Origin of the sequence: Nostoc sp. (assembly GCF_036919575.1) — a bacterium.
Lineage (GTDB): Bacteria > Cyanobacteriota > Cyanobacteriia > Cyanobacteriales > Nostocaceae > Nostoc.
On sequence record NZ_JBALBY010000026.1, the window covers coordinates 115,344 to 159,737 of the forward strand.

48 protein-coding genes and 2 pseudogenes are annotated in these 44,394 nt (G+C 42.4%); 30 read left to right on the forward strand and 20 right to left on the reverse strand.

From position 1 onward, the window contains the following. The first annotated feature begins 395 nt into the window (after nucleotides 1-395). From V7K27_RS08600 to minE, 8 genes are all read left to right on the forward strand, one after another. Nucleotides 396-662 (forward strand): ribbon-helix-helix domain-containing protein, encoded by a 267-nt coding sequence (locus V7K27_RS08600; protein ID WP_334946190.1) that lies wholly within the window; start codon nucleotides 396-398, stop codon nucleotides 660-662. Further along, on the forward strand, nucleotides 659-961 hold the full coding sequence (locus V7K27_RS08605) for a type II toxin-antitoxin system RelE/ParE family toxin (protein WP_334946192.1): 303 nt from the start codon (nucleotides 659-661) through the stop codon (nucleotides 959-961). Before V7K27_RS08600 ends, V7K27_RS08605 begins: the two co-directional genes overlap by 4 nt. Before the next feature lie 235 nt (nucleotides 962-1,196). After that, nucleotides 1,197-1,691, forward strand: a complete 495-nt coding sequence (locus tag V7K27_RS08610) for a DUF29 domain-containing protein (RefSeq protein ID WP_334946193.1) — start codon at nucleotides 1,197-1,199, stop codon at nucleotides 1,689-1,691. Nucleotides 1,692-1,732: 41 nt separating this feature from the next. Beyond that, nucleotides 1,733-2,395 (forward strand): hypothetical protein, encoded by a 663-nt coding sequence (locus V7K27_RS08615; protein WP_334946196.1) that lies wholly within the window; start codon nucleotides 1,733-1,735, stop codon nucleotides 2,393-2,395. A 316-nt stretch (nucleotides 2,396-2,711) separates the two neighbouring features. Next, nucleotides 2,712-4,055 (forward strand): four-carbon acid sugar kinase family protein, encoded by a 1,344-nt coding sequence (locus tag V7K27_RS08620; protein ID WP_334946197.1) that lies wholly within the window; start codon nucleotides 2,712-2,714, stop codon nucleotides 4,053-4,055. 152 nt (nucleotides 4,056-4,207) lie between these two features. Next, nucleotides 4,208-5,239: a septum site-determining protein MinC gene (gene minC / locus V7K27_RS08625; RefSeq protein ID WP_334946199.1), complete on the forward strand. Its 1,032-nt coding sequence runs from the start codon at nucleotides 4,208-4,210 to the stop codon at nucleotides 5,237-5,239. Between the two features lie 394 nt (nucleotides 5,240-5,633). Beyond that, nucleotides 5,634-6,440: a septum site-determining protein MinD gene (minD, locus tag V7K27_RS08630; protein WP_334946201.1), complete on the forward strand. Its 807-nt coding sequence runs from the start codon at nucleotides 5,634-5,636 to the stop codon at nucleotides 6,438-6,440. A gap of 36 nt (nucleotides 6,441-6,476) precedes the next feature. After that, entirely contained in the window at nucleotides 6,477-6,767 is a 291-nt protein-coding gene (gene minE, locus V7K27_RS08635) for a cell division topological specificity factor MinE (protein ID WP_334946203.1), read from the forward strand. 96 nt (nucleotides 6,768-6,863) lie between these two features. On the opposite strand, the gene V7K27_RS08640 is transcribed toward minE, so the two are convergent. From V7K27_RS08640 to V7K27_RS08650, 3 genes are all read right to left on the reverse strand, one after another. After that, the gene (locus tag V7K27_RS08640) at nucleotides 6,864-7,070 is read right to left on the reverse strand and encodes a Txe/YoeB family addiction module toxin (RefSeq protein ID WP_334946205.1); all 207 of its coding nucleotides are present in this window, start codon (nucleotides 7,068-7,070) and stop codon (nucleotides 6,864-6,866) included. A 25-nt stretch (nucleotides 7,071-7,095) separates the two neighbouring features. Beyond that, complete coding sequence (locus V7K27_RS08645) at nucleotides 7,096-7,455, reverse strand: type II toxin-antitoxin system Phd/YefM family antitoxin (protein ID WP_334946207.1); 360 nt, start codon at nucleotides 7,453-7,455, stop codon at nucleotides 7,096-7,098. A 384-nt stretch (nucleotides 7,456-7,839) separates the two neighbouring features. Continuing rightward, nucleotides 7,840-9,159 (reverse strand): hypothetical protein, encoded by a 1,320-nt coding sequence (locus tag V7K27_RS08650; protein WP_334946209.1) that lies wholly within the window; start codon nucleotides 9,157-9,159, stop codon nucleotides 7,840-7,842. 981 nt (nucleotides 9,160-10,140) lie between these two features. Here V7K27_RS08650 and fmt point away from each other — a divergent pair. Further along, nucleotides 10,141-11,145 carry a methionyl-tRNA formyltransferase gene (gene fmt, locus V7K27_RS08655; RefSeq protein WP_334946211.1) on the forward strand — a complete coding sequence of 335 codons (1,005 nt, stop codon included), beginning with the start codon at nucleotides 10,141-10,143 and terminating at the stop codon, nucleotides 11,143-11,145. Nucleotides 11,146-11,246: 101 nt separating this feature from the next. Here the strand turns inward: fmt and V7K27_RS08660 are convergent, their stop codons facing one another. Both V7K27_RS08660 and V7K27_RS08665 read right to left on the reverse strand, forming a co-directional pair. Continuing rightward, a complete protein-coding gene (locus V7K27_RS08660) occupies nucleotides 11,247-11,600 on the reverse strand; it encodes a DUF6464 family protein (protein WP_334946213.1) in 354 nt (117 codons plus the stop codon). A gap of 106 nt (nucleotides 11,601-11,706) precedes the next feature. Continuing rightward, entirely contained in the window at nucleotides 11,707-13,218 is a 1,512-nt protein-coding gene (locus tag V7K27_RS08665) for a hydroxysqualene dehydroxylase (RefSeq protein ID WP_334946215.1), read from the reverse strand. Nucleotides 13,219-13,554: 336 nt separating this feature from the next. Between V7K27_RS08665 and V7K27_RS08670 the strand changes: the two genes are divergently transcribed. The 3 genes from V7K27_RS08670 (at nucleotide 13,555) to V7K27_RS08680 (ending at nucleotide 17,036) form a co-directional block, all read left to right on the forward strand. Then, entirely contained in the window at nucleotides 13,555-14,457 is a 903-nt protein-coding gene (locus V7K27_RS08670) for a class I SAM-dependent methyltransferase (RefSeq protein ID WP_334946217.1), read from the forward strand. Nucleotides 14,458-14,646: 189 nt separating this feature from the next. Further along, nucleotides 14,647-16,455, forward strand: a complete 1,809-nt coding sequence (modB, locus tag V7K27_RS08675; RefSeq protein ID WP_334946219.1) for a molybdate ABC transporter permease subunit — start codon at nucleotides 14,647-14,649, stop codon at nucleotides 16,453-16,455. 392 nt (nucleotides 16,456-16,847) lie between these two features. After that, a complete protein-coding gene (locus V7K27_RS08680; RefSeq protein ID WP_334946221.1) occupies nucleotides 16,848-17,036 on the forward strand; it encodes a hypothetical protein in 189 nt (62 codons plus the stop codon). Nucleotides 17,037-17,297: 261 nt separating this feature from the next. On the opposite strand, the gene V7K27_RS08685 is transcribed toward V7K27_RS08680, so the two are convergent. From V7K27_RS08685 to V7K27_RS08695, 3 genes are all read right to left on the reverse strand, one after another. After that, nucleotides 17,298-19,403 carry an acylase gene (locus tag V7K27_RS08685; protein WP_334946223.1) on the reverse strand — a complete coding sequence of 702 codons (2,106 nt, stop codon included), beginning with the start codon at nucleotides 19,401-19,403 and terminating at the stop codon, nucleotides 17,298-17,300. Between the two features lie 122 nt (nucleotides 19,404-19,525). Then, nucleotides 19,526-19,699 (reverse strand): hypothetical protein, encoded by a 174-nt coding sequence (locus V7K27_RS08690; protein WP_334946225.1) that lies wholly within the window; start codon nucleotides 19,697-19,699, stop codon nucleotides 19,526-19,528. A 197-nt stretch (nucleotides 19,700-19,896) separates the two neighbouring features. Next, nucleotides 19,897-20,031, reverse strand: a complete 135-nt coding sequence (locus V7K27_RS08695; protein WP_334946227.1) for a hypothetical protein — start codon at nucleotides 20,029-20,031, stop codon at nucleotides 19,897-19,899. A gap of 81 nt (nucleotides 20,032-20,112) precedes the next feature. Here V7K27_RS08695 and V7K27_RS08700 point away from each other — a divergent pair, with 81 nt between their 5' ends. The 5 genes from V7K27_RS08700 to V7K27_RS08720 all read left to right on the forward strand — a co-directional run bounded on the left by V7K27_RS08700 (nucleotide 20,113) and on the right by V7K27_RS08720 (nucleotide 25,596). Next, nucleotides 20,113-20,340: an MbtH family protein gene (locus V7K27_RS08700; RefSeq protein ID WP_334946229.1), complete on the forward strand. Its 228-nt coding sequence runs from the start codon at nucleotides 20,113-20,115 to the stop codon at nucleotides 20,338-20,340. Between the two features lie 485 nt (nucleotides 20,341-20,825). Continuing rightward, a complete protein-coding gene (locus V7K27_RS08705; protein WP_334946231.1) occupies nucleotides 20,826-22,316 on the forward strand; it encodes a glutamine synthetase family protein in 1,491 nt (496 codons plus the stop codon). A 395-nt stretch (nucleotides 22,317-22,711) separates the two neighbouring features. Further along, nucleotides 22,712-23,119: an AMP-binding protein gene (locus V7K27_RS08710; protein ID WP_334946233.1), complete on the forward strand. Its 408-nt coding sequence runs from the start codon at nucleotides 22,712-22,714 to the stop codon at nucleotides 23,117-23,119. Nucleotides 23,120-23,625: 506 nt separating this feature from the next. Then, nucleotides 23,626-24,918, forward strand: coding sequence for an FAD-dependent oxidoreductase (locus tag V7K27_RS08715; protein WP_334946235.1), 1,293 nt, complete (start codon nucleotides 23,626-23,628; stop codon nucleotides 24,916-24,918). Between the two features lie 102 nt (nucleotides 24,919-25,020). After that, a complete protein-coding gene (locus V7K27_RS08720; RefSeq protein ID WP_334946237.1) occupies nucleotides 25,021-25,596 on the forward strand; it encodes a TMEM175 family protein in 576 nt (191 codons plus the stop codon). A gap of 36 nt (nucleotides 25,597-25,632) precedes the next feature. Here V7K27_RS08720 and V7K27_RS08725 read toward each other — a convergent pair whose 3' ends face one another. Then, on the reverse strand, nucleotides 25,633-25,788 hold the full coding sequence (locus V7K27_RS08725) for a hypothetical protein (RefSeq protein ID WP_334946239.1): 156 nt from the start codon (nucleotides 25,786-25,788) through the stop codon (nucleotides 25,633-25,635). A gap of 175 nt (nucleotides 25,789-25,963) precedes the next feature. Here V7K27_RS08725 and V7K27_RS08730 point away from each other — a divergent pair, with 175 nt between their 5' ends. Next, nucleotides 25,964-26,101 (forward strand): hypothetical protein, encoded by a 138-nt coding sequence (locus V7K27_RS08730; RefSeq protein ID WP_334946241.1) that lies wholly within the window; start codon nucleotides 25,964-25,966, stop codon nucleotides 26,099-26,101. Nucleotides 26,102-26,229: 128 nt separating this feature from the next. Continuing rightward, entirely contained in the window at nucleotides 26,230-27,594 is a 1,365-nt protein-coding gene (locus tag V7K27_RS08735) for a cytochrome P450 (RefSeq protein WP_334946243.1), read from the forward strand. 314 nt (nucleotides 27,595-27,908) lie between these two features. Here the strand turns inward: V7K27_RS08735 and V7K27_RS08740 are convergent, their stop codons facing one another. The 4 genes from V7K27_RS08740 to V7K27_RS08755 form a co-directional block, all read right to left on the reverse strand. Beyond that, entirely contained in the window at nucleotides 27,909-28,820 is a 912-nt protein-coding gene (locus tag V7K27_RS08740; protein ID WP_334946245.1) for a metallophosphoesterase family protein, read from the reverse strand. A gap of 72 nt (nucleotides 28,821-28,892) precedes the next feature. Then, nucleotides 28,893-29,288 (reverse strand): cupredoxin domain-containing protein, encoded by a 396-nt coding sequence (locus V7K27_RS08745; RefSeq protein ID WP_334787710.1) that lies wholly within the window; start codon nucleotides 29,286-29,288, stop codon nucleotides 28,893-28,895. A 198-nt stretch (nucleotides 29,289-29,486) separates the two neighbouring features. After that, nucleotides 29,487-29,756, reverse strand: coding sequence for a peptidase (locus V7K27_RS08750; protein ID WP_334946247.1), 270 nt, complete (start codon nucleotides 29,754-29,756; stop codon nucleotides 29,487-29,489). 10 nt (nucleotides 29,757-29,766) lie between these two features. Further along, the gene (locus V7K27_RS08755) at nucleotides 29,767-30,195 is read right to left on the reverse strand and encodes a hypothetical protein (RefSeq protein WP_334946249.1); all 429 of its coding nucleotides are present in this window, start codon (nucleotides 30,193-30,195) and stop codon (nucleotides 29,767-29,769) included. A gap of 334 nt (nucleotides 30,196-30,529) precedes the next feature. Between V7K27_RS08755 and V7K27_RS08760 the strand changes: the two genes are divergently transcribed. Both V7K27_RS08760 and V7K27_RS08765 read left to right on the forward strand, forming a co-directional pair. Then, complete coding sequence (locus tag V7K27_RS08760; protein WP_334946251.1) at nucleotides 30,530-31,099, forward strand: sigma-70 family RNA polymerase sigma factor; 570 nt, start codon at nucleotides 30,530-30,532, stop codon at nucleotides 31,097-31,099. 6 nt (nucleotides 31,100-31,105) lie between these two features. Further along, nucleotides 31,106-31,879: an anti-sigma factor domain-containing protein gene (locus V7K27_RS08765; protein WP_334946253.1), complete on the forward strand. Its 774-nt coding sequence runs from the start codon at nucleotides 31,106-31,108 to the stop codon at nucleotides 31,877-31,879. 132 nt (nucleotides 31,880-32,011) lie between these two features. Here V7K27_RS08765 and V7K27_RS08770 read toward each other — a convergent pair whose 3' ends face one another. Next, complete coding sequence (locus V7K27_RS08770) at nucleotides 32,012-33,112, reverse strand: glycosyltransferase family 1 protein (protein WP_334946255.1); 1,101 nt, start codon at nucleotides 33,110-33,112, stop codon at nucleotides 32,012-32,014. Between the two features lie 80 nt (nucleotides 33,113-33,192). On the opposite strand from V7K27_RS08770, the gene V7K27_RS08775 reads away from it, so the two are divergent. From V7K27_RS08775 to V7K27_RS08795, 5 genes and pseudogenes are all read left to right on the forward strand, one after another. Next, nucleotides 33,193-34,224 (forward strand): lipopolysaccharide biosynthesis protein, encoded by a 1,032-nt coding sequence (locus V7K27_RS08775; protein WP_334946257.1) that lies wholly within the window; start codon nucleotides 33,193-33,195, stop codon nucleotides 34,222-34,224. 160 nt (nucleotides 34,225-34,384) lie between these two features. Beyond that, complete coding sequence (locus tag V7K27_RS08780) at nucleotides 34,385-34,582, forward strand: hypothetical protein (RefSeq protein WP_442947600.1); 198 nt, start codon at nucleotides 34,385-34,387, stop codon at nucleotides 34,580-34,582. Between the two features lie 76 nt (nucleotides 34,583-34,658). Further along, a pseudogene (locus V7K27_RS08785) lies at nucleotides 34,659-34,811 on the forward strand (transposase); the annotation flags it as partial. A 216-nt stretch (nucleotides 34,812-35,027) separates the two neighbouring features. Continuing rightward, a complete protein-coding gene (locus tag V7K27_RS08790; protein ID WP_334946259.1) occupies nucleotides 35,028-36,077 on the forward strand; it encodes a BMP family protein in 1,050 nt (349 codons plus the stop codon). Nucleotides 36,078-36,083: 6 nt separating this feature from the next. Beyond that, nucleotides 36,084-37,580, forward strand: a complete 1,497-nt coding sequence (locus V7K27_RS08795; RefSeq protein ID WP_334946261.1) for an ABC transporter ATP-binding protein — start codon at nucleotides 36,084-36,086, stop codon at nucleotides 37,578-37,580. A 33-nt stretch (nucleotides 37,581-37,613) separates the two neighbouring features. Here V7K27_RS08795 and V7K27_RS08800 read toward each other — a convergent pair whose 3' ends face one another. Next, nucleotides 37,614-38,288, reverse strand: a complete 675-nt coding sequence (locus tag V7K27_RS08800; RefSeq protein ID WP_334946263.1) for a hypothetical protein — start codon at nucleotides 38,286-38,288, stop codon at nucleotides 37,614-37,616. After that, complete coding sequence (locus V7K27_RS08805) at nucleotides 38,266-39,558, reverse strand: AAA family ATPase (protein WP_334946265.1); 1,293 nt, start codon at nucleotides 39,556-39,558, stop codon at nucleotides 38,266-38,268. The genes V7K27_RS08800 and V7K27_RS08805 overlap by 23 nt, the downstream gene beginning before the upstream one ends. A 162-nt stretch (nucleotides 39,559-39,720) precedes the next feature. Between V7K27_RS08805 and V7K27_RS08810 the strand changes: the two genes are divergently transcribed. Together V7K27_RS08810 and V7K27_RS08815 are read left to right on the forward strand one after the other, a co-directional pair. Next, nucleotides 39,721-40,773, forward strand: a complete 1,053-nt coding sequence (locus V7K27_RS08810; RefSeq protein ID WP_334946267.1) for an ABC transporter permease — start codon at nucleotides 39,721-39,723, stop codon at nucleotides 40,771-40,773. Nucleotides 40,774-40,837: 64 nt separating this feature from the next. Further along, the gene (locus V7K27_RS08815) at nucleotides 40,838-41,776 is read left to right on the forward strand and encodes an ABC transporter permease (RefSeq protein ID WP_334946268.1); all 939 of its coding nucleotides are present in this window, start codon (nucleotides 40,838-40,840) and stop codon (nucleotides 41,774-41,776) included. A 336-nt stretch (nucleotides 41,777-42,112) separates the two neighbouring features. Here V7K27_RS08815 and V7K27_RS08820 read toward each other — a convergent pair whose 3' ends face one another. After that, a complete protein-coding gene (locus tag V7K27_RS08820) occupies nucleotides 42,113-42,385 on the reverse strand; it encodes a hypothetical protein (protein ID WP_334946270.1) in 273 nt (90 codons plus the stop codon). Beyond that, the gene (locus V7K27_RS08825; RefSeq protein WP_334946272.1) at nucleotides 42,382-42,507 is read right to left on the reverse strand and encodes a hypothetical protein; all 126 of its coding nucleotides are present in this window, start codon (nucleotides 42,505-42,507) and stop codon (nucleotides 42,382-42,384) included. Before V7K27_RS08825 ends, V7K27_RS08820 begins: the two co-directional genes overlap by 4 nt. A 234-nt stretch (nucleotides 42,508-42,741) precedes the next feature. Between V7K27_RS08825 and V7K27_RS08830 the strand changes: the two genes are divergently transcribed. Next, nucleotides 42,742-43,002 carry a hypothetical protein gene (locus tag V7K27_RS08830; protein ID WP_334946274.1) on the forward strand — a complete coding sequence of 87 codons (261 nt, stop codon included), beginning with the start codon at nucleotides 42,742-42,744 and terminating at the stop codon, nucleotides 43,000-43,002. Here V7K27_RS08830 and V7K27_RS08835 read toward each other — a convergent pair. Beyond that, nucleotides 42,959-43,597, reverse strand: a complete 639-nt coding sequence (locus V7K27_RS08835; RefSeq protein ID WP_334946276.1) for a glutathione S-transferase family protein — start codon at nucleotides 43,595-43,597, stop codon at nucleotides 42,959-42,961. The genes V7K27_RS08830 and V7K27_RS08835 overlap by 44 nt on opposite strands. A 185-nt stretch (nucleotides 43,598-43,782) precedes the next feature. On the opposite strand from V7K27_RS08835, the gene V7K27_RS08840 reads away from it, so the two are divergent. Beyond that, nucleotides 43,783-43,989, forward strand: coding sequence for a hypothetical protein (locus tag V7K27_RS08840; RefSeq protein WP_334946278.1), 207 nt, complete (start codon nucleotides 43,783-43,785; stop codon nucleotides 43,987-43,989). 62 nt (nucleotides 43,990-44,051) lie between these two features. On the opposite strand, the pseudogene V7K27_RS08845 reads toward V7K27_RS08840, so the two are convergent. Then, a pseudogene (locus tag V7K27_RS08845) lies at nucleotides 44,052-44,394 on the reverse strand (glutathione S-transferase); the annotation flags it as partial.

Genomic DNA, 44,394 nt, shown 5'->3' on the forward strand with positions numbered 1-44,394 from the left:
AATTCAGAATGAATTCTGAACGAAAAAGCGGACTTCGGCGTGAGCGCTCAGTCGAACGCTGAATAATCGGCGTTTTTGCACCCCCACCAAATTTTTAATTTGGTGGTCAACAAGAAAGTCGCGGGTCGGAATCCCCGACTGATGGTTACGTAGCTCTGCCGAAGTATTGATTCTGAATTCTGGATTCTGGATTCTTCTTCAATGTGAAGCATTCTAGATAGAAGATATATCTTCAGTCTAGGATGCTTCACTATATAATTCGTAATTACCAAAGAAGAATTTAGAATTCAGGAGCCAGAATCCAGAATATAATTCTGAATTATGCATTCTTCTTCAATTGACTTTAAATGTTGTTAGAATCAGGTTAAAACTGTCAATAAACTGGAATATAAATCATGAATATCCAAATTAAACCTGAACTAGAGCAAATTATCCAAGCGCAAATTGCTACAGGTAGATATGCGAATCCCGAAGAAGTGATTAGTAAAGCATTAAAGTTGCTATTAGAGTGGGAAAATGGTTATCAGCAGTGGGTTGAAGAAACACGTGAAAAAGTTGAGGTTGCTATCGAGCAACTGAATAGAGGGGAAGGTATTGATGGAGAAATTGTAGTTGAACAATTGCGAGAAAAACTGCGTCAAGCAAGAGAATTACAAGGATGAAGCAACATATTATCTCTCCAAAAGCCAGTCAGGATTTATCAGAAATTATTGATTACTTTGTCAGGATAAATATTGATGCTGGGGAGTATTTTGTTGAAAAGTTTGATCAAAAGTGTAAATATTTAGCTAATTTCCCCAATATGGGACGCAGCTACGGAAATATTAAACCTGATTTGCGTGGTGTTCCTTTGGATAATTACATTATTCTTTATCGAGTTATAAATAGTGGAATTGAAATTGTCCGTGTAGTTAGTGGTTATCAAAACTTGGAATCTTTATTTGCAGAATCAGATGAGTAAGTTGGTGTCTTATCATTGATGTATAAAACACACACTGTCTAAGAGGATGTTTGAAAAGTCCTCATCTTGGTAGCAAATACTTTGAGATCCCCCTAAATCCCCCTTAAAAAGGGGGACTTTAAGAAGTTTTCCCCCCTTTTTAAGGGGGGCTAGGGGGGATCTAGAAGTGCCTAAAATCACAGCCAACCACTTTTCAAACAACCTCTAATACAAATAATCGGAGTTTAAAAAGTGTATGTTAACAGAAATACAACAACAATCTCAGACTTTATACGACCAAGATTATTACCTTTGGCTTAAGACAACCATTAACCAACTTCGCGCTAGGCAATTTTTATCTGTAGATTTAGACAATTTGTTAGAAGAATTAGAAACTATGGGTAGAAGGGAGAAGCGAAGGATGAAAAGTCTGTTGATTAGACTTTTTGAACATCTGCTTAAGCTCACATACTGGGATAAAGAACGGGAGCGAAATGAAGGACATTGGAAAGGGGAAATCAGGACATTCCGTAGAGAGATTAAGGATCAACTCAAAGAAAGTCCTAGTCTTAAGCCTTACATCTTAGAAATATTTGATGAATGTTATCAAGATGCAAGAGCAGAAGCAAGCGATCGCTCAAAACTTCCCATCGATACATTCCCTGTTGTACTTCTTGGTTCTTTAGAACAAATTTTAGATGAAAACTGGTTTCCTGAATCTAACCACAATCATCACGGTAAAGCCGATTAAAATAGATACTTAACTTGGGCTTCCATAGGAGTTATCCAGCAGTGCAGCCGGATTTAATAGGCTTGGAAATTAGCAAGGGGGAACTGAGACGTTTGACTGGGTTCGATCCAGAAGACGTTTTTCGACCCTCGGTTATGCGAGATAGTAAGAAGCGATTAGGGTTTTTTATCAATGAAATGCTGGTGACGCTGGCGCTAACCCCAATAATTGTTGGCTCTGTTTATGCGTTTATTATTCTGCCAACTATTGGTTCTTCAATTAAATTCGGAATTCTTTTACTAATTTTAGTGCCAATCCCGATATTGGTTGGGCGATCGCTCTGGCGACAATTGACCTGTCCCGAAGGACTGACAATACTTTTAGATGAAGTTGATAAATATCATGACCTGATCCACGCTATAGATATTAATGACCAATTGGCAGCATCAGGAAACGTAGAAAGCAGCATCCATGACCGAGAGCAAGTCACCGCCGCCCTGCAACTGATTAGAGAAGATTTAGTCCGCGCTCTGAAAACGGAACGAATTTTGCGAGATAATAAAAAATTGCTTGCGAATAATCAAGAGTTATTTGTGAATAATTTAGCCAGTCTGCAAGCTTTACAACTTAGTAGTCAAGCAGGCGAATATGCTCAACTGCTCAATCAATCATTGCAAATTGCGATCGATGTGCAAGCAGAAATCAGAAAATTACAGAAAGGCTAATTTGTAAAGCTTGGGCGAATAGAATTCGCAGCTACACAAACGTTCGCCCTTGGCGTTCCCGAAGGGTAGGCCGCCTGCGCGGACTAAGAGAAAATTAAGATTTCTTAACCCACCTCCGTGGGTTTTGCCTGTGTAGACGCGGTTTCTAACCGCCCTTTTAACCAAAGTTTGGGGGTTTAATTCCCCTGCCTCTACAGGCAGCAGGTTTTGTGTCGGGGTTAAATCCCCGTTACAAAACGTAATTGCGAATTGCGAATTGCGAATTGGTTTAACTTTCCCAGAAAACGATCGCCCTCCCGCATCCCGTGAGGTCTTTATGAGCAAAAAACCCAAAATAATTGTTCTGGATGATGATCCTACGGGTTCTCAAACAGTCCACAGCTGCTTGCTGCTAATGCACTGGGATGTGGACACTCTCCGCAGTGGGTTACAGGATGATTCGCCGATTTTCTTTATACTGACTAACACTAGATCCTTAACGCCAGAATCAGCCGCATCTGTAACCAGAGAAGTTTGCCAAAACCTGAAAATCGCCTTGAATGCTGAAGGGATTGACGATTTTTTGATTGTCAGCCGTTCTGATTCTACTTTGCGGGGACATTATCCCATTGAAACTGATGCGATCGCTCAAGAACTCGGCCCCTTTGATGCTCATTTTCTCGTACCAGCATTTTTTGAGGGTGGACGCATCACCCGCGACAGCGTGCATTACTTAATTATTGGCGGTGTACCCACCCCAGTCCATGAAACCGAATTTGCCCGTGATTCAGTCTTCAGCTACCATCACAGTTACTTACCCAAGTATGTCGAAGAAAAGACTCAAGAACGAATTAGTGCCGAAGCTGTAGAAAGATTTCTCCTGGCCGATATTCGCGCTGGTAGTTTGTCACGCTTGTTACAACTTAATGGTAATCAGTGCGCTGTCGTCGATGGTGAAACTCAATCTGATCTCAACCGCTTTGCAGTAGACATATTAGCAGCAGCAAGTCAAGGGAAACGCTTTCTATTTCGCAGTGCTGCCAGTATTTTAACCGCTTTAGCCGCTTTACCACCCCAACCCATTGCCCCTGAAAACATGGCGCAGTACGTGCGGCAAGGCAAACCAGGTGCAGTGATTGTTGGTTCCCATGTGAAAAAGACTACTCAGCAATTAGAAGCGCTGTTGCAAGTAGAAGGAATAGTGGGAATCGAAGTAAATGTAGCGCGATTACTTGATGATGATCCAAATCAATCTGCTACACTGCTAACTGAAATTCAAGAAAGTACACGGGCGGTACACGCGGCTGGCAAAACACCAGTAGTTTATACTAGCCGTCAGGAACTGAGTTTTAAAGATGTTAAGACACGATTGGATTTTGGGGCAAAAGTTTCAAGTTTATTAATGGATATTGTGCGCGGTTTACCATCTGATATAGGATTCTTAATCAGCAAGGGTGGTATTACCTCTAATGATGTTTTGAGTACTGGACTCGCTTTAACTTCAGCCCGCTTACTCGGTCAAATTTTAGCTGGTTGTTCAATGGTGTTAACGCCATCCGATCATCCCCAGTTTCCTAATTTGCCTGTGGTGCTGTTTCCTGGTAATGTCGGTGATGCTGATGCCTTGGGGACAATTTATCAAAGATTGACTAGCGATTTTAGATTCGAGATTTTAGATTAAAGAATCTTTTGGTTGATGTCGGGCTAATGTTCCGCTAGTCCAACACCCCTTGTAGGTGAGACAAATCCAAAATCCAAAATCCAAGTTGCGCTGTCAGCGCACCAAAGGTGCGACCCAAAATTTAAAATCTGTTGTCTTTTGGCTAGTACTGCATGACTTCTGATTCTGCGATTCCCAATCTCAAGTCAAATTCTGCACTTCCGAATGCAGAACCAAATTCTATCCTTTCTGAGGTAGAGGTAAATCCGACTGTTTCTGATCTAGAGTCAGATTCTATCCTCCCAGATGCTGAGTTAAAATCTGTCCTCCTTTATTTAAAATCAAATACTGTCCTTGCCGATGTAGAGTCAAATCCTGCTAACCCAGATGTAGATTCAAATCCTGATGCGACACCAGATTTTATCCTGACTGATTTAAATCCCGATGAGTCAGCATTACCAGCGCATCGCCTCAATGATAATACTCAAGTCCAGTTAAAGAGTAAGGAGGGACGACTGTTATTAATTTTGCCTCCAGAATCTCAAGTATCTGCCTCAGAACTCAGTTGGTCTGATATTTGGCAACAAATAAAACAGCGTCTGAATGCCGGCGATCGCTTCCGTATATCGAATACGCCAGTGCATCTAATGGCACAAGACCGCCTAGTAGATGCCAGACAACTGCAAGAACTTGGCGAAGCTTTGAGTGAAGTAGAACTCCGGCTTATATCTGTCTCAACAAGTCGTCGGCAAACTGCGATCGCGGCGGTGACATCTGGGTATTCTGTAGAACAACTACAGCCCGTAAGTTCTCTGATATCAGAGCCAACAGCTACAGCCATACCCCAGGCAGATGCCCTCTATCTGGAAATGACAGTTCGTTCTGGAGTAGAAATTCGTCATCCTGGGACAGTAATTCTCTTGGGAGATTTAAATCCAGGTGGTATTGTAATTGCAGATGGAGATATTATCATCTGGGGTCGTCTACGTGGAATCGCTCATGCTGGAGCTGGAGGTAATAGTGAGTGTCTAATTATGGCCTTGCAAATGGAGCCAACCCAATTGCGGATCGCAGATGCTGTAGCTAGGGCACCAGAAAAATTACCGATGCAATTTTCTCCAGAAGTGGCACATATTACGCCCCAAGGGATTCGCATCGCTAGGGCTAGTGATTTTTCCAGAAACCAATTTACTAAGAACAATTAGCAGCCCTGAATATTTACTTAAAGGATGAAGAATACGAAGGATGAAATATAGCGGTTTTCATGTAGATGGAATACACTACTCTAATCCATAACTCCTTTCCCCTAGAGAAGTGTATTGCACACAACCGAGCGTAGATGGAAAGCGGTGAGGGGGTCGCAGTCTTGGCGCTTGGCGTCGATTGCGTTAGCGACGTTAAGAGCGTCACCCCCGAACCCGTTGGCGCAGCCTCTCCAAGAGTTGGGCTTGTCGTCAGACATCGCGATCAAAAAAATATTCATACCTCACCCGAATCAGGGAGATCAGATATTTCTTCATACTTGCTACGATACTTCATACTTTATACTGCAATTTACTGTTTTATATTTCCTGAACCCTCATTGACCGCATTTCTATCATGACTCGCATTATTGTGATTACCTCCGGTAAAGGAGGAGTGGGTAAAACCACAGTTTCAGCAAATCTGGGCATGGCTTTAGCCAAAATGGGGCGTCAAGTTGCCTTGGTTGATGCGGATTTTGGTCTGAGAAATTTGGATTTGCTGCTAGGGCTAGAAAACCGCATCGTCTATACTGCGGTGGAAGTCTTGGCCAGAGAGTGCCGCTTAGAACAAGCCTTAGTGAAAGATAAGCGCCAACCCAATCTCGTACTCTTGCCAGCAGCCCAAAATCGCTCCAAAGATGCAGTCACACCTGAACAGATGAAGCTATTGGTGAATGCATTAGCCCAAAAGTATCAATATGTAATTATTGATAGCCCCGCCGGTATTGAAAATGGGTTTAAAAATGCGATCGGCCCGGCAAAAGAAGCGCTAATTGTCAGCACGCCAGAAATTTCCTCAGTTCGTGATGCTGACCGAGTAGTGGGGTTACTAGAAGCACAAGGTATCAAGCGTGTTCATTTAATAATTAACCGCATTAGACCCGCAATGGTGAAAGCAAATGATATGATGTCAGTGCAAGATGTTCAGGAACTTCTCGCCATTCCCCTGATCGGGGTAATCCCTGACGACGAGCGTGTTATTGTATCTACCAATCGCGGCGAACCCTTGGTGTTAGCGGAAAATCCCTCTTTAGCTGCCGTAGCCTTTGAGAACATTGCTCGTAGATTAGAAGGGGAAAGTGTCGAATTTCTGGAGATCGACTCGTCCCAAGACAGCATCTTCGCCCGTCTACGAAGGTTGTTGTGGACAAAGATTGTTTAACTTACTTTTCCAGTCTCCGCCCCAGACCTATTCGTAATGATTGAACTTCTAGAAAAACTTTTTTCTCGCGGTGCTGATAGCAGTCGAACTCAAGTGAAACGTCGCCTGCAATTGGTGATTGCTCACGATCGCGCTGATTTAGATCCTCAAACGTTGGAAAAAATGCGGAAAGAAATCCTAGATGTAGTCTGTCGCTATGTCGAAATTGAGACAGAGGGCTTGGAGTTTTCTTTAGAAAGCAACCAACGAACCACAGCTTTAATTGCTAATTTGCCCATCCGCCGGGTGAAAGGTGTCATACCTGAGTGGGAAAGGGGTGATAAATAAGTCTTTATTAGTTTTAATCTTAGAGGATATTTTAAAAGCTGATGCTGGTCAAAAACTATACAAGTCGTTACCGTTACGGCTTGTTATGAAGCATAGTTAATAATGATAACGAGCTTGTAAAAAATTTATTTCATCATCTTTTAGAAGATATACAATTCTATGTTCTTGTGTTAATCGACGAGACCAAGTATTAGGATCTAAATATTTTAAAGGTTCCGGCTTACCTTTCCCCTTAAAAGGATCTTGGCAAGTCTCTTTGACCAGATCCAAAACTTGAAGGGTAACTCGTTGATCATTTTCCACCCAAAATTTTAAGTCTTCTAAAAATTCAGGTTGAAATACTGTTTTTCTTTGATTTGGAGTTGCTGGAATTTCTTGTTTTGATTGGTTTTTGAGGTTCTTCTTTTTGGTCAAATCCTAACTCCTTACTAAGATCATCCAAGCTTTGAGATTTCACAACTCCTGATTTAGCTCGATTTAAAGCTGTTAGCAAACGTTCAGCGTTACGGGGAGAACGTAAAAGATGAGCAGTTTCTAGAATACTAGAAAGTTCATCAACAGCTATTAAAGCTACATTTTCAGCATTACGACGTGTGATGATTACAAAATCGCGTTCTGAAGTAACTTTCTGGCACAGTTCAGCCAGCTTTTCTCGTGCTTGTGTGTAAGTATAACTATCAGAAACCATAAGTATCAAAAGTTCCGTTTTTACTTGTAAATTGAATTAACTACATTCTCGCTTAACCTGTACACAAAGTCTGTACAGGTTGATGCTTTTATCGTAACATAACAGAAATTAGTCTAGAAGCAGCATTTAGAGATTGTCTCGTTCCCAGTCTCCGACTCTTAATGCATTCCGAGAGGGCTGCCGCCTCAAGACTTGCGGCAGAGCCGCAATGATCTGCATTTCCAGCCTCTGGCTGGAAACGAGGTTTTAAAGGGATTTTGGCTTAAGTTGATACTAGTGGTAGGATACCCACCCCACAAGAATCATCCCTATTTTATGCTACGCCAAAAAAATCTCCCGTTGTCAGCAGTGACGACAACGGGAGTATGTAAGATTTTTAATAACCTATCGGTAGGCTACTTGTGGCCCTGCCCAAATTTCTGTAGCCTTTTTACCAAAGGTAATCGGCTGATCATCGTTTGTTGTCGTTACAGTCTTGCCATCATTAGCAACTTGCATTAGTGGCCAATTTTCCTCGCCTAATTCACCCGCACGAAATAGCACATGATCCGGTTGGATTTTACTCCAACCTAACAATACGGCAATTTGTTCATGTTCTTGCTCATGAGCAGGAGCAACTGTGTTAGCCTGATTTTTTTGCCGATCCCAAATCACTGCACTATCTGTGGAATCACCTGTGTTAAATATACCTTCAAACTTGCGTGCTAAGAAGCGATCGCCTTTTTCCGACCAGCTAACTGGAACTAATACCCCAATCTGACCGTTCTTATCGGTTTCTTCTGACGACGCCGCCTTTACAGCCTTTACCTTTAATAAAGGATCGCTAACAGCAGCAGTTGAAGCCATCACCCACAACCTTTTGGTTTGCATATCTTGGACAAACATAACGCTGGTGACACGGCTATTGTACATTTGCGGTTTTACTTCTAGTTGCACCCGGCTATAAACAGCATATTTACCATCTGGAGAAACCACGGGTATGCTGCGGTAGTGACGCACTCCCGAACCACCCTTAGAACCAATAGCTTCTTGAGTCGCTGTGATCCATTTCCAAGGAATAGGATGAGGACTGCCTATGGGATCTATTTGTTCTGCTTGGGGTTGATCATCTGGTTCAGCAGCAGGTATTTCCGTCGTTGTGCTTGGTTGTGATTCTCTAAGAGTTGGTGCTACTTGAGTTGCTGTCAATGATTCATTAAAAGACTTTTCTCTCGAAAGAGAGTTTTCTTGGACTTTCAAAGAGTTGATATTAGCAGCTTTGAGTTTTCGGATTAAATTAAGTTGACTAACAGGAACATCTGTTAATGGTGCAAGTTCAACTGCTGCCAAAGGATCAGAAACAGTTAAATCGCTCTTTGATACAGAACTATCTGCTTGACCCAAAGACTCAATTTTATCCCGTGGTAATACTTGCGGTTTCTGGACACCAGTATTTTGTATTGGCACAGAGTCAAATTCTTTTGTAAACAAGTTGATTTGATCTGTTTTGAATATTTCAGCTATCTCAGGTTGCCCAACTACAGCTATTTCCTTTGATACAGAGTCAGACTCTCCAGTTATAGAAGTTACCTTAGCTACTTCGGATCTGACTGGGATTGAGTGACCCGATGCTCCTAACAAGGGTGCGATAAGTATCACAACGACAACATAATTGAAAAATGGTTGCGTGCGGAACCATCCTGACAGCAAAAGGGGTTTAAGCATTTGTAGACTCTCTAGAAGGGGCGATCGCTATGTGTGAAGCAATACCTATGCAGCAATGGGGCAGCCAGTAATTATATGTATAACAAAAAATTAAAAGCAATGACTAGATATTTTCTTCAAAGTTTGCAGAGCTTTACAAAAATTAAGTATCATTGTCTACAGCTTTTATTATTTAAGTACTGAATGTTTTGTTGCAAAAATATGCTAGCCTACTATACTAAATATGCTGATAACTCAGTAATTACTACACATATAATGTTGTTTCTACTATACCCAACCACACCAAAAAACAGGTATTAGTCGAGGGATATTCAAGGTATAGTTTGGGCTAATAAAGCTGGTAACTAAGAGTGAGATGACTTAGTGGTTGGGGATCGTACTAGCGATCGCTAGTACGCAGCAAACAAGTCATGTTACACACTCAATATAACAGTGCAAACCCCGATAACGGTAAATGTGAGGCGTTACGTGAATAAGCTCTTAATGCGGAGGCATAATAAAATCATACTCAGAAAATATTACTGTCAGCAACCTAAAGTTATAAATTGCAATCTCAACTACAAAAATAGCTAGAAGATGCAATCGTGTTTTAGAAACCTAACTGCATTTAACGCCAATTTTGGGGAAATGATCGGGAACACAACAAAATTTACTTGGTAGATGCTCTAGCGGCTCGTGACGAAACACCACTAAAGATTAGGCTTTCCTTAGGCAGATGCAGTTGATACTAGCTGTTACACTTGTCAAATTAACTATTAAGTTAATCAAGCAGCCTTTGGTTTCACCAATACGAAAACATTGTACCACCAAACAGCCGATATTATTTACAAAAAACTTTGCTTTGCAACTGCCCTACAGAATATAGGAGGCTGCTAAATCCTGGCTTGGTGAATTCTATTTCAATATGCAACTTAGATGTTGTCAGTTATCAGGGGCGCACTTACCATTAATTAATGACTAACGACTAACAACTATTTATTAATGAAAATTGTATTCTTTGGTACACCACAGTTTGCTGTACCCACGTTGGAAAAGTTATTGAATCATTCAGAATTTGAGGTGTTGGGAGTTGTCACCCAACCAGATAAACGCCGGGAACGCGGAAATAAACTTACGCCAACACCCGTAAAAGCGATCGCTACTGCTCACAACTTACCAGTATGGCAACCCGAACGGGTGAAAAAAGACACTGAAACTTTAACCCAACTCAAACAATTAAACGCAGATGTGTTTGTTGTTGTCGCCTATGGACAGATTTTATCGTCAAAAATCCTAAATATGCCAAAGTTGTCCTGCATTAATGTGCATGGCTCGATTTTACCCAAATATCGGGGTGCAGCGCCGATTCAGTGGTGTTTGTATAACGGTGAGCGGGAAACGGGGATCACGACCATGTTAATGGATGTGGGGATGGATACCGGGGCAATGCTAGAAATAGCCACTACACCGATTGGATTACTGGATAATGCCCAAGATTTAGCCGACAGACTAGCTGCGATCGGTGGGGATTTGTTGGTAGAAACTCTGTTGAAGTTGTCACGTCAGGAAATTCAACCAATCCCCCAAGATAATTTAGCAGCTACTTATGCACCTCTGATTCAAAAACAAGATTATGGTTTGGATTGGTCAAAAAGCGCTATCCAATTACACAATCAAATTAGAGGCTTTTACCCTAACTGCACGGCCACCTTTCGTAACAACCTGTTGAAAATCACTGCTTCTGCTCCCCTTGGTTCTGTAGGCGATCGCAATCTCCCACCAGAATTACAAGAATTACTGCATAAATTGCCTGATTTGTCAAATATATCAGACAGACCAGGAGAGGTAGTGAGCATTGTTAAAGGAATTGGCGCGATCGTCCAAACTGGGGAAGGTTTGTTGCTGTTGCGAGAGGTTCAGCTAGCTGGTAAACGTCCCCAGTCGGGATGGGATTTTGTTAATGGTACCCGCTTAACTGTGGGAGAAGTTTTTGGTGCGGGGAGTTGAGGGGGATGAGGGGGATAAGGGAGATGAGGGAGATGAGGGAGATGAGGGAGAATAACTTTTAACTCCTAACTCCTGTACAGACGCGATTAATCGCGTCTCTCCTAAGACTTTTCATAAAATCGGCAAGATTTGCAAGGGCCATCTGGGTTGACTGCACAGCGAATAATTTCTGAATGAGCATTGTAGCAGCAGGTGGCATCACCGATTACCCAACGTCCCGCCACCAAACTTTTCTCAGATGGTCGTTTTGCAGACTGCACGTAAATAGCAATATTATGCAAACGGTAACGTCCGGCTTTAAGTTGGTATCTATGGCGGCGCTCTAAAACCGCATAGGTTTTACCTTCAAAATCGAGATAGTTTCCGGGTTGGGGTGTCCAATCAAGTTGCACTCTGCCGAGAGACTCACGCGGATGCGTCAGAATCACCTCGGTTTGTAAAGAGTCTGGCTCCATAAGCTTATGTGATTTGATTTACGTTATAAGGATGGTATCGTAATAGCTTTCTTTAGCTTACCGAATTTAGATTACAATTATTGACAATCTCCTGCGCCCCTACAAATTACGGCAACCAAAAGTTAGGGAGGATAGATTTGCCCAAGTCGCGCCAGGTTTGGTTGAGCGATCGCGCCACTTGTATATGCACTTCATCCTCTTCTACAGCTAAAATCTCAGATGGCTGACCTTCTCCCAAATAAGACACCACCAAATTCGCCGCCTCCAAACCAGTAACATAAGCCTTTTCCTGTGACCAGGAACCATGACGGTTCACAATCCAATCCCCACTCATAAACACATTTTCAAAACTTGTCTTAGCGGGCAACATATAACGATAGCTACCAGGTGCAAAATGAGTCACCGCCTGATGTAGCTTAATTACACTGCTATCAATGATCTTTGCCTCTCGAAACGCTGGTATACAAGTTGCTAAATAACCCTGAACTATGGTTAAAATCTCCTCATCACTCAAATTGAGAAACTGATTCGCGTGATAGAAGTCAGCTTCAATTACCGTTCCCGGCTCATTTTGATATTCATCATGTAGAGCATTCAAATCAAAAAATGTCCAACCTGTAGTTGCATCGAATCCAAAACAAGCATTGGAAGGACGAGGAATATCAATTTTACGGTCAAACCATAGTCGCGTCGCTAAAACATCAATTGCTCCTAAATTGCTCAAATTACGGAATTCTTCACGACTTTGTAAACTTGGGCTAGTTGAGACAATTTTCTTCATACCCGTGATTCCAACCGCGAAAATCACGGCGTCTGCTTCAATTACTTCATCACCGCAAACTACACCCTTGGCTCGATGATTACTATCAACAATTAAGTCTGTAACCCGTCGTTTGGGCAACACTCGCACACCAGCTTTTTCAATACGTTCCACCCAAGGACGAAATATCTTTTCGCCAACAGTTCCCCGACACCAAACTACATCAAAATCCGGTTGATGAGCCAGAATAAAAAAGTAAAGCATCCCTAAAGTTGCTGCGGCTGAACATTGTTCACCAGGGGCAAACAAGCCCACTAATAACATTGGTTCAAAAGCCTCGCGGTAAAGTCGTGCAGAAACGTTAAACTCTTTGAACAATTCACGGGCAGTTACAAAGTCATAGCGCCGCCAAGCTGCATCAGAATTGTCAAAATCAACAACAGCATAAAGTAAAGGCAGAGCGCTCAGACGATCAATTAGTGGCAGCCGCTTAAACTGAGTATAGAGAAAAGTTCCCAGTGGCGAGGGGAGTCGCGGTAATTCTTGAAAAATCGGTGATTCAACTTCCAAACCTGCTGGCGAATATTGCGAAGAACGAGTCCAAGTAGTAAAAGGATTAATTCCTAATTCATTGATTAGGGAAAAAATATTTTTGTAAGGATACCAAAAGCCATGAATGCCAGCTTCAACAGATTTTCCGGTGGCTGTTTGCCAACCTGCCACCAATCCACCGGGATAGGGGCCTGCTTCTAGAAGTGTCACATCATAGCCTTGCTTTGCCAAATGGTAGGTTGCTCCTAAACCAGCCCAACCAGCACCTACAACTATCACCTGTTTTCGTTGTAACCCTTCTACCATCACAGCCTCCGATTGTTGCAGTCCATCAACTAATGTATACGAACTTGCCGCTCTGATCGCATGACGGGTTGCTATTATAGCGGTTTCCCCTTTGGATGCAATAGGCGTAGGTTGGGTGGAGCGGAGCGCAACCCAACATATATCAGGATGTTGGGTTACGCAAAGCCTCCACCCAACCTACAATTTTTTTGCAACTTAACATTAAAAGGGCTAATGGAATTCCCCTAGCTCTGAAGAAAGACTAAGTGAAGGAGTTCAGTAAAAATAACTTGCGGTTCATGCTGAGTTAAGAGTATAACAGAAAACAGACTTAACTATTCATAAGGAATAATCATAATGAATCAATTAGCAAATGCAAAATTCAGTCTAAATGACTTTGAATTACGAGATGGCATTTATTTTCCGAGCGACTATGAACAGTTGAATAATACTCAACATAAAAAAACGTGGGACGCAATTGGTAAAACATATTATGGTTCCCAAAAAATTGAAAAAGTTGCAGATACGTCGCCGATGAAACAAGATTACACTCTGCTAACTGGCACGCCTGGAGGTACTTGGAATAAATTCCCGTTGAATAAATCTGTTGGTTCTATTTTAGAAATTGGTTCTGGTTATGGTCGCGCATCTTTACATCTTTCTAAAGCGAAAAATCTGAGATGCGAAAAATATTATGGAATTGATATTTCTGAGCCTTTGTTGCGGCGGTTAATCAAGGTTAAACAAGAATATAATTTTTTCCCAGAAGCTGAATTTAACTTGATTTGCGATTCTGCTGAAATATTGCCTTTAGAAGATAATTCTATAGATTTGGCCATTTCTAACTGCGTCTTTATGCATATCCCTGATGCACAATTAAGAAAATTGTTGGCTGACATATCTCGTGTACTAAAACCTGGCGGAATTTTTGTTTTTAATCATTCCTTTCACAACAAGTCGTGTCCTTCTCATATTATCCATAATTTTATCAGAAGGCTGAACCCATTTGTGAGAAATCCAGTTTATCTCAAGCAATATACATCTGCTGAAATAAATGAAATGTTAGCGACTGCTGGGATGAAAACGAAATGTCCACAATACATTGTCGAACCAACGGAAGAATATGCAATTTTGCCGGAAACTATTAAAGGAATTCCGGTGCCGTTTGCTAATGCTATCAACAGAAGTCTTAAGCCATCAGATGCTTTAAAAGAAACTTTGGCTTATGGTTTTAGTGCCTACAGCAGTCAACTGGACTAATTACAGCTATTTTCATCTATTTGAATTACACCTATCGTAGGGGCACAGCATTGCTGTGCCCCTACAGCGTTGTCTAGTTTTTGCCATTTTCTTTATTGTTTGTGAGGTAATTTACCAACTTTTACCAACATATTTAAACTAAAGTTGGTAAATTAGGGATTAGTTGAGCTAATTCTTCCCTACGCAACTATGCCATTGGATTTATCGCCTCTTTGGATATCACTCAAAACTTCATTACTTGCTACATTTATCACTTTCTTTTTGGGTATCGCTGCTGCGTACTGGATGCTGGGATATCGTGGCAAAGGCAAATCGCTGATTGAGGGTATCTTTATTGCGCCACTGATTTTACCGCCCACGGTTGTCGGCTTCTTGTTGCTGCTATTTTTTGGGAAAAATGGCCCTGTAGGGAAACTCATGCAGGCTTTTGACTTCAGCATCGTCTTTACTTGGTATGGTGCTGCGATCGCAGCTACCGTAGTTTCTTTCCCTTTAATGTATAAAACTGCATTGGGAGCTTTTGAACAAATAGATGGTAATTTGCTGCGAGTAGCTAGAACCCTTGGTGCAACCGAAGTCACAATCTTTTGGCGCATCAGTTTACCCCTAGCAGTACCTGGTATTGTTGCCGCCACAATGCTCGCTTTTGCCCGCGCTTTGGGAGAATTCGGCGCGACGTTGATGTTGGCTGGTAACATTCCCGGACAAACGCAGACAATCCCAATGGCGATTTATTTTGCTGTGGAAGCGGGAGCAATGAACGAAGCGTGGTTTTGGGCGATCGCAATTATGGTGATTTCTCTATCTGGAATTATTGCAGTCAACTTCTGGCAAGAATTGCGGGAAAAGAGGAGGGGAGTAGGGGGGGATGAGGGAGATGAGGGAGCAGGGGGAGAAATTCTTTACACTCCGCACTCTAGCTCTGAATCTGGTGGATTGTTTGTCAAAATTGAAAAAATACTTCCTAGCTTTCATTTAAAAGTTGCTTTCACTACTGATCAGCAACCCTTGGGATTGTTAGGGGGTTCTGGAGCAGGTAAGAGCATGATTTTACGCTGCCTTGCGGGGATAGAAACACCCACAAGCGGGCGCATAGTTTTAAATGGCAGAGTCCTGTTTGACTCCGAACAAGGAATTAATTTACCCAGCCGCGATCGCCACATCGGTTTTTTAGTGCAGAATTACGCCCTATTTCCGCACATGAGTGTGACGCAAAATATCGCTTTTGGCTTGCCCAAAAAACTATCTGCTGGCAGTATTAGAGTGCAGGTAGAGGAGCAACTAATAGCGATGCAGTTGCAAGGATTAGGCGATCGCTATCCGCACCAACTTTCTGGGGGTCAACAACAACGAGTAGCCTTGGCAAGAGCATTGGCAAGTCAACCGGAAGCATTGCTTTTAGATGAGCCGTTTTCGGCACTCGATACCCATCTGCGTAGTCAATTAGAGGAGCAAATGACAGCAACTCTTGCTAGCTACCAAGGTGTGACTTTATTTGTCACTCATAATATGGAAGAAGCTTATCGCATTTGCCCGAATCTGTTGGTATTGGAGCATGGTAGAGCCGTTCATTATGGCAACAAACATGATATTTTCGAGCATCCTACTACTGTGAGTGTTGCCCAACTTACCGGATGCAAAAACTTCTCCCGTGCTGTTCTCCAGTCATCGCAACAGGTGGAGGCAACTGATTGGGGTTGTACTCTTCAAGTAATTGAACCAATCAAGAGCGAATTATCCCACGTCGGCATTCGTGCCCATCAGTTCATTTTTACCAACGACTCATCACAGCAAAATACCTTTCCCTGCTGGGTAGTAGGCACAAGTGAAACGCCCCATCGAATGACGTTGTTTCTCAAATTACATTCGGCTGCCAAAAATTCTCAAGATTACCATTTGCAAGCTGAAGTCTTCAAAGAAAAATGGGCAACTATGAAAGACCAACCTTTTCCTTGGTATGTGCGTTTAGATCCTCTGCGCTTGATTTTGATGGAGTGAACGCAGAGATATACATCAGGAAAAATCCTTGGAGGTTTTAAATGAATAAACAAGACAATCACTAACTCAAGGACTCTCTGCCTCCATTGCCCAAAAATTCATCACTGATCCAAAAAGTGTCGAATCTTCTCAAACATTGTCCATTCAACAAATTCCACTTCCTGCCAAGCAACCCCGTCGCTACTTTGCTCCAGATAAATAATCTCAATTAGTCCAATCAATTAGAGATCATGGGATTCTAGAACCTTTACAAAATGGAACCTATGAGTTAGTTGTCGCCTCGTCTCACATCTTGCACCTAGCCCTAGCGATTAGAAATCGCGGCTATACAAACGAAGTCCGCCTGCGCGGACTAACACAAAATCAATGTTTTCAACCCGCGCAGGCTGGTTTTGCCTCGTGTAGCCGCGACTTCCAGTCGCCGGGTGCAAGATATAAGTCGTCAGGAATTAGTCATTAAGTGGCATCGTCAAATAAAAAATAAAGGCAATAACGGCTATGTTGCAATTTACAGCTATTTTCAGGTAAATAGACCACGCAGTAGGGGCACAGCATTGCTCATTGGTGTCAACTTAACGTGAAAGCCAGCCTAAAACCAGCTTTTAGAGATAGTCTCGTTCCCAGTCTCTGACTGGGAATGCCCGTCGGAGAGGCTCCGCCTCCGTAACTTGCGGCAGAGCCACCAGGATCTGCATTTCCAGCCAGAGGCTGGAAAGGAGGTTTTAAAGGGGTTTGGGCTTAAGTTGACACCTATGAGCAATGCTGTGCCCCTACGACAGATGTGGTTCAAATAGATGATTTCTGCTGTAAATGCCGATTAGCTTAGAAGGGCAATATTGACCTCAGAATACTTTACGTTCTTCTAGATGAGCAAGAATATCTGAGCGATCGCGCCACACAGGACGCAACTTTTTGTTGGCGGACATCTGTAACTGGTCGCTAATATGGGGCGATCCGGGTTGAGTTGCATTGCCGTAGCTGGTGAGTGCCATTGCCCGTACTGGGTTAGAAAATTCAATTGCAGCCACATAGGAATCACCTGCAACGGCTTTGAACTGACCCTTTTGTGCAGGCGCAAAATCGAGTACACGAAAAATTCCCAGATCGCCATCCCCACCATTACCAGGCAAATCCACATCACCCAACCGTAACCGAAAAACCTTGCCCCACGGTACATCAAGCGCCCCATAAGTCTTTTCTACCTGCGCTGCGACTGCTTGCAGAGTTGCAACTGCACTTTCAGGATTAGCTAAACCATCGGGTGTGGTGCGTGGAGAATTTTCATTCCAGGGTTTACTAAACATCTTATCTAAGTGCATCTGTTGTACCCAAAAGGCAAATAATACCGCCCCGCGACTATCTGCATTGGCTTGCCGATCCCAGGCTTCTAAGACATTAGCTGCTTGCTGCCCTAAGTCCTCACCGTACTTGCGTGCAGCCGGAATTAAATCATCCAAAATCCGATCAGCTAGTTCCATGCGGCTAGAGTACTTGTCTGCAACCATTTTATCGAAAGAGATTTTTTTATCTTCAGCCAACATCCTTACAGAACGTTGTGACCGGAAATTCATGAAATGAGGTGCCATGTAAGGCGGGTAATTATCTGCTTTAATAGCGGCTGGAAATGTAGTTGTCCAAGGTGGGTCATTTGTATTTTGCAACCAGCCACTCTTCGGGTCAACTATGCGCGGTAAATCTTGGTAAGGATGAATTTTTGTCCACAAGGTTTTAGATGTATTTCCTGGGATTATGCCTTGCCAATATTTAAAGTCACCAAAGGAGCGCACCGGAACTTGACCGTTGAATAGGTGCATAATATGCCCTTCTCTATCCGCATACATCACCGTAAACATTGGCAATTGCAAGCGCTGGAGTGTCTTTTCAAACTGGGCAAGGTTTTTTGCTCGTGCCATATCCCACCACTGCTGGAGTACACCTGGTCGGTCAAGACCTGCAACTCTCAGCGCCAGGGTTTTACCTTTTTTCTCGACGATTACAGGCCCGTGGACAGAACTTTTCACTACTAATGGTTGCTCTTGCAAGGAGCCATCTTTTTGCTTCACCTTTAAGGAGAGGGTTTTGGAAACGAAGTTATGAACTTTGTCATCAAAGCGATAACCATTACCTACCAGTGTGAGTTCATAAACATCCCAACCATCATAGGTGTCAACGGTGTGAGTCCAACCTAAGTTGTTGTTAAATGCGATCGCTAATACGGGAATACCTACAAGTGTTGCCCCATAAGCATCAATTCCTGGTGCGGTGATTTGGGCTTCATACCACAAAAATAAATCTGACCAAGGTAGATGTGGGTTTGCTAGCAACATGGCGTTCCCATTGGCAGAATGAGTTGGTGCGATCGCCCAACCATTAGATCCTGCTTGCAACTTTTCTTTGCTCAGGTCTAATACTGACTCTGGATTGACCACAAAGGTGAAATTGAGTACCCGATGTAAGTGAGCCATGACATCTTCTGCCTTGACTGGTAGCACCACCTCAACTTGATCATCAATCAAGTTAGGATTTTGTTTTGCATAAGCATTGATCCCAGTCGCAAAAGCATCAAGATAACTGCGAAAAGTTGGACTCTGTGCTTTGTACCAAGTACGAGCGCGTTCTGGTACTCCCACAGTCTGTACCCAACGATCTGAATCCAGGTATTTCTCTCCCCAATATTCGGCCGCGCGTCCCCGTGCTTGACCATAGAGACGCAAAAGCAAATCTCCATGACTTTGCATTTGTGCCCAACCAAAGGCATAAAATGCACTTTGGTCATCTTTTCCGTAGATGTGCGGTACACCATAGGTATCCCATAATATCTCTGTGGATTTTGTTGGTACAGCTATAGTGCGGCTGCCTACAAACAAAACCAGTATCAAACTGAGTATTAAGGGTAAAACGCGTTTTGATTTTCTTTTGTAAACCCTGAGTAAACTATCAATCCTCATTAACACCACCATTGATTACCTATTGCAGGTTTTGAAAAACTGGAAAAATCTGTTCGCCTTACGGGGTTCGCCGATAACCTTGTTGTACGATGCTTTTGGCAACCACAACCGAATAAATTCGGTTATAGGGCTTTACGCATCACGACTCGTAAAACGTTACCACTGTATTGGTCAAAAATGATAGAATTTATCAATAATTTTCTTGAAAGCGCCGGGAAACCTTGTCCTCCTTGCCCACAAGAAGAAAAGGTTTCCCGCCGCATGGGGCATAGTCCAAACACGTAACCACGATTCATGCCCCATTCCCTATGCCCAAAAACCATACGCTGCTTGCGGGCAGAGTTTTTCATGCAAGAATAATAATCACGCTCAAGAGCGAGAAGATGAGGAAAAATGTAAAGTAAGTAGCTTGATATTTTTAAACCTTAATGATAATCTTTATTATTAAGTAAATTCAGCAGATCAAAAAGTTTTTCAGAGGCTTTACTAGCCTTTATTTGAGATAGGGAATACAATCCCCTAAAATCAGCTTAGAATCTATCTTTTGGCTAACCTTGTTATGGATTGACTTCAGAGCGATCGCCTGTAGTGGGCGCTTTGCACCATTGCAACCAGTGATGATTGCCAAAGCATCAACAAATCAAAAGTGATTTTTTTTAAGGGATTAAATATTGGAAAGCATAGCCAATTAAATAACAGGAGATAAATTATGTACCAAGACGACAAAGAAGACACAACAATTTACAAAGTTGTAGTTAATTATGAAGAACAGTATTCCATTTGGCCAGCCGACCGAGAAAACGCACTCGGCTGGAAGGATGCTGGCAAAAGTGGTTTGAAACAAGAATGTCTGGATTATATCAAAGAAGTTTGGACTGACATGAGACCACTTAGTCTTCGCAAGAAAATGGAAGAAGCTGCTGGAGGTAAATCATAACGCATTTGATTTTTCTTGACATACTCCCTGCCCTTGAAGGGCAGGGATTCTGGGGTCAAACGGCAATTGCAGGCACTACCCAACTGACATTGCTAGGACTTACGCAGTGTACAAATGCATCATGATATGCACTAGCTAAAATAGGTTGTTTCAGGCTTTTATTAATTATCGTGCGATCGTAAATAGACCATGCTGTAAGGGCACAGCAATGCTGTGCCCTTACGAAAGATGTGGTTTTTAACCTTATGCATATTTGGTATTTCTTGTCAATGCGTAAGTCCTAATTGCCTAGCCCAATAGTCGATACCCATGTCTCTACAGCTAAGATTCTAGCTCAGAAATAACACACCTTGAAAGGGTTGATTATAAATTATACCATACAGATGAGTTAGAAATTCGCGGCGATCGCCAAGAATGGAAGCGGCTGACGAAAGCTAATTTCAAACTAACCGCACTCTTCAGTTGAACATGATTAGGCAATCCAAATGAAAAAACCTGGATTTATTGAGCGTCATCACCTGTGGACAGAAATCCAAAAAGAAGCATCTGAAAAGATCAAGGCTGTTGTCAAAGAACGGGATCTATTGTTGATTCGTACCGCTTGGTCAGACCAGCATGGAATTGTTCGCAGCAAGTCGCTCTTACCCCAAGCGTTTTTAAGCGCCTTAGAAAACGGTATGCAAATTAGCACAGGGACATTCCTGTTTGATACTGGTGGTGCAATAGTATTTAACCCCTTCGTTCCCGGTGGAAGCTTAGATATGCCTCAGATGACAGGTGCGCCAAATCTTGTGGCTGTTCCTGACCCTCATACCTTCAAAATTGTGCCTTGGGCAAAACGCACTGGCTTTATCCTCTGTGACGAGTACTTTCAAAATGGCCAGGTAATGCCCTTTTCCAGTCGCGGTATTTTGCGCCAATCATTGGTAGAGTTAGAGCAAAGAGGGTTGGAGCATATTGTTGGCTTAGAAGTTGAGTGGTATCTGGCAAAGTTGTCAGATCCGATGTTAGCGATCGCTGATGTTGGTACTTCTGGAAAACCTGGTGAACCTGCCAAAGTTAGCGCTGTAGAACATAGCTACCAATACCTTTTAGAATCTCACAATCCAGAGATTCACGACTTACTGCGCGTTTTGGCAGAAAACTTAGTTGAAATGGAATTGCCTTTAAGGAGTGTAGAAAACGAAGGAGGTGCCGGTCAATTTGAATTTACCTTTGACCCGATTCCGGCATTGCAAGCTGCGGATACAATGATGATATTCCGAATGGCGACGAAGCAAATCTGCCGTCAACAAGGTTACATCGCATCGTTTATGTGTCGTCCAGGACTGCAAGGTTGTTCTTCTAATGGCTGGCATTTGCACCAATCCCTTGTAGACCGAACCACAGGCGAGAACGCTTTCATGTCTGCAAACACCAAAACCCTAATGTCAGATTTAGGTAAACACTTCGTTGGTGGTCTTCTCAAACACGCCAATGCTGCTTCTGTGTTCACAACCCCAACAATTAACGGCTACAAAAGATTTAGACCTTATTCCCTAGCTCCTGACCGTGCAGGATGGGGATTGGAAAATCGAGGGGCAATGATTAGATTACAAGGCGGTTTTGATGACCCCACCACCCACATTGAAAACCGAGTTGGAGAACCAGCAGCCAATCCCTATCTGTATATGGCATCGCAATTGATTTCTGGGTTAGATGGTGTAGATCATAAACTTGACCCTGGCTCCCCGACAGAGGAACCTTACACTATAGAAAGTCCGACCTTACCCAAAAGTTTGCCAGAGGCGATTTCATATTTGAGCGAAAGCGAACTTTTTTCTCAAAAAATGGGGCAGGGGTTCATCAACTTCATCATTAAGATGAAACAGAGTGAAATTAATCGCTTTTTACAGTCTGTCACTGATCAGCCACCAGAAGACTATTTATTGCAGGTGACTAACTGGGAGCAAAGAGAATATTTTGAATTATTTTGAGTTGAGTTTGGTTTAAAGAACTTCCAAAAAATGAAATCACCAGTAAATCTTAATGAAGTCGGAAGTCGGAAGTCGGAAGTCGGAAGTACAGTTTTGTAACGGGGATAAAGACTCATTGCCACAAAACTTAAAGCATTGCGTGAAGCACGGGGTTTTAAACCCAATTTTTTGATAATAATAATCACTTTTCCGCAAAATCTAAAATTAAATGACTTGCCCCTGACTTGATTGCTCTTTTCAATCTAAAATCTAAAATCTGTCTTGAAAAGTTTGCTCAAACTCCACCCCCACACGCAACTTTTGTCTCCGACACGCTCTTCGCGTTCGCAAAATCCAAAATTGTTTGACTCTCACCGGGCTAAAAACTGACACAGGATTTGATCTAAGGAAACCCCATGATTTTTCACTCTAAAGTTTTAAGGAGAAAGCTTGCGATCGCAAGCCACAAGGAAATTGTCTTGCAACGAGCGATAGAATTCGCTGACAAACCAGCGATGATTGACGGGCTAACTGGTCGAACGATAACTTATAGAGAACTAGCAGACTCAATTAGCAAAGTAGCTGCGGGTTTTGCTGCGAGGGGTTTTTCTAAGGGGGATGTAGTTGCTATTTATAGTCCTAACTGTCTGGAATATCCGATCGCATTTGGGGCGATCGCTAGTTTAGGTGGAGTTAGCAGCACGGCAAATCCATATTATACAGCTAGCGAACTTGCATATCAATTAAATGATGCTGGTGTGGCATTAGGTAGTGAACCACGCTCATGTAATTGTGACGGAGCTTTACCCTTCGAGGTATATTGAGTAATTTACTTGTGTAATTTGTCCTTAGTTAGGACTTACGCACTTTACAAATTTATCATGATGTGCATCAACAAAAATAGGTTATTTCAGGCTTTTGAAAATCCGGTTCTTGGGACTTCTGGGTTTTTATCCCCCGGTTTTGGTATAGTAAATTTGGTATGTAATCATATACAACTTCCTTGTAACACTGTCCGTTGAAAAAATGAATCTTCTTTGAAGTCTAGTGGGACAGGGGTTAGGGATTGAAGAAGAATGCAGAATCCAGAATCCAGAATTCACCAATCTTTCAGTCGGGGATTGGGACCGGCGCAGGAATTGTTGCACCACCAAAAATTCTAGTTTTGTGGGGGTGCAAAAACGCCGATTATTCATCCGCTTTTTCGTTCAGAATACCCTTCTTGTATTCTGATTCCTGACTCCTGAATTCTGTTCGATAAAAACCTTTTTTCATGTAATTAAAGTCTGATTATTTTTGTACCTAAACCAATTCGTAAACTCGCATTAATATGGATATCGTCATTGTTGGCGCAGGTCCAGCTGGTCTATTTTTAGCCCATCGATTGCTCGCCCAAAACCCCAGGCATACGGTAAAACTGTATGACTGTAATCAAAATCCGACTGGTTTAGAATCTTTTGACAGTCGAGGATTCGGCTTGGGATTAGGTGCAAGAGTACAGCGTTGGTTGAACAGTATTGAAGGGCTGGGGGAGCAGTTAGCCTCTCAAGGGATTCAATTCACGAACACTGAACTTATTTTGATTCCGCGTCGGACTCTGTGTGCTTTACTTGTGCGCTCACTACTGATGCATTATGGCAATCGAACCTCTGATGAGAGTTCACGGCTATCGCTACACTTTAACGTTTCAGTCGTCGATGTTGATCTCGCACGTCGTGAGATCGTGATTGAGAGAGAATCTGGTGATGAAAAAGTAGCCTACGATCTGCTAGTGGGGGCAGATGGAATTCACTCGACCATCCGAAGTGCCATGATCATCTCAAAACCAGACGAAATCGATTTTCAACAGCAGCAACGACCAGAGGTATGGAAAGTACTGCAACTACCGATGCAGGCAGAACTACAAAAATCTCCACCTCGGCTGATTCGACTTCAAAAGCGAAGCACTCAATTTGGTCTTGTTTTTGGTGCCTGCTTACCGCGAAAAGATGGTCATTTAACTGCGCTGATTTTCTGGCAACCAATAGGCAGCAGCGATCAAGTCAATCCCTGTGGAATTACAACTGTAGAGGAATTACAGCAGTTATTACAGGAGATGTTCCCAAAAAAATTACCTGCACTCAAGCTTGACCCAGAGCAAGCTGCGGCATTCTTAGAAGCCCAGCCGGGGCATGAATACTGGAGTCAATGTCGGTGCTATCATCACTTGGAGGGTGGGGCGGTACTGATTGGGGATGCTGCACACTCTATGTTTAGTCTTTTGGGACAAGGTTGCAGCGCAGCGATCAGCGATGCAGTTGTCCTTGACTCATTGCTTGGGCAACACGGCGATCAATTATCACTCGTCTTACCTCAGTTTTCTGCTCAACAAGTCGAAGAAGGTCATGCTGCTTCTGACCTAAGCCTGATTGCATTAATCGTTTACCACCCCTGGTTAGGGCTTTTCTACAGAATCACAACGTTGGTATGGGTCTTTGTACTAAGACAGCCAAGTATCGTTGCTCGGCTCAATCAAGTCGGGAGCAACTATATACAAGTACTCCGCGAAAATAGATTGTGGATATGGCTTGCTAAGAAACTCCTCCCAGAGCCACCAAAAGTGTCAAAACTGAGAAAGATTTAGGGAGAAAAGTGTGACTTGCACTATATCAAAAACTACTGATCTGATTGCACAGTAAAGTCAATCACAACTTAACTCTCAAGTAAATACAAAAGGAACGCTTACATGGGAAAAGGGAGATTAGAAGCATTCAGCGATGGGGTGATTGCTATCATCATCACCATTATGGTGCTGGAAATTAAAGTGCCGCATGGGTTCGATTTAGCCGCGCTACGTCCGCTAATCCCGGTATTTCTAAGCTATGTGCTGAGTTTTATTTTTATCGGCATCTACTGGAACAATCACCATCACCTACTACAAGCAGTCCGGCACGTTAATGGGCGTATCCTTTGGGCAAATTTGCATCTGCTGTTTTGGTTGTCGCTAATCCCCTTCGTCACCGGCTGGATGGGCGAGAATAACTTTGCCGCTATGCCAGTAGCCCTTTATGGTACGGTATTGTTGTTGTCTGCAATCGCTTACTTCATCCTTACCCGCGCCCTGATTCATTACCACGGTAGAGATTCGACTCTAGCGATCGCAGTCGGTGGAGACTTCAAGGGAAAAGTATCGGTGGTCTTCTATGCTGTAGCTATTCCACTTGCCTTTGTCAACTCATGGTTTGCTTGTACATTGTACATTTTAGTGACCATCATCTGGCTTATCCCTGACCGTCGCATTGAGAAGACTCTCACTCCCTGAACGAATTACTTTCTTTACCCAGTCAAAAAGTCTGGGCTAAACATCCTTAATGTAGGAAATCCAAGTGTAGAGCTTATGGAAGCCAACGGATTCGTAAAGCTGTAAAGCACTATTCGGGTTATTAAAATCGACTGACAGCTTTGCCATATCCATACCAGCAGCTTGCAACTGACGCATTCCCGAAAGTAACATTGCACGTCCTAGCCCTATCCGACGAAAACCACGTCTTGTACTGTCATATCTTAGCGCTGTACTCAGTACCTTTCCATTTTGGCGTCAAGCCGCACGCCAAAGCCAAGCTAGACTGCACCAACAGGCAGCTTGGAAACAGAATTGGGTCGCGATCGCACCCTGGCTTGTGATTGCATTGACGCTGGTTACATCTTTCTCCAATCTGCTGCATGACAATTGGGCGACTGAAGCGATCGTCAAAGCATTTTTAGGGCTACCAATTATCTTGGTGAGTGCAGAACACCTCTTTGTCATCAGCCAATTTCGGCAATAAATCTAAGGTTTTCTATGTAATTAGCCATTACCCATTTGACAAAAGCGAGGTTTCACATCAGTCTTCATGGTATTGCATAATGGGTGTATTTGTTTGAGATTATGAAGTGGAATACACAAGTAAATATTATGCTTAGTCAATTACCAAATTGCATTACCAGTCCTTCGTGGTGGCAACTGATAAGATGGATTGGCGATCCGATTGGATTTCAGCAAAAGTATAGTCAAAAGTATGGAGACATTTTTTCCATGCGACTGAGTGGACTCGGTTCTTATGTAATTCTTAGCCATCCCCAAGCCATTCAAGAAATTTTCAGTCAAGATTCTAAATTTGATGTTGGTCGTGGTAACAAACTTGCAGAGCCTCTGATTGGGCGAAATTCTCTCATGTTAATAGATGGTGCCCGCCATCGACGAGAACGAAAATTATTAATGCCCCCCTTTCATGGAGAAAGGCTACAGGCTTATGGTCAACAAATCTGCTTAATTACCGAGCAAATCGCCAGTCAATGGCAAACCGATCAACCTTTTGTGGTTCGGTCTGCCATGCAGAAAGTGAGTCTAGAAGTAATTTTACAAATTGTCTTTGGTTTAAGTGAAGGGGAACGCTATCAGCTAATTTTACCTCTACTTACTAGTTGGTTGGATATGACTGATTCTCCTTTGCGCTCCAGTATGCTATTTTTGCCGTTCTTACAACAAGATTGGGGAAAATGGACTCCTTGGGGGCAGATGAAAAATAGACAAAGCTATATTCATCAGCTACTTCAAGCAGAAATTGAAGAGAAAAGAACAAAGAACAATCAGAGTCAGGGTGATGTTCTGAGCTTGATGATGGCAGCACGGGATGAAAATGGGCAAGGAATGACCGATGATGAATTAAAAGATGAATTGCTCACAATTTTATTTGCTGGACATGAAACTACTGCAACAACGCTAGCGTGGGCTTTCTATCAAATTCATCAAAATTCAGATGTCCTCTTGAAATTGCAGCAAGAACTCGACAGCTTGGGGGAAAATCCTAACCCGATGGAAATCGCCCAACTTCCTTACTTAACCGCAGTATGCCTTGAAACCCTGCGAATGTATCCAGTCCTTCCAATACTTTTCCCACGCATTACCAAATCATCGATAAATATTGCAGGATACCAGTTTGCTCCTGACACAACCTTAATAGCAAGTATCTACCTCCTGCATTACCGGGAAGACTTGTATCCTAATCCTCAACAATTTAATCCCGAACGTTTTTTAGAACGCCAGTATTCCCCTTGGGAGTTCATTCCATTTGGTGGTGGAAGTCGGCGATGTTTAGGATATGCCCTGGCTTTGTTAGAAATGAAGTTAGTCCTGGCAACCGTTTTATCTAATTATCAACTTGCATTGGTGGAAAATAAACCTCTTAAACTGCAAAGACGTGGGTTTACCCTTGCTCCTGATGGTGGAGTTCGGATGATGATGATTAAAAAACGAATTACACAGATTGTAAGGGCGTAAGAGCGATTCTAAAATCTCTGCTTTCCTCTCTGCGTTCTCCGTGCCTCTGCGGTTTAAAAGTTATTTATTGAACCACAGAGGCGCAGATAACACAGAGAAAAGAGGAATTATTATCGAAAAATTTTACCCATCTTGAAAGGGCTATTACGCATTGACCATAAATACCAAATATGTATCAGGTAAAAAACCACATCTTTCGTAGGGGTTTAGCATGGCTTTTCCCCTACAGTATCGTCTATTTACGACCAAAGGATAATTATTACTCCCCAAGGTTTATCACTACATCCACACATTTGGGTACTTCTATCAAGACTCTAAGCCAGAGAATGCTGGTCAATTTTGACATCATTACCAGGTATAAATTCCAATGTGCGGAAACCCAACACAGCCAGTAAATCCTTTTCTGGTAACTTGACTGGAGCTGGTTTTTCAGCTTTTCCTGGCGCAGGTAACGGATAGGAAACAGATGCAGCTGTACTAAATCGAATGTTACCTTCGCTATGTTGAATTACTTGATGAATGTGACCACTGAGGACGGTAACAGAAGAAAAGCGGGATAATAACGAGAGTACTTTGCCTGAGTCTGCGGTTGCCCAACCCCATTGAGGATAAAGATTATACAAAGGAATGTGACTAAAAATAACTATTGGCGTGTCTTGTTTCTGCGCTGCCAGGTCTTTTTCTAGTAAATCTAGTTGCGCTTGGCCGAGTTTCCCTTGACCAGTTTCGCCAAATTCCAGCACATTGGTCAGGGAAATCAAATGCACGCCATTATAGTCCCATATTTGCAAACCTTCTCTTTTATCCTTTTGGCTGAATGCTTCTCCATAAGCTTTCCCCCTGTCTCCGATGGTGTCATGTTCGCCAGGGAGGGTAAACAGTGGTGCTTTCAATTGGGAAAGAAATTGTTTTGCCGTGTCAAATTCCTCCGGTTTGGAAAGGTGAGTGATGTCTCCAGTATGAACAATGAATGCTGGTGGTGTGGATAGTGAATTTATGGCGTTGATGGTTTGTTGCAGAGTTGCAGTAACGTGGGGGTTCGCTTCCTTATTGAAACCTAGATGTGTGTCGCTGATTTGCACAAATGATAAAGGTGCAGAATTTGCTAATTTCTTACCTTGCGAATCTTTGACCGAACAGGATACAAGTAAACCATTTTCCCCCACTACCCACAGAATACCAAGACCAGTCCAGCCAACGTGTTCAATAAACTTTCTACGTCTCATTTTGTTTTCCTATTTAAAGTGAAAGTTACTTTGCTTTAAGTCAAAAGCAAGAGGTATTTTATCAGAGCCTTTTTACTTTTTACTTGTGTTAACAGTAATTGTTCCTTGCATGTAGGGATGAATAGAACACAAGTAAGGGAAAGTTCCTGGCTGCGTGAAAGTGTGTTTCCAAACTTGATCCCCATCCAGTCCCTTAGAATCAAAAGAGCCATCTTTGGCGGTAATAGTATGTGGTTCCTCATCTTGGTTGACGAACTGCACGGTTTCACCAGCACCGATCTTGAAATTTGACGGTAAGTATTTGAAATTGACAATTTTGACGGTAGGATTTGCGGTATTGGCGGTAATTTCCTGCGGTTGGGGTGTAGGTGTTACAGATTGTCGGTTGGGGGTGCAGGATGATAAAGAAAACACAATTACCAGAATTGCAGAAGCAAGTCCTTGAAGCAAGTAAGAGATATATTTCATATATCGATAGAACCGAAGTTTATTAAGGAATTGCACCAGAGGATGCAAAAATACAACAGATAAAAATCGGCGATTTGTTGCATTTTTACTTTTTCAGGACTTAGGCAAGATGTGACCGAAAACCTTATTCTTGCGTAGCGGTAATTCATGAATTACCGCTACTGTCGTTATCTTTTGCGTAAGTCCTGTTTTTACTTGTTATGACTTGCGCCGTTGAGAAAATAAACCTGTCATATTTAGTCCGGTGGCAATTAAACTCAGCAATCCCAATCCGTTGAATACGGGTAAAATTGCTGACAGTCCCAAAAATTGGAACGTATGAATTTTGAGGAGAAATCCGACTAATTGGGCTTGATGCAGCCACTCATCCGCAACTGTCATGGCAATACCTGTAACTGCGGTGATAATTAGTGGTAAGCAGATTGTAAGTGCAATTAGTCGGTGATATTTGCGGAAAACTAATCTCATTATCAAATTCCTAATCTTCTTCTAAGGCTTGTAGTTGTGCTTCTAGTGCGTTTAAATATCCTTGGTCAGATAGAGTTTGCTCTGGTAGTAGCTTTGCCTTCACCGCACTTTGAAGAATATCTTTAGCTGTTAGCATTCCCGACTGATGCGCGTTCAACAGAGCATTTCCACTCTTGATACCTACATTTTTTAAGTAGCCGCGTTCAGCCATAAAAGCCAGATTGAAAGGATTAATTTGACTGGCTTTGGCACTGTTTGCCACGACTGAATTATATGTAATTGAGGTTTGTGCTTGAGCAGTGGTTGCTAGTACAGGAGATATTAACAAAGCTGATAAAATTGGGAGAATGTAACGTTGCATAGTTTTACCTCGTGAATAGAGTTGTTGGGATAAAGCAATGAAAGCAGGTAGGGGAAAACCTACCCAACTTGTTTTCATCTGGGTAATGTGTAAGTGAAAAAGGCTATTTTAGTAGAGACACAATTAAATAGCGGACGCGGGTTATATTTGAGAGAGACTCACACGCCATTAACGGCATCGTGTCTCTACAATCAAGCATTACCGAAATCAATAATTGTGTGGGTTAGTGTTCGCTTCTATTCCTATAACGAACGAGATGAGAATTTGGATTTCACCTCAATCTAAAATCCAAAATCTAAAATCTAAAATCCAATTGCCTCCGTCAATCGTTATATAAATAGAAGTAAAACCTTTGCGATCGCTAACCAAATGGTGTAATCTGATATCCACGCAGGTATATTCACACCCCAGCATGGAGTCACATTCTCCCCCGCACCAGACAGATACAGAGTTGCTCCACGCCCTGAAAGCAAAACATCCCGGGGCGTTAAGTATTCTCTATGACCGTTACGGTCAGGTTGTCTACGGAATTGCACTGAAAGTATTGCAAAACCCGCAGGAAGCAGAGGATTTAACACAGGAGATTTTTCTGGCTTTGTGGCGCAATCCGACTGTCAATCCCAACCACAGTCATTTCCTGCGTTATCTGATCACGATGACGCGCTCAAGGGCAATAGATAAAATCCGCTCTCGGAGTCGCACCCTCAATCTCTTGCACCGCTTTGGGCAAACAGTCACCGCCGAAACCCTCTCTCCAACTCCGGTTGAGCAAGCTGAGTTAACAGAACGCCAAGCAGCCGTTCGCTCTGCCCTTACCCAACTGCCAGACAACCAACGTCAGATTATAGAGATGGCTTATGATGCTGGACTTAGCCAGTCGGAGATTGCTCAACAACTAGATGTACCATTAGGAACAGTGAAAACTTGGACGCGCCAAGGACTGCTGAAGCTAAAACAAATATTACTTGATGCTATTGATTAGTTACCTATGACTGCACCAGAAAATTCTCAATATGTACAACAGTTAGCAGCAGGCTATGTCGTGGGTGAACTGTCTCCTGATGAAGCTCTTGAGTTTCAGCAGATGCTCGCAGAAAATTCATCCTTGGCAGTGGAAGTAGAGCAGTTACAGCAAGTATTAGATGAAGTGGTTTATGGTTTAAATGCTGTTGAGCCACCACCGCATTTGCGTGCAGCTATCCTCAGCAATTTAAAGGACGTAGAGACTGAAAATCTCTTCGCGTCCCAGCGTCGTCCGGTCAGCGCTTTTCCCTATAGTCTCTCCTGGCGCAAAATCATCGGCAGTGTTGCGGCACTATTAATTTTGTATTTGGGAATAGAGAACTACCACTTGCGTATAGAATTGCAGATAGCTGATAATCTCAAGACACTGCTGCAACAAAAAGCAACCCGCCTGTTTCCCTTAAGGGGTGTGAATGTAGCAAAAGCAGCAAGCGGCAGTTTTGTGCTGAATCTGCAACAGCAAACAGGTGTGATTGCGATTCAAAATGTTCCCCCTCAGCCTGTTGGAACTGTTTACCGACTTTGGGCAGTTGTTGAGGGCGAAAAAATCCCGTGCGGACAGCTTCCTGCCAGTACACAGGGTAAGATTGTCGAAAAATTTGCGATGCCTGCTGATTTTTATGATGCGGGGATATCAGAAATGTTTGTGACGCTGGAGACATCCACTGACCATCGGTATCCACTAGGACCGGTAGTCATGAAGAGTGCTTTTACCTTTGGTGATGGTAGTAAACTTTAATATCCGCTCTCTACGGTGCGATCAATCATACCCAACTGAATTCTGACTCCTGAATTCTGTTCGATAACTCCATAAATCAACCAAAATCAGCCAGATATACAGGTATCGATCGCAGATATTTCTTGGATTACTCTAAGTCCCAGTAGTTAAATAAGTTACAAAAGCATCAGCTTGAACTGATAACCTATGCTTTTGATACCAAGCATAAGCGTTATCTGCAACTGTCTGCCCTATCGATAAGTTCATCCTGTACTGGTACTTGTCTCCTAGCCAGTAGTGTTTCCCTGCTTCCAGACCATCTAGATCTTGTCCTTTGTACCATGTGCCTATAGGCAGCAATCTATGAGCGCAGTAAGCTGCAAAAATTGTTGATTTTGCCAAAAATTCAGTAGGGTAATTAAAAAAACCTGCCACTGAGTTTGATAATAAGTTGCTGATTTCTTCAGCAGACTTAACTCCCAAACAGACAACAGAGATATTATTTACTGGCTCAATCTCAAAATTGAGAGGAGTACCAATATCTAGAATTTCCTCAATTTCTAACTCAACACAAGTGCGCTGCAACGCTAATTGTGAGTCCTGATAAACACGAGAACGCGGACCCCGACCACCAAAAATTACCAAGCGTCGAGGGCGTTCTGATAAAAAAGTTAAATTCTCAGGCTCACCAACATTGGAAAAGACAGGCAAAGTCGCAACTTTAGGATGTTTTCCTTGACCCAATTTCGTGATAATTTCAGCATACTCTTGCTTGCTAGTAAGACAGCGATCGCTCAAGCGAACCAGACGTGCAGCTAAATTTCTTTGCAGTGGTGATGTCCAAAACTGACTTGTCCAAATAGAACCAAAAGCATAAATTTCGTGAAACATCGTTACCAAATGTCGGGAAGTCCCAGTTTTTCGCCAATGCTCCAAACCTTCTATCAACCAAAGTGGACAACCTCGCTTTGCATAGCCATAGCCCACATAATGCAACAAAACTGTGGTTCTTGAATGCTGTTCATTCAGTAGTAACTCCAACAAAGCTGCACTAGATTGTTCCGCCACCTGGTTAACCGTAAATCCCCTGACAAAAGGATCACCAGACCAATTCGGATCTCCAATTACAAAATCATTCACCAAGCCAAAGTCTTGACGCAGTTGCACTGCTAAATTTAGGGCATAATCTCCAACTCCATCCACAGCAGGGGGTAGACGGGGAACGATAGCAGTAATCCGATCTAAATCACTCATTATTATTAACCCCCTTTCGCCTTTTAGCAGATGCCAGTCAACGTAGTTATTTCTCTAACAGTTTCTTAACCTTTCAAAGCGTGCTGATCACTGGTGTCTCACTATTCTTGGCAAGAACTGGATTTGGCATTCCTGGACAATATTTGGCTATATTGTTGGGCAATATTTCTTTTCAATTATTAATGTGCTGGGATGGGCTGCGTCGTTATCCAGATGTTTTTACAGTTTTGGGCGATCGCAAATCCCAACTTTCGATAGATAAACAACTGTGGCGACTAAACTGGCCTACATTAGCTCTAAATCTTTCAGGTCATCTGAGCTTGTTTACAGATAATATTATCATTTCTTACAGCCTAAGCCCTGCAACAGTCGTGCCGTTTTTTATTACCCAACGTCTAGGAATGCTGGCACAAACACAAATACAAGGCATTGGTAATGCTACTTGGGCAGCTCTTGCTGATCTCCATGCTAAAGGAGAAATAGACAAGTTCAATGCTCGTGTGATTGAACTGACAAGATTAGTAGCAGTAATGGGACTAGCCTTGATGGTGGCGATCGCTGCTTATAATCCTTATTTTGTAAAATTATGGGTGGGACAAGAGCGCTTTGCTGGCGATGGAGTTACCTTACTAGCTGCTTGTAATGGTTTTTTACTAGGGCTTTTTTCGCTTTGGGGATGGTGTTTTAGTGGCACAGGAAATGTAAGCAAGATAACACTACTTTCTGCACTTACAGCAGTAATAAATGTGGTAATCAGTGTTGTCAGCACTCATTTTTTTGGAATTATCGGGCCGCTTCTAGGTACTTTTGTTACTTTTACAACCATTAGCTCGTGGTGCTTACCTTTATTAATGCAGCAGGTGTTTGGCACATCTTTGAAACAACTTTTTTTAGCAGTTAGTCAACCTTTATTAGTGGGTATCCCTTATGGTTTTGTCGTCTGGTGGATTGCTAGAAGCCATACCCCTTGGGGGTGGCTTGGATTAGGGGTCGAAATTGGGTTAGCCGCACTAATTTACCTTGTCATAGCATGGTTGCTTGTGCTTACTAAATCAGAGCGTTACCAATGGAATTATCGATTACAAACGTTGTTTTCACTAATTCAGCGATAAATTAACTATTTCACTGTCAGTTCCCCAATATAGTAGACGACACTGCTATATAAAAACTAGCTTGCGGGGAGACAAAATGCCCTGAAAAGTTTACAGGTAAAACAATGTGGCAATTTATGGTAAAACAAAAAGAGTCTTTATTTGCAACAAGCTCTATTTAATGATAATGTTACCAGAATTCTACGAAACACACCTCAAGCGAGAACTTGGACACGCCGAATATTTAGTACTAAAAATTCTGATTAATTTATTACAATCGATAAAAACTGTCAGCATAGAATTAGGTGATTTTATTCCCCTTACTTACTTAGTACTAGATGGACACTTTGATAAGGTAATCGGTATTCAAGTTGCATAATCAGGGCGGGCTTTTCGGCCCACCCCACAAGATATTGAGAAAATTTTAATATGCTTTCTTAGATGTGTTTTAGCTTAACAATAATACTTTGCAGATGGCTCGGCAAGTTAACTTGCAGATAATTTCCAAGTTGCGCCATGATTCAGCATTATACGTCCCTTATGAAAATCCTGACTCCAGTAAACGCTCTCGTCGTAAATACGGTGATCAGGTTGACTATCGTAACGTCTAATTTACTAAGGCAACGCTGCCACTATCGGTTTGACTTAAGTCAAACTAAGTTATGTCCTGGGGTGGTACTCTGGGTTAAGTCAACAAGAGAGGGACTTTGCGGCTAGAATGTATACATATAATTCCCGTATAGATGTCAATGCAACAAAGCCGACTTCTGCCTCCAGCCAAGTTGCCTTCTTCACTAAAATGATGATATATGATCAGGTAGCATATGACACTATATTTTCCTCGACGTAAATTTGTTTTGTATGGTTCAGCTACTTTCGCTACTAGCCTATTACTGAAAGCTTGCAGGAGCAATCAAAGCACGACACCAACAGTTAGTAGTAGTGGGGAAGGTTTTAAAATTGCGATCGCACTCCCTGGAATGATCACTGATAAAGCTTGGAATCAGTCTGGTTACGAAGGCTTAACCCTTGCAAAACAAAAGCTGGGTGCAGAAGTTGCATATCTCGAACAAGTCGCCCAAGCAGATCAAACAGAAGCATTAACAGACTTTGCCCGCAAGGGTTATAATGTTGTATTCGCCCACGGTGGACAATTTGATGCAGCCATAGAGCAAGTTGCTACACAATTTCCCAATACATTTTTTGTGGGTGTAAATGGTAATAACAAGGGAAGAAATATTGCCTCTTTGCGAATAGATCATTTGCAAGGTAGTTATTTATGTGGCATTATTGGCGCAGCTATCACTAAATCTAATAAATTAGCTTATATTGCTGGACAAGAATTCCCCGCTACCCAAGAAGAACTACGGGGATTTAAATTAGGAGCAAAATCAGTTAAACCCAATATTCAAATTACTTCTACATTTCTAGGTGATTGGAATGATGTTGCTAAGGCAAAATCAGCTACACTTGCCTTAATTTCTTCGGGTGCTGATGTAATTTATCAATGGTTAGATAGTTCTTCAGCCGCAGTTTTACAAGCAGCGAGTGATAAAGGAGTTTATGCTTTTGGTAATACAAAAGACCAATTAGATGTTGCTCCAAAAGCAGTGTTAACAAGTGCAGTTAAACGATTAGATATAGCAATAGCTTATTTAGCAGAACTCGCAAAACAAAAACAACTCAAAGGGCAGATATATACTATAGGTTTAGAAAGAAAAGATATATTATATTTAGGTAAATTTGGGGCAGTAGTACCGGAAACAGTTAAACAAAATGCTTTGAAAGTACAACAGGCAATTGTCGATAAAAAAATTATCTTTGAAAATTGTCAGGAAGCTGGTAAAGATACCCGTTGTGTCAAAAAAGCATGAATCTCAATGTATTTACGTTTAGAAAATATTAGTAAACGCTTTAACTCATTTGTTGCTAATCAGAATATTAGCTTCAGTGTTGATGCTGGCAAAATTCATGGAATTTTAGGTGAGAATGGTGCAGGTAAGACGACTTTAATGAACATTATTAGTGGTCTATATCAACCTGATACTGGAAAAATTTATCTAGAAGATAAACCAGTAAAAATTACCTCTCCAAAGGGCGCAATCAAACTCGGTATAGGCATGGTATATCAACATTTTATGCTTGTGCCTAAGTTAACTGTTACCGAAAATATTATCCTGGGTAGAGAAAATAGTTGGTGTTTAAATGTGCGGGAAAAACAACGAGAAATTGCGGCTTTATCCCAAGCTTATGGGCTAGAAATTGACCCCACAGATAAAATAGAAAATTTACCAGTAGGGACACAACAGCGAGTAGAAATTCTCAAAGTGTTATATCGCCAAGCCCAACTATTAATTCTCGATGAACCAACAGCAGTTTTGACACCAACAGAAGTTGAATCATTAATTAATATCTTGCGACAACTGGCGGCGGCTGGCAAGACGATTATTTTTATTAGCCACAAGTTAGAAGAGGTAATTAATCTCTGCGATACAGTCACAGTATTACGACGAGGTAAAGTGGTAGCGACAACGACAGCTAAAGAAGTGACTCCTCAGCAATTAGCAGAATTGATGGTGGGACGCGAAGTAGCTTTACAAGTGAATAAATCTGCATCTGTACCGGGAAAAGTGATAGCGTCGGTACAAAATTTGCAAGTTGTTGATGATAGAAATATTCCTGCTGTCCGTAATGTTTCATTTGAATTACGGGCTGGGGAAATTTTAGGAATTGCTGGTGTAGATGGCAATGGACAGCGAGAATTAGCTGATGCGTTGGCTTTGCCCGCCGCAGGCATCGCAGGTTTAAGAACTATCAACAAGGGTAAGATTGAGTTTAGTAGCTCCTGTACTCGCCAGAGAATAGGTTACATTCCTGAAGATCGGCAAAAAATGGGTTTGGTGTTGCAGTTTAGCATTGCCCAAAACTTGATTTTGAATACTTTTAAAAACTTACCATTCTGCCGCAATTTTTTATTACAACCACTAGTAATCAAAAATTATGCTAAAGTTGTCATGGAAGAATTTGATATTCGGGCGACTGCGGAAGATATCAAGGTAAGCCAACTATCGGGGGGAAATCAACAAAAGGTAGTATTGGCGAGAGAATTGGCGGGAGAACCAAATTTAATTATAGCGATGCAACCCACACGGGGATTAGATGTCGGGGCGACAGCCGCAGTTCATTCTCAGTTGTTAGCACAACGCGATCGCGGTGCCGCAATCTTGTATATTTCTACAGAGTTAGAAGAAGTAATGGCCATGAGCGATCGCATTGCCGTAATCTTATTAGGAGAGTTTGTCGCTATTTTGGATGCACAGACAGCGACGATAGAGGAAATTGGTTTATTGATGGCTGGGGGGACACGCAGAGGGTAAAATGCCAAGTCTTTACATTATCTGTTGTTTGCCCTAATACCCACTTAAACGTCGAAGCTGATCTCGAAAATAGCAGAAACTTGGTGATTGATTATTGTCAATGTCCATAAGGGGAGAGATCCTTTCCGCCCAAGTTGCCTTCTCTTTACCAATTCCCTGCCAACCAAGTTTAGATAATTTTTGGACACCACCGGAATATACTGCATCGGCTAACTTCTCCCATGTGCCACAAATATTATCATTGGTATATGAATTTAGGACTGCTTGTTTGGCATTCGGATAAGCTGCCTTCACTGCTGTTAAATCACCTAAATACCATGCTTCTCCTTCCTCAATAGCGATACAAAATTGTGTCTTTGGTTTAGGATTACAAGAATTTACGAGTTCAAGTAGTTCTTTGCGAAAAGCACTCAGGCATCGGTCATCAAGATCGCAAATGACAATGAGGACAGCAGGGAAATAAAATAATGTTTTACCATAGCCTTGAATAAGTCGCGGCAACTGGTCAAGCAGAATTCGTTTTTTGGGATCAGAAGTAGATGCTAGATTTCTCGGAATATGCCCTATTCCTTTGTAAGAATGGATATTAAATGTATACTGTTCAGTGTTAATAATTTTTGGGACAAGAATCTCAAGAGCCATTTTGCCAGAAATATCCTCAACGAGTATCTCAAAGTGCATATACTCACCTTGCATCCAAATAGTCACTGTACCAAAGTCCACCAAGGGGTAAGCCTTCAGAAACAAGGTTATTGATCAGAGGATCTTCACTAGTTCGCCTAATTTTAGCAAACCCATCTTCGCCCTTTTCCAGAATCCAAACCTCTTCAGGTTCAAGGGCATCTACAAAATATGGTTGATGTGTTGTCACAAATACTTGCGATCCACCTTTCTGACCTGTAGCGTGTTCTCGAAATTCTCCTGCTAGGGTTTCTAAAAGTTTATGGTAAAGTCCATTTTCTGGTTCTTCGATGCACAAAAATGGTGGTGGTGAGGGATCTTCTAACAGAAGGAGATAAGCGAATACTTTAAGTGTCCCATCTGACATTTGTTGAGCATAAAATGGGTCTTGAAAACCGTTGTCGTTGAAACGCAGTAGGAGTCTTCCGTCTGGACTTTTTTCGGTGCTAATTTTGTTGACACCTGGAATCTTGCTGGCTATCTTTTCAAGTATGGATTGAAACTTTTTGGGATGTTCTCTTTCCATAAACTGAACTACATTGCCCAGATTATCCCCATGAATATTAAGATGTTTTTGTGGACCAGCCAAAGGCAAATTTCGTGCAGCATCTGGAGTAAAATAGCTTAAATACCATCCTTCAATAAATCTACGAAATACAGAAATTCTTGGGTGTTGTTTGAGTGACCCTAAAGTTGCAATTCCCAGTTTTCGCTTATCGTCAAGTTCGACTACCTCGGTTTCTTTACTCTCTTCTTCTGCTTCACCTCTCTGTATTTTTTCTATGAATCTTGACAAATCAAAATCACCTTTTTCTTCCTCAACTTGTTTGCCTTCTTGTTCACCTTTCCACACGATTCCTCTACCTTCATTGAGAATTAGAAAAGAAAAAGGTTGTCCTTTGCTTTGTCCTTTTCTTCGTTGTCTGAGTCTTTCACTCTTTACATAAGGTCTTCCAGATAAATCAATATCTATTGCCAACTCATAGGTAATTGGTCGGGCATTATGATCTTCTTTATAATAGATATCAAACTCAATACTTCCCTCTTGTCCTTCGGAACGAATTCTCTCAAAGCCCCCACGACTACGAGAATCGCACGCTTCTTCTACTCCATTTTTCAGGCAGTCTGCAAGAAAACTAAAAGTGTCAAAAATCGTACTTTTTCCCACACCATTCTTACCAATGACGGCTGTCATTGGTGTTAATGGTTTGGCATTCTGCGTGTTCCATAGCTTGCCCAAGGTGATATCATGAAGAACTCTATAATTTCTTACCCTAAAGCCTTCTACTTTAGACATTTAAGCCCTCTGCTCAACTAAGATTAATCCTAACAGTTCCTACACTGAAAATTTAAGGCTAAGGACATTAAAGAACTTCTAAATCGATATGCAGCATGAGAACAAAACTTCAACGGTATTGTCTTATCAAAAGCCGACTTACGGGGTGGTAGTCATTGCATCATGATCACAAATAAACGCTTTCAACTTCTACTAGCAATCCTATCACCGCTAATTGCGATCGCCTCTGCTTTCCTCGCTGGTGCCATCCTCATATTACTCGCTGGGGCAAATCCCATCACTGCCTACACAGCTTTATTTCAAGAATCCCTAACTACTTACTTTGGGCTTGGTAACACTCTCACCAAAATGACACCCCTATTATTCACTAGTTTAGGGGTATTAGTCGCATTGCGGGGTGGTCAATTTAATATCGGTGGCGAAGGACAAATTTATCTCGGTGCATTGGGTAGCGCTTTAATTGGATTATACGTGCAAGGAATACCCTCTGTCATACACATTCCCTTAGCACTTTTGGCGGGATTTCTCTTTGGTGCGGTTTGGGGTTGGATACCTGGTTATCTCAAAGCTGTGCGAGGAATCAATGAAGTCATCACTACTCTATTACTGAATTACATCGCGGTGAATTTAGTTAGCTACTTGGTGCAAAACCCCTTAAAAGAACCATCAGCGCCTAGTCCTTATTCACCGTTGATTGCCAAATCTGCACAGTTACCGATTATCTTACCCCAAAGTTTAGCCCATGCGGGGATAATACTGGCGTTAATGGCAGCGGTCATATTATGGGTATTATTAGTGCGATCGCCTCTAGGATACCAAATCGCCGCCGTTGGTTTTAACCCCACAGCAGCCCATTATGCGCGGATTTCGGTCAAAAATACGATCGTGCTAGTGATGGCGTTAGCAGGTGGTTTAGCTGGGTTAGCGGGTGCATCTGAGGTGATGGGGTTGAAGTACCGCTTATTTGAACAGGTGTCATCTGGTTATGGATTTGATGCTGTGGCGATCGCTTTTTTAAGTCGCGGTAGTATTGGCGGTGTAGTGTTGACTTCTTTATTCTTTGCCGCCTTGCGTAGTGGTGCAAATGTCATGCAACGTAGTGCGGGTGTGCCAGTGACTATAATTTATGCAATTCAAGGATTAACAGTGTTATTCATTGCCATCAGCCTCGCTGTAGAAACACGAATAAAAACGCAAAGTAACGCTGAGGTTTAACGCGAAAGTTTCTCTGCGATACTCTGCGCTTCCCTTAGCGTCCCTCTGCGTTTAAAAAAAAACTATGAATAACCTTAACTTCCTCTCTGATTACTTAATTGCTAGCTTAAACTTAGCAGTACCCCTAGCATTTGCTGCCCTTGGTGGAATGTACTCGGAACGGTCGGGGGTGCTAAATATTGCCCTCGAAGGGATGTTAATAACTGGTGCTTTTTCCAGTGCAGCCGCTACCTTTTATACTGGCAACCCTTGGCTTGGTGTTCTCTGTGCGTTGATTGCTGGGGGATTAGTCGGTTTACTTCACGCTTTTCTATGTGTCACTTTATATGTTAATCAGTTGGTATCAGGGTTAGCGATTAATCTGGTAGCTGCGGGGCTGACATCGTTTTTAGCGCGGTTAGTATTTAATGGCAGTAGTACTCAAAGATTACCAGGAATTGAGCCTATGGTCATTCCTGGTCTTGCAAACATACCTATACTTGGATCTCTGTTATTCCAGCAAGATGCTCTTGTATATTTACTGATAACTCTAATTGCTGTCAGTATCTATATTTTCTTTCATACTAGCTTTGGGCTGACTTTGCGGGCAGTGGGGGAATATCCCCAAGCTGCTGCTACGGCTGGGCTTTCAGTATCAAGGGTGCGATATTTGGCTGTAGTAGTTAGTGGTTGTCTTGCCAGTTTAGGAGGGGCTGATCTGACTTTGGTGCAAATAAAATTTTTTACCGAAGGGATGAGTGCAGGTAAAGGATTTATTGCGATCGCAGCCTTAATTTTTGGTAGGTGGCATCCTTTAGGTAGTACTTTGGCTTGTTTTTTATTTGGTGCTACGGAAGCTTTACAGTTACGAATTCAAGCACTAGGTGCAAATATTCCTTATCAATTTTTAGTCATGTTACCATATGCGATCGCTTTATTTGCATTACTAGGATTAGCTGGTAAATCTATACCACCACAGGGGTTAGGTGTTCCTTACTCGCCAGAAAATCAGCAAGACAATTAGGGGTGACAGTGCCGTGTGGGTATGCACATAAGACAAATTAGATGTGTTTTAGCTTACCCCCATAAAATTCTTTTCGAGGAAAAACCGTCGCACTTACAAAGAAAATCCCCACTCTTAAGGTAGGGACTACAGGCTTGCTCTCAGCAGCTATTGATACAAGGTCAACTAAGAGGCAGGGGGCGGGGGGAAATGACCCCTGACTACTGCCTAGTTTGCGGAGCGGAACATGGGTCTGATTCCCCCACTTCAAAAAGCGTGGTTCTCGAATTGATTGGGTCGAATCCCTTTTCTGTTCTATCCCCCTTGCTCCCTGCTCCCTGCTCCCCTGCCTCTTTCTCAACTAACTTTAGGTTGCTGCCATAAAATGAGTTTCAATTGGAAGCAGTTGTAAGCCCCATTACTGATTTCTCCTTCGTGGTCAGCTAGCCAATCATAAATTTGTGCAGCTTGCGCTAGTGCCACTTTTTCTGATCTATAAAGCACAGGAGTAGGGCAGTAGGCTTGGCCATTGAAGTGTATAGCTGCAATCTGCCAATAATCGCTGTCTTCACCCTCTGGTACAACTTCTAAAAATCCGCTATTGTAAGACTCAATTATTCCTATGTTCATTTACAACCATCAAACTTTCTAACATTGGCCACAACAAAGCCGATACCAGCCAATTCTTCCGATTCAAAGCTGGAATCACCAGGGAATACAGTCGCAACCCCTACTAATAATTGTGGGTTCATGACCAATGGAAATCTGAATTATTGGTCACTTTTTGGCTTGATTCCGTTATTGGCAGCAATAATGCAAGAGGAATAGACACAAACGCCGGTTAAGTTACTCCTCAGTCAGCTCTTAGGTCGGAGTTTGAACGTGAAATCAATCTGCAATAGGTATTAAATTTTGTATTTTTAAACTTCGCCAAAAATCGCTAAACTCATCGGTTTGGTTGAGGAACTTGCTCTTTGATATTCCCAATGTCACCTAAAAATTGCGATCGCCTACGCCCCGCCGTAGCCCATCGCGCTTTCTTGCCCAAGCTAGGGATCGTACCTGAGCAAATGGGAACCCTGTTAATAGTTGCGTTTCTCACAGTCATGAAAATCTTAAACGTTGCACGCAAGAAGCGATCGCCCCCCATAAAATACAAGCGAGGACAAGCCAAAAGGAGCGATCGCCTAAAACAGATAAAAACTAGGGAGCTATCTTGGCATAAAAATCTTCATCGGCACGCATAAAAGCAGGTCGCTGCATCAAACCATTGATATATTCAGTCAGGGGGTCATTATCTAAGAGCATTCCTAGCTTCTTAGCCCACAGCAAAACTCCTCCAGTGACAATATCAGCAGTTGTTAGTCTATTTGCTACTAAATAATTCTTGCCAACCAATACTTCTCTGAGAGGTTGAGCAACTCGGTCAAACCATTGTCGAGATTCTTGCAGGGAAGTTTCCGACTTGACAAAACCCGGCAGTAGTTTTTCTGGCAGATTTGGCAGCAAATTAAACATATAATGCTCAACAGGTGGCTCTAGGGTAACTACGGCATAAAAAAGCCATTGCTGGTAATCGGCACGTTCAGAACTATCTAGCGGTGGAGCAAACCCCATCTCTATATATTTGTCTGCAAGATAAGTACAAATAGCCGCAGACTCAAAAATCGTTACTTCCCCGTCTACCAAGACTGGTACTTTACCGTGTGGGTGCAGTTCTTTATATTCTGATTGTTTTGTCATGGTCATATTGACTCGAACTAAGTCATAAGCAATTCCCATTTCTTCTAATAGCCACCGGGGGCGTACTGCTCTTGTTGTGGGAATGTAATATAGCTTCATTGCTCCTCCATCAGCCAATGTCTACTTTTAAGAGTGCATAAAGTTATTCTGACTCAAAAAACTTAGTGAAATGAGGAAAAATTGCACCCCTAGAGCGTAGTTTACCGCCAACTCTTGGAGACGCTCCGCGTAGCAAGATCCCGAAGGGTACGGCATCGCTTGTTTCAAAGCAGTACACTGGTACTATGAAAATTCCCGACTGCGTAGGCGTATCCCGCCAACTCTTGGAGACGCTCCGCAAACGGCATCGTTGTCTCCTTTATGCCCACAATCGCCACATAGTCTGTCTTGTCCATCCAGATGGGGTAGACGGTGACAGCTGCTTAGACTTCCGTGAAAACCCCAACATTAAACCAGAGGAGTTATGGCAACCGGAGGGGGCAAGCTACTAGTCTGTCAATAAATAATGTTCACTGTTAGAGTCGCGCGATCTGCCAGGATCGGTGCGGTAATCCTACTTGATGACAAAGTTAGACGGGTCTTGATCTCGTCGATGCTTAGTGGGAATGGGGTCTGGCTGCCCATCACCCGCAAGGGCTGCGGTTTTCTCCAGGGATTCCCTCAATCGCTTGGCTGCGTAGATGGACATGTCTCGCGGTACATTAATGCGATCGCGCAAATATCGGAGAGCGACATCAGATCCCGATGGAGGTACACAGTCTTCACCTGTCATCATCTGTGTTAAAGCACAACGTAGCGCTCGATCAAACAATTTATCATCTAAGGGGTTGACTCGGATAATATTGATCCGGTGTTCGATAGTTCGTTGAAGAGCTTCCATGCGGGAGTTTTCCGGT

Coding starts and splice junctions, on each gene's coding strand:
- V7K27_RS08600 (WP_334946190.1), top strand. CDS start 396: ATGAATATCCAAATTAAACCTGAACTAGAGCAAATTATCCAAGCGCAA.
- V7K27_RS08605 (WP_334946192.1), top strand. CDS start 659: ATGAAGCAACATATTATCTCTCCAAAAGCCAGTCAGGATTTATCAGAA.
- V7K27_RS08610 (WP_334946193.1), top strand. CDS start 1,197: ATGTTAACAGAAATACAACAACAATCTCAGACTTTATACGACCAAGAT.
- V7K27_RS08620 (WP_334946197.1), top strand. CDS start 2,712: ATGAGCAAAAAACCCAAAATAATTGTTCTGGATGATGATCCTACGGGT.
- minC (WP_334946199.1), top strand. CDS start 4,208: ATGACTTCTGATTCTGCGATTCCCAATCTCAAGTCAAATTCTGCACTT.
- minD (WP_334946201.1), top strand. CDS start 5,634: ATGACTCGCATTATTGTGATTACCTCCGGTAAAGGAGGAGTGGGTAAA.
- minE (WP_334946203.1), top strand. CDS start 6,477: ATGATTGAACTTCTAGAAAAACTTTTTTCTCGCGGTGCTGATAGCAGT.
- V7K27_RS08645 (WP_334946207.1), bottom strand. CDS start 7,455: ATGGTTTCTGATAGTTATACTTACACACAAGCACGAGAAAAGCTGGCT.
- V7K27_RS08650 (WP_334946209.1), bottom strand. CDS start 9,159: ATGCTTAAACCCCTTTTGCTGTCAGGATGGTTCCGCACGCAACCATTT.
- fmt (WP_334946211.1), top strand. CDS start 10,141: ATGAAAATTGTATTCTTTGGTACACCACAGTTTGCTGTACCCACGTTG.
- V7K27_RS08660 (WP_334946213.1), bottom strand. CDS start 11,600: ATGGAGCCAGACTCTTTACAAACCGAGGTGATTCTGACGCATCCGCGT.
- V7K27_RS08665 (WP_334946215.1), bottom strand. CDS start 13,218: ATGGTAGAAGGGTTACAACGAAAACAGGTGATAGTTGTAGGTGCTGGT.
- V7K27_RS08670 (WP_334946217.1), top strand. CDS start 13,555: ATGAATCAATTAGCAAATGCAAAATTCAGTCTAAATGACTTTGAATTA.
- modB (WP_334946219.1), top strand. CDS start 14,647: ATGCCATTGGATTTATCGCCTCTTTGGATATCACTCAAAACTTCATTA.
- V7K27_RS08685 (WP_334946223.1), bottom strand. CDS start 19,403: ATGAGGATTGATAGTTTACTCAGGGTTTACAAAAGAAAATCAAAACGC.
- V7K27_RS08690 (WP_334946225.1), bottom strand. CDS start 19,699: ATGAATCGTGGTTACGTGTTTGGACTATGCCCCATGCGGCGGGAAACC.
- V7K27_RS08700 (WP_334946229.1), top strand. CDS start 20,113: ATGTACCAAGACGACAAAGAAGACACAACAATTTACAAAGTTGTAGTT.
- V7K27_RS08705 (WP_334946231.1), top strand. CDS start 20,826: ATGAAAAAACCTGGATTTATTGAGCGTCATCACCTGTGGACAGAAATC.
- V7K27_RS08710 (WP_334946233.1), top strand. CDS start 22,712: ATGATTTTTCACTCTAAAGTTTTAAGGAGAAAGCTTGCGATCGCAAGC.
- V7K27_RS08715 (WP_334946235.1), top strand. CDS start 23,626: ATGGATATCGTCATTGTTGGCGCAGGTCCAGCTGGTCTATTTTTAGCC.
- V7K27_RS08720 (WP_334946237.1), top strand. CDS start 25,021: ATGGGAAAAGGGAGATTAGAAGCATTCAGCGATGGGGTGATTGCTATC.
- V7K27_RS08725 (WP_334946239.1), bottom strand. CDS start 25,788: ATGTTACTTTCGGGAATGCGTCAGTTGCAAGCTGCTGGTATGGATATG.
- V7K27_RS08735 (WP_334946243.1), top strand. CDS start 26,230: ATGCTTAGTCAATTACCAAATTGCATTACCAGTCCTTCGTGGTGGCAA.
- V7K27_RS08740 (WP_334946245.1), bottom strand. CDS start 28,820: ATGAGACGTAGAAAGTTTATTGAACACGTTGGCTGGACTGGTCTTGGT.
- V7K27_RS08745 (WP_334787710.1), bottom strand. CDS start 29,288: ATGAAATATATCTCTTACTTGCTTCAAGGACTTGCTTCTGCAATTCTG.
- V7K27_RS08750 (WP_334946247.1), bottom strand. CDS start 29,756: ATGAGATTAGTTTTCCGCAAATATCACCGACTAATTGCACTTACAATC.
- V7K27_RS08755 (WP_334946249.1), bottom strand. CDS start 30,195: ATGAAAACAAGTTGGGTAGGTTTTCCCCTACCTGCTTTCATTGCTTTA.
- V7K27_RS08760 (WP_334946251.1), top strand. CDS start 30,530: ATGGAGTCACATTCTCCCCCGCACCAGACAGATACAGAGTTGCTCCAC.
- V7K27_RS08765 (WP_334946253.1), top strand. CDS start 31,106: ATGACTGCACCAGAAAATTCTCAATATGTACAACAGTTAGCAGCAGGC.
- V7K27_RS08770 (WP_334946255.1), bottom strand. CDS start 33,112: ATGAGTGATTTAGATCGGATTACTGCTATCGTTCCCCGTCTACCCCCT.
- V7K27_RS08780 (WP_442947600.1), top strand. CDS start 34,385: ATGATAATGTTACCAGAATTCTACGAAACACACCTCAAGCGAGAACTT.
- V7K27_RS08790 (WP_334946259.1), top strand. CDS start 35,028: ATGACACTATATTTTCCTCGACGTAAATTTGTTTTGTATGGTTCAGCT.
- V7K27_RS08795 (WP_334946261.1), top strand. CDS start 36,084: ATGTATTTACGTTTAGAAAATATTAGTAAACGCTTTAACTCATTTGTT.
- V7K27_RS08805 (WP_334946265.1), bottom strand. CDS start 39,558: ATGTCTAAAGTAGAAGGCTTTAGGGTAAGAAATTATAGAGTTCTTCAT.
- V7K27_RS08810 (WP_334946267.1), top strand. CDS start 39,721: ATGATCACAAATAAACGCTTTCAACTTCTACTAGCAATCCTATCACCG.
- V7K27_RS08815 (WP_334946268.1), top strand. CDS start 40,838: ATGAATAACCTTAACTTCCTCTCTGATTACTTAATTGCTAGCTTAAAC.
- V7K27_RS08820 (WP_334946270.1), bottom strand. CDS start 42,385: ATGAACATAGGAATAATTGAGTCTTACAATAGCGGATTTTTAGAAGTT.
- V7K27_RS08825 (WP_334946272.1), bottom strand. CDS start 42,507: ATGAACCCACAATTATTAGTAGGGGTTGCGACTGTATTCCCTGGTGAT.
- V7K27_RS08830 (WP_334946274.1), top strand. CDS start 42,742: ATGTCACCTAAAAATTGCGATCGCCTACGCCCCGCCGTAGCCCATCGC.
- V7K27_RS08835 (WP_334946276.1), bottom strand. CDS start 43,597: ATGAAGCTATATTACATTCCCACAACAAGAGCAGTACGCCCCCGGTGG.
- V7K27_RS08840 (WP_334946278.1), top strand. CDS start 43,783: ATGAAAATTCCCGACTGCGTAGGCGTATCCCGCCAACTCTTGGAGACG.